The organism is Chryseobacterium sp. CS3K3.1, assembly GCF_059515165.1.
This window is the reverse complement of record NZ_JCAKRV010000028.1, coordinates 1-57671: the sequence shown is the minus strand read 5'-3', so window position 1 is coordinate 57671 and position 57671 is coordinate 1. Positions and strand designations below refer to the sequence as shown.

At 36.3% G+C, this 57671-nt stretch carries 56 protein-coding genes and 1 tRNA gene (1 of these 57 running past the window's edge); 23 read left to right on the top strand and 34 right to left on the bottom strand.

Translation table 11 applies throughout. The features are described from left to right. The 4 genes from gap to AC5YGI_RS20940 all read right to left on the bottom strand — a co-directional run. Positions 1-302, bottom strand: partial view of a type I glyceraldehyde-3-phosphate dehydrogenase gene (gene gap, locus AC5YGI_RS20955; protein ID WP_330743256.1) — the 5' portion only. It extends 703 nt beyond the left edge of the window; only the first 302 of its 1005 coding nucleotides appear in the window; the start codon lies at positions 300-302; its stop codon lies beyond the left edge, outside the window. Between the two features lie 32 nt (positions 303-334). Then, complete coding sequence (gene pfkA, locus AC5YGI_RS20950; RefSeq protein WP_120232866.1) at positions 335-1321, bottom strand: 6-phosphofructokinase; 987 nt, start codon at positions 1319-1321, stop codon at positions 335-337. Positions 1322-1404: 83 nt separating this feature from the next. Next, positions 1405-2283, bottom strand: coding sequence for a DUF4846 domain-containing protein (locus tag AC5YGI_RS20945; protein WP_496169633.1), 879 nt, complete (start codon positions 2281-2283; stop codon positions 1405-1407). A gap of 62 nt (positions 2284-2345) precedes the next feature. Continuing rightward, entirely contained in the window at positions 2346-2696 is a 351-nt protein-coding gene (locus AC5YGI_RS20940; protein ID WP_454510120.1) for a winged helix-turn-helix transcriptional regulator, read from the bottom strand. A 94-nt stretch (positions 2697-2790) separates the two neighbouring features. Here AC5YGI_RS20940 and AC5YGI_RS20935 point away from each other — a divergent pair, with 94 nt between their 5' ends. Then, positions 2791-3591, top strand: a complete 801-nt coding sequence (locus AC5YGI_RS20935) for a DNA alkylation repair protein (protein WP_496169626.1) — start codon at positions 2791-2793, stop codon at positions 3589-3591. A 323-nt stretch (positions 3592-3914) separates the two neighbouring features. On the opposite strand, the gene AC5YGI_RS20930 is transcribed toward AC5YGI_RS20935, so the two are convergent. Next, positions 3915-4673, bottom strand: a complete 759-nt coding sequence (locus AC5YGI_RS20930) for a TIGR03915 family putative DNA repair protein (RefSeq protein WP_496169623.1) — start codon at positions 4671-4673, stop codon at positions 3915-3917. Between the two features lie 194 nt (positions 4674-4867). Then, complete coding sequence (locus tag AC5YGI_RS20925) at positions 4868-6127, bottom strand: putative DNA modification/repair radical SAM protein (RefSeq protein WP_411413458.1); 1260 nt, start codon at positions 6125-6127, stop codon at positions 4868-4870. 156 nt (positions 6128-6283) lie between these two features. Here AC5YGI_RS20925 and AC5YGI_RS20920 point away from each other — a divergent pair, with 156 nt between their 5' ends. The 4 genes from AC5YGI_RS20920 (at position 6284) to sucC (ending at position 10654) form a co-directional block, all read left to right on the top strand. Next, entirely contained in the window at positions 6284-7612 is a 1329-nt protein-coding gene (locus tag AC5YGI_RS20920) for a hydroxymethylglutaryl-CoA reductase, degradative (protein WP_062676276.1), read from the top strand. Between the two features lie 166 nt (positions 7613-7778). Further along, positions 7779-8867, top strand: coding sequence for a hypothetical protein (locus AC5YGI_RS20915; protein ID WP_496169620.1), 1089 nt, complete (start codon positions 7779-7781; stop codon positions 8865-8867). Position 8868: 1 nt separating this feature from the next. Then, on the top strand, positions 8869-9255 hold the full coding sequence (locus tag AC5YGI_RS20910) for a DUF423 domain-containing protein (RefSeq protein ID WP_202841306.1): 387 nt from the start codon (positions 8869-8871) through the stop codon (positions 9253-9255). Positions 9256-9463: 208 nt separating this feature from the next. After that, positions 9464-10654 (top strand): ADP-forming succinate--CoA ligase subunit beta, encoded by a 1191-nt coding sequence (gene sucC, locus AC5YGI_RS20905; RefSeq protein ID WP_062676270.1) that lies wholly within the window; start codon positions 9464-9466, stop codon positions 10652-10654. A gap of 211 nt (positions 10655-10865) precedes the next feature. Here the strand turns inward: sucC and AC5YGI_RS20900 are convergent, their stop codons facing one another. After that, positions 10866-11753 (bottom strand): mechanosensitive ion channel family protein, encoded by an 888-nt coding sequence (locus AC5YGI_RS20900; RefSeq protein ID WP_330743244.1) that lies wholly within the window; start codon positions 11751-11753, stop codon positions 10866-10868. Positions 11754-11847: 94 nt separating this feature from the next. Between AC5YGI_RS20900 and AC5YGI_RS20895 the strand changes: the two genes are divergently transcribed. Next, the gene (locus AC5YGI_RS20895; RefSeq protein WP_446104904.1) at positions 11848-12483 is read left to right on the top strand and encodes a peroxiredoxin; all 636 of its coding nucleotides are present in this window, start codon (positions 11848-11850) and stop codon (positions 12481-12483) included. Between the two features lie 97 nt (positions 12484-12580). Here AC5YGI_RS20895 and AC5YGI_RS20890 read toward each other — a convergent pair whose 3' ends face one another. From AC5YGI_RS20890 to AC5YGI_RS20880, 3 genes are all read right to left on the bottom strand, one after another. Next, entirely contained in the window at positions 12581-13171 is a 591-nt protein-coding gene (locus AC5YGI_RS20890; protein WP_047435061.1) for an outer membrane beta-barrel protein, read from the bottom strand. Positions 13172-13433: 262 nt separating this feature from the next. After that, positions 13434-13949 carry a membrane protein gene (locus AC5YGI_RS20885; protein ID WP_047435058.1) on the bottom strand — a complete coding sequence of 172 codons (516 nt, stop codon included), beginning with the start codon at positions 13947-13949 and terminating at the stop codon, positions 13434-13436. A gap of 94 nt (positions 13950-14043) precedes the next feature. Beyond that, on the bottom strand, positions 14044-16281 hold the full coding sequence (locus AC5YGI_RS20880; RefSeq protein WP_496169615.1) for a TonB-dependent siderophore receptor: 2238 nt from the start codon (positions 16279-16281) through the stop codon (positions 14044-14046). Between the two features lie 182 nt (positions 16282-16463). On the opposite strand from AC5YGI_RS20880, the gene AC5YGI_RS20875 reads away from it, so the two are divergent. Next, positions 16464-17519, top strand: a complete 1056-nt coding sequence (locus AC5YGI_RS20875) for a Gfo/Idh/MocA family oxidoreductase (RefSeq protein WP_496169613.1) — start codon at positions 16464-16466, stop codon at positions 17517-17519. Positions 17520-17685: 166 nt separating this feature from the next. Here the strand turns inward: AC5YGI_RS20875 and AC5YGI_RS20870 are convergent, their stop codons facing one another. Beyond that, positions 17686-19578, bottom strand: coding sequence for an ABC-F family ATP-binding cassette domain-containing protein (locus AC5YGI_RS20870; protein WP_496169611.1), 1893 nt, complete (start codon positions 19576-19578; stop codon positions 17686-17688). A gap of 214 nt (positions 19579-19792) precedes the next feature. Here AC5YGI_RS20870 and AC5YGI_RS20865 point away from each other — a divergent pair, with 214 nt between their 5' ends. Then, positions 19793-20305 (top strand): 5' nucleotidase, NT5C type, encoded by a 513-nt coding sequence (locus AC5YGI_RS20865; protein ID WP_110008314.1) that lies wholly within the window; start codon positions 19793-19795, stop codon positions 20303-20305. A 139-nt stretch (positions 20306-20444) separates the two neighbouring features. Continuing rightward, positions 20445-21302: a carboxypeptidase-like regulatory domain-containing protein gene (locus tag AC5YGI_RS20860; protein WP_446104907.1), complete on the top strand. Its 858-nt coding sequence runs from the start codon at positions 20445-20447 to the stop codon at positions 21300-21302. A 59-nt stretch (positions 21303-21361) separates the two neighbouring features. Here AC5YGI_RS20860 and AC5YGI_RS20855 read toward each other — a convergent pair whose 3' ends face one another. Then, entirely contained in the window at positions 21362-22225 is an 864-nt protein-coding gene (locus AC5YGI_RS20855; protein ID WP_496169608.1) for a glycoside hydrolase family 25 protein, read from the bottom strand. A 66-nt stretch (positions 22226-22291) separates the two neighbouring features. Between AC5YGI_RS20855 and AC5YGI_RS20850 the strand changes: the two genes are divergently transcribed. The 5 genes from AC5YGI_RS20850 (at position 22292) to deoC (ending at position 26783) form a co-directional block, all read left to right on the top strand. Then, complete coding sequence (locus tag AC5YGI_RS20850) at positions 22292-23554, top strand: NAD(P)/FAD-dependent oxidoreductase (protein WP_330743224.1); 1263 nt, start codon at positions 22292-22294, stop codon at positions 23552-23554. Then, positions 23551-24222 (top strand): tRNA (guanosine(37)-N1)-methyltransferase TrmD, encoded by a 672-nt coding sequence (gene trmD / locus AC5YGI_RS20845; RefSeq protein ID WP_110008092.1) that lies wholly within the window; start codon positions 23551-23553, stop codon positions 24220-24222. The genes AC5YGI_RS20850 and trmD overlap by 4 nt, the downstream gene beginning before the upstream one ends. A 379-nt stretch (positions 24223-24601) precedes the next feature. Further along, complete coding sequence (locus tag AC5YGI_RS20840; RefSeq protein WP_446104909.1) at positions 24602-25537, top strand: endonuclease/exonuclease/phosphatase family protein; 936 nt, start codon at positions 24602-24604, stop codon at positions 25535-25537. A gap of 27 nt (positions 25538-25564) precedes the next feature. Beyond that, the gene (locus AC5YGI_RS20835) at positions 25565-26035 is read left to right on the top strand and encodes an Lrp/AsnC ligand binding domain-containing protein (RefSeq protein ID WP_002976659.1); all 471 of its coding nucleotides are present in this window, start codon (positions 25565-25567) and stop codon (positions 26033-26035) included. Positions 26036-26039: 4 nt separating this feature from the next. After that, positions 26040-26783, top strand: coding sequence for a deoxyribose-phosphate aldolase (gene deoC, locus AC5YGI_RS20830; RefSeq protein WP_496169605.1), 744 nt, complete (start codon positions 26040-26042; stop codon positions 26781-26783). Positions 26784-26834: 51 nt separating this feature from the next. Here deoC and dusB read toward each other — a convergent pair whose 3' ends face one another. Continuing rightward, complete coding sequence (gene dusB, locus AC5YGI_RS20825; protein ID WP_110008089.1) at positions 26835-27830, bottom strand: tRNA dihydrouridine synthase DusB; 996 nt, start codon at positions 27828-27830, stop codon at positions 26835-26837. A 144-nt stretch (positions 27831-27974) separates the two neighbouring features. Then, a complete protein-coding gene (locus AC5YGI_RS20820) occupies positions 27975-31202 on the bottom strand; it encodes a DUF8818 domain-containing protein (protein ID WP_496169602.1) in 3228 nt (1075 codons plus the stop codon). A 153-nt stretch (positions 31203-31355) separates the two neighbouring features. On the opposite strand from AC5YGI_RS20820, the gene AC5YGI_RS20815 reads away from it, so the two are divergent. Both AC5YGI_RS20815 and AC5YGI_RS20810 read left to right on the top strand, forming a co-directional pair. Further along, positions 31356-32225, top strand: a complete 870-nt coding sequence (locus tag AC5YGI_RS20815; RefSeq protein WP_330743200.1) for a T9SS type A sorting domain-containing protein — start codon at positions 31356-31358, stop codon at positions 32223-32225. A 154-nt stretch (positions 32226-32379) separates the two neighbouring features. Then, positions 32380-33189 carry a T9SS type A sorting domain-containing protein gene (locus AC5YGI_RS20810; RefSeq protein WP_202841283.1) on the top strand — a complete coding sequence of 270 codons (810 nt, stop codon included), beginning with the start codon at positions 32380-32382 and terminating at the stop codon, positions 33187-33189. Positions 33190-33248: 59 nt separating this feature from the next. On the opposite strand, the gene AC5YGI_RS20805 is transcribed toward AC5YGI_RS20810, so the two are convergent. The 8 genes from AC5YGI_RS20805 to AC5YGI_RS20770 form a co-directional block, all read right to left on the bottom strand. Continuing rightward, positions 33249-36071 carry an aminopeptidase gene (locus AC5YGI_RS20805; RefSeq protein ID WP_330743197.1) on the bottom strand — a complete coding sequence of 941 codons (2823 nt, stop codon included), beginning with the start codon at positions 36069-36071 and terminating at the stop codon, positions 33249-33251. A 53-nt stretch (positions 36072-36124) separates the two neighbouring features. Further along, positions 36125-37504, bottom strand: a complete 1380-nt coding sequence (gene pyrF / locus AC5YGI_RS20800; RefSeq protein ID WP_330743196.1) for an orotidine-5'-phosphate decarboxylase — start codon at positions 37502-37504, stop codon at positions 36125-36127. Between the two features lie 121 nt (positions 37505-37625). Then, positions 37626-37967 (bottom strand): YkvA family protein, encoded by a 342-nt coding sequence (locus AC5YGI_RS20795; protein WP_110008082.1) that lies wholly within the window; start codon positions 37965-37967, stop codon positions 37626-37628. Between the two features lie 82 nt (positions 37968-38049). After that, on the bottom strand, positions 38050-38589 hold the full coding sequence (locus AC5YGI_RS20790; protein WP_330743194.1) for a TlpA family protein disulfide reductase: 540 nt from the start codon (positions 38587-38589) through the stop codon (positions 38050-38052). A 9-nt stretch (positions 38590-38598) separates the two neighbouring features. Then, positions 38599-39162: a thioredoxin family protein gene (locus AC5YGI_RS20785; RefSeq protein WP_062676249.1), complete on the bottom strand. Its 564-nt coding sequence runs from the start codon at positions 39160-39162 to the stop codon at positions 38599-38601. Between the two features lie 17 nt (positions 39163-39179). Beyond that, a complete protein-coding gene (aroC, locus tag AC5YGI_RS20780) occupies positions 39180-40250 on the bottom strand; it encodes a chorismate synthase (RefSeq protein WP_202841276.1) in 1071 nt (356 codons plus the stop codon). A 50-nt stretch (positions 40251-40300) separates the two neighbouring features. Continuing rightward, a complete protein-coding gene (locus AC5YGI_RS20775; RefSeq protein ID WP_496169596.1) occupies positions 40301-41935 on the bottom strand; it encodes an LIC_10190 family membrane protein in 1635 nt (544 codons plus the stop codon). Positions 41936-41990: 55 nt separating this feature from the next. Then, complete coding sequence (locus AC5YGI_RS20770; RefSeq protein ID WP_110008078.1) at positions 41991-42539, bottom strand: glycine zipper domain-containing protein; 549 nt, start codon at positions 42537-42539, stop codon at positions 41991-41993. 241 nt (positions 42540-42780) lie between these two features. On the opposite strand from AC5YGI_RS20770, the gene AC5YGI_RS20765 reads away from it, so the two are divergent. Beyond that, the gene (locus AC5YGI_RS20765; protein WP_496169594.1) at positions 42781-43221 is read left to right on the top strand and encodes a hypothetical protein; all 441 of its coding nucleotides are present in this window, start codon (positions 42781-42783) and stop codon (positions 43219-43221) included. A gap of 650 nt (positions 43222-43871) precedes the next feature. Here the strand turns inward: AC5YGI_RS20765 and AC5YGI_RS20760 are convergent. From AC5YGI_RS20760 to thrA, 9 genes are all read right to left on the bottom strand, one after another. After that, entirely contained in the window at positions 43872-44099 is a 228-nt protein-coding gene (locus AC5YGI_RS20760) for a glutathione synthase (protein WP_137905611.1), read from the bottom strand. A gap of 545 nt (positions 44100-44644) precedes the next feature. Further along, the gene (locus tag AC5YGI_RS20755; RefSeq protein WP_442879202.1) at positions 44645-45076 is read right to left on the bottom strand and encodes a CPBP family intramembrane glutamic endopeptidase; all 432 of its coding nucleotides are present in this window, start codon (positions 45074-45076) and stop codon (positions 44645-44647) included. A 103-nt stretch (positions 45077-45179) separates the two neighbouring features. Further along, positions 45180-45250: transfer RNA gene (locus AC5YGI_RS20750), tRNA-Cys, on the bottom strand. A gap of 58 nt (positions 45251-45308) precedes the next feature. Then, a complete protein-coding gene (locus AC5YGI_RS20745; RefSeq protein WP_330743184.1) occupies positions 45309-45818 on the bottom strand; it encodes an RDD family protein in 510 nt (169 codons plus the stop codon). 42 nt (positions 45819-45860) lie between these two features. Further along, positions 45861-47225, bottom strand: coding sequence for a DUF4403 family protein (locus AC5YGI_RS20740; protein WP_330743183.1), 1365 nt, complete (start codon positions 47223-47225; stop codon positions 45861-45863). A 34-nt stretch (positions 47226-47259) separates the two neighbouring features. Further along, a complete protein-coding gene (gene folB, locus AC5YGI_RS20735; RefSeq protein ID WP_110008073.1) occupies positions 47260-47628 on the bottom strand; it encodes a dihydroneopterin aldolase in 369 nt (122 codons plus the stop codon). Between the two features lie 4 nt (positions 47629-47632). After that, on the bottom strand, positions 47633-48937 hold the full coding sequence (thrC, locus tag AC5YGI_RS20730; RefSeq protein ID WP_330743179.1) for a threonine synthase: 1305 nt from the start codon (positions 48935-48937) through the stop codon (positions 47633-47635). A 15-nt stretch (positions 48938-48952) separates the two neighbouring features. Next, complete coding sequence (locus AC5YGI_RS20725; protein WP_330743177.1) at positions 48953-49879, bottom strand: homoserine kinase; 927 nt, start codon at positions 49877-49879, stop codon at positions 48953-48955. A 10-nt stretch (positions 49880-49889) separates the two neighbouring features. Beyond that, the gene (gene thrA, locus AC5YGI_RS20720; RefSeq protein ID WP_330743176.1) at positions 49890-52337 is read right to left on the bottom strand and encodes a bifunctional aspartate kinase/homoserine dehydrogenase I; all 2448 of its coding nucleotides are present in this window, start codon (positions 52335-52337) and stop codon (positions 49890-49892) included. Between the two features lie 42 nt (positions 52338-52379). On the opposite strand from thrA, the gene AC5YGI_RS20715 reads away from it, so the two are divergent. The 5 genes from AC5YGI_RS20715 (at position 52380) to AC5YGI_RS20695 (ending at position 53779) form a co-directional block, all read left to right on the top strand. After that, complete coding sequence (locus AC5YGI_RS20715; RefSeq protein ID WP_227942880.1) at positions 52380-52562, top strand: hypothetical protein; 183 nt, start codon at positions 52380-52382, stop codon at positions 52560-52562. Between the two features lie 324 nt (positions 52563-52886). Then, positions 52887-53081: a hypothetical protein gene (locus AC5YGI_RS20710; RefSeq protein WP_330743173.1), complete on the top strand. Its 195-nt coding sequence runs from the start codon at positions 52887-52889 to the stop codon at positions 53079-53081. Between the two features lie 56 nt (positions 53082-53137). After that, complete coding sequence (locus AC5YGI_RS20705) at positions 53138-53308, top strand: bacteriocin-like protein (RefSeq protein ID WP_157885797.1); 171 nt, start codon at positions 53138-53140, stop codon at positions 53306-53308. A gap of 39 nt (positions 53309-53347) precedes the next feature. Then, positions 53348-53545 (top strand): bacteriocin-like protein, encoded by a 198-nt coding sequence (locus AC5YGI_RS20700; RefSeq protein ID WP_227942878.1) that lies wholly within the window; start codon positions 53348-53350, stop codon positions 53543-53545. 24 nt (positions 53546-53569) lie between these two features. After that, entirely contained in the window at positions 53570-53779 is a 210-nt protein-coding gene (locus AC5YGI_RS20695) for a hypothetical protein (protein ID WP_137905607.1), read from the top strand. Positions 53780-53833: 54 nt separating this feature from the next. On the opposite strand, the gene nadA is transcribed toward AC5YGI_RS20695, so the two are convergent. From nadA to AC5YGI_RS20680, 3 genes are all read right to left on the bottom strand, one after another. Beyond that, a complete protein-coding gene (gene nadA / locus AC5YGI_RS20690; RefSeq protein WP_002976710.1) occupies positions 53834-54853 on the bottom strand; it encodes a quinolinate synthase NadA in 1020 nt (339 codons plus the stop codon). A gap of 111 nt (positions 54854-54964) precedes the next feature. Continuing rightward, complete coding sequence (gene gmk / locus AC5YGI_RS20685; RefSeq protein ID WP_330743161.1) at positions 54965-55531, bottom strand: guanylate kinase; 567 nt, start codon at positions 55529-55531, stop codon at positions 54965-54967. Between the two features lie 86 nt (positions 55532-55617). Beyond that, positions 55618-56475 carry a YicC family protein gene (locus tag AC5YGI_RS20680; protein ID WP_082798853.1) on the bottom strand — a complete coding sequence of 286 codons (858 nt, stop codon included), beginning with the start codon at positions 56473-56475 and terminating at the stop codon, positions 55618-55620. Positions 56476-56622: 147 nt separating this feature from the next. On the opposite strand from AC5YGI_RS20680, the gene miaA reads away from it, so the two are divergent. Continuing rightward, entirely contained in the window at positions 56623-57543 is a 921-nt protein-coding gene (miaA, locus tag AC5YGI_RS20675) for a tRNA (adenosine(37)-N6)-dimethylallyltransferase MiaA (protein WP_330743156.1), read from the top strand. The last annotated feature ends 128 nt before the right edge of the window (positions 57544-57671 follow it).

The following is a 57671-nucleotide window of genomic DNA, read 5'->3' as shown; positions in this document are numbered from 1 at the left end:
AATAAACCGGTAGATTCTACTACGTAATCTGCACCGATTTCGTTCCATTTTAGGTTACTTGGATCTTTTTCAGCAGTTACTCTGATTTTTTTCCCGTTTACTACAAGATCATTTCCTTCTACAGAAACTTCACCTGGGAAAATACCGTGTACAGAGTCATATTTTAACATGTAAGCCATGTATTCTGCATTGATTAGGTCATTGATTCCTACAACTTCAATGTTGTCTCTTTCAGTCATTGCTCTGAAAACAAGACGTCCAATTCTACCAAAACCGTTGATACCTACTTTAATTGTTGACATAATAGTTTGTTTTTATTAGATTATAAAAATAATTAGATTGCTAAAATTTCTGAAATCAGTAAAAGATCTTTATTGATTTCATTATGTTTTTTAATGGCTTCTTCAATTGGCGTATACGTCAGATCGTTGGAACGCATCCCTGCCATTACATTGGTTTGTCCTTCCATTAATCCGGTTACGGCTCCATAGCCCAGTCGGCTTGCCAAAACTCTGTCTGCACAGCTTGGAGAACCACCTCTCTGCATATGTCCCAAAATCGCTACACGAATGTCATAATCAGGGAAGGTCTGTTTGGTTTTTTCTGCAAGTTCGTACACATTGGCTAGTTTTTCACCCTCTGCAACAACCACAATACTTGATGCCTTTCCGGTTTTTTCCGCATCTCTGAATTTCGTGAAAAGCTCATCAATACTGTCTTTTTTCTCAGGAATTAAAATATCCAGAGCTCCAGTTGCCAATCCGCTGTTTAAAGCAATAAAACCAGCATCACGACCCATAACTTCCACAAAGAAAACCCTGTTGTGGGAAGTTGCCGTGTCACGGATTTTGTCAATGGCATCCATTGCCGTATTCAATGCAGTGTCGTATCCGATCGTATTATCAGTTCCGAAAATATCGTTGTCGATCGTTCCCGGGATACCGATTACTCTGATTCCGAACTCTTCATTAAAGATTTTGGCACCGGTAAATGTTCCGTCACCTCCGATACATACCAATCCGTCAATTCCCAGCTTTATACAGTTGTCGTAAGCTTTCTGACGGCCTTCTTTAGTTCTGAACTCAGCAGATCTGGCAGATTTTAGAATGGTTCCGCCCTGGTTGATTATATTTTTTACGGAACGGGCTCCCATTTTCAGGAAATCATTATTGATAAGGCCGTTGTAACCTTCCCTCACTCCGTAGCATTCGATATTATAGTAATTGGCGGTTCTTACTACCGCTCTTAACGCCGCATTCATACCCGGAGAGTCACCTCCTGAAGTAAGAACTGCAATTTTTTTTACAGCACTCTCTTTCATCAAGTAAAAAATTTCGAAAACAAATTTACAAAAACAAGTTCAGATTATCGTAGTAAGTTTCCAATAGTTTTGAATATAAATTATTAAAAGCTTCTGAAGTTTGTAGGTTTAAAAAAATACCGTGCAGTTTTCGTCTCCTCAGCATGGATGTCAAGGTCGTACCAGGGCGTAAAATAGGGATTAAACGGATTTGAAAGTACATGAACCGATTGCGCCGGGGTGAATCCTTCACTTAATAAGAATAATCTTTTTCCTTCCTTATTCCGGCAGACACCGGAAATAAAAACAATGTGTCCGGGACTTCCCGGTGTGATCAGGATATCTCCGGTTTTCAGATCTGAATTTTTATTGACCGCTTTTGTTTCTTTATTTAATGAAATCGTTCCTGCATAATTAAAAATGACATCCAGATAATTTCTGAAACTCTGATAAGAATCATCAAAAGACGCAGCTCTTCTGAAGTTGACAGAATTTCCGCTGACAAAAGCTCTCGTTCCGTTTTTATAATCATTCCAGCTGAAAAGATCACCGCTTGTAAAATGAAATTTAATTTCGTTAAATTTTTTAGCCTTATAAAGATATTCAGCTCTCATTCTGATGACTGCATCAGCACATTGCTGAAGGTCCTTATTTCCGGTATCAATATCAAAAACCGCTTCATGAAGATGCTGGGTAGAAATGGGTTTTCCGTCATATTTTACAATCTGGCTGCCGTAAGGTTTGAGTTTGAAGTTTTCAATAAAATATCCGAAAGAACCAGGTTTTTCTTCTATCCAATCATATCCTTCCGGAGGAGAAAATCTTTCCCTGATAGTATTTTTACCTTTATTGATTTTTAAAGCATTTTCAGCAATTAAACGCTCATTTTGATCCGGTTCAGGTAATAAACGGTCTGATATTTTTTCTTTTGTACAGCCGGTGTAAATGAGAATAACAATGATTCCTGTGATAACTTTTTTCATGCGTTTTAGTGAACACAAATATCATTTTTTTTCACCTATCTGCCAATATCTTATTTGAAAATTTAGCGGTTCAGCGACTCCTCTTTTTCAGGGATCAATAATTTTCCCCAATCATTCAGCTGCCAGAGGATTTCCACCAGTTTTTCCCCAAGCTCTGTCAAAGTATATTCTACTCTTGGAGGAAGTTCATTGAAAGACTGTTTCGTTAAAATACCGTCTTCCACCATTTCACTCAGCTGCTGATTGAGAACCCTGCGGTCCACTTTAGCTATACCTCGCAAAAATTCACTGGGACGTTTTTTCCCTTCATTGATCTGCCAGACAATAGGAATTTTCCATTTTCCACTGATGGTATTGACAGCAACTTCCAACGGACATATTTTATTTTCTTCAGCTCTTCCCTTTGTTTCCATAAAATTGACTTTTTTATCCCTATGGGTGAAAAATGTGCGGTATTGTTTTTCTCCGCCCACTTTCAGACTTTTGTAAAGGTAATCATTAAATAGTATGACAGAAAAAAGAACAGGAGCCCGTTCCATCAAAGAGATTCCACCGGATATTTTGGATCAGCTGAACAGAGGAGAAATTGAAACCGCCAACCTTACAGAATGGCTGGCCGTAGATCAAAGGTTGCTGCTGGAAAACCTGCTTTTACAGAATGATCGTACAGGATATCTTATACCTGTTTTAGAAAATGTAAATCAGCTGAAAAAGCAGACTGTCAATACCATTAATGAAACAATTGGTGTTGGGCTTCTTAATCTGGCTTTGAAAAATAAGGATGACGAATTTCTTTTTAAATTGTCAGTTCATCCCGCAGATTTGGTACGGTGTTGGGCAGCTTATACGATTGGAAGAAACAACGATTTAAAACTCAGAGAAAAATTAGAAAAAATTCAGCCTTTCGCTGCTGACTCTCATTTTGGGGTAAGGGAAATCTGCTGGATGACAGTGCGTCCGGATATTTCCAGAAACCTGGAAGAAAGTGTATCCATATTATCAACGTGGACCATACATGATAATGAGAACGTAAGACGTTTTGCCAGTGAATCTACAAGACCGAGAGGTGTTTGGTGTGAACATATCGATGCTTTAAAACAAAATCCGGGACTTGGACTGGAAATTCTGGAACCTTTACGATCAGATTCCTCCAGATATGTACAGGACAGCGTAGGCAACTGGCTGAATGATGCCAGCAAATCACAACCCGAATTTGTAGTGGAAATCTGTGATGAATGGCTTCGGGAAAGTCCGACAAAAGAAACGCAGTATATTGTAAAAAAAGCGTTACGGACCATCACAAAGTGAGAGTTATCCACAAACTGGAAATGTTGATTTGGTTTTTGAATCTGTAGGTTACAGATTTACATGGGTTTATAATATATTTTTATATTCCTTTACTTCCTGGAACTGGCTTTATTTACTCCATTTTTATAAGAAAATTGATGTTGAACTATTTTCAATGTTAACGGTATGTTAACTCAAAAAAGTTATCCACAATATGGGTTTTCTATTAATGTGGATTCTATCTTCCGTAAAATGAACAGATTAAAAAATATGGGTCAAAAAATAATTTGAAATCGCAGCTTTTATCACCCAAATAAAAAGTTATCCACAATATGGAATTACGGCTACCATTTTTCAGTCAGATATTTCCAGTATCTTTTGGGAACATGCTGAATATGGAGTTTCATGTTTTTTCTTTCCACGATATTGGTTTTTGTGAAATATCGCTGCCAGAGTATCTGATAATTGTTTTCTTCATCATGAAATTTCTGCTGATAATTATGGAGATTAATTTTTTCATCAGGATAGAAAAACTCACAATCGTTCAGATCATACAGAAGTCCATAGTTTCTCCGGAGATCGTAGATCATCCATTTCTGATCCTGGTATCGGTCGTGAAAATGTTTTCTGATTAAAGGAAGAACATTGAAGTCAGGATCTATTTTGGAGAAAAAAACACCATCCTGCATTTTTTCGAATCGGACAAAAGCCGTCATTCTGTGTCTTTCCCGGTCTACTGATTTACAGATTTTTGAAATTTTTAAAACATCATTATCGGCAAAGTTTTCAAGAATATTATTTTCTGGATTCTTCACCGACTGTCTTACCGCAGATAAGATGAGGTTTTCCAGCTCCGGATCCTCAGATAAAAAAACTTTCAAAAGTTTGTAAACTCCCTGTTTCCCAATATTCTGCTCCAATTTGTTGAGAACCCGCTCAGACTTTTCTGTCTGAGTAATAACTTCATGAATTTCTGCAAAAATATTTTCCTGATGAAACCTTTCCCTGCTTATGATTTCTACATCTTTATAACGATATTCGAAAACTTCAAATACTGCTGTGAAAAGACCGTCAAAACTTCCATCGTAGAGTAGGGTTGTCATGGGTTGAGTTTAATAATTTATAGTTTAGTTGGGGTGTCATTCTGAACACAGACTGAAAGTCTGCGAACGAAGTTCATAAATGAAGTGAAGAATCTGTTTTAAAGGAGAGATTCTTCCTTCGTCAGAATGACAGTCGTGGTGTATTATAAATTAGTGTTCATTTGTGAAAATATTGATGTCATTTGTGTTTAAAATCAAAACAAAGTCAGCTGTTGCGAAAACTGGTTATGGAATTTGGATGAACTTCCGCCTATCAGCAATTTCCTGAAATTTTTATCCGTTAAGTATTTCAGGTAGGCATTCCCAGCATTAAAATCAATAAAATATTTTGCCCGGTTGACAGCTGCTCCGAGTTTTTTCAAATGATCCATCGTTAAAATCTGAAAACGTCTTGCACTTACAATTTTCTGAGCTGTTTTAACACCAATTCCGGGAATTCTTAAAATCGTCCGGTATTCGGCAGTCTGGAGATTCACCGGGAACTGATCCAGATTCCGTAATGCCCAGCTTAATTTCGGATCCATTTCCAGGTCGAGAAAAGGAACATTCGGATCTAAAATTTCTTCCGCTTTAAAACCATAAAATCTCATCAGCCAGTCCGACTGATACAATCGGTTTTCACGAAGCATAGGTACTTCTGTGGTTAAAGAGGGTAATCTCTGGTCTTCCAGAACCGGAACATACCCGGAGTAATAAACTCTTTTCAGATTAAAATTTTTATAAAAATGATCGGCCACTTTAATGATCTGTAAATCGTTTTCATTGGTTGCTCCCACAATCATTTGTGTAGACTGTCCGGCCGGAGCAAACTTCGGAACCTTCTTAAGAATTTTCTTTTCATCTTTATATTGAATAATTCCTTTTTGGATATACCGCATCGGACTGATCATATCCTGCCTGTTTTTTTCAGGAGCCAATAATTTTAATCCGCTTTCTGTAGGAATTTCAATATTTACCGATAACCGGTCTGCATACAACGCAGCTTCCTGCATCAGATCATCACTTGCCCCCGGAATAGATTTCAAATGAATATATCCGTTAAAATTTTCTTCCAGACGCAGCTTTTTGGCCACTCTTACAAGCCTTTCCATTGTGGTATCAGCATTTTTAAAAATTCCTGAGCTTAGAAACAAACCTTCAATATAATTCCTGCGGTAAAAATTGATGGTAAGATCTACCACTTCTTCTACCGTAAAAGCAGCTCTTTTGATATCATTGGAACTTCTGGAAACGCAGTAAGCACAATCATAAATACAGTGGTTGGTCAACAGAACTTTAAGCAGAGAAACACATCTTCCGTCTTCTGTATAGGTATGACAAATTCCGCTTGCAGAACTGTCTCCTAAAGCTCCTTTTTTATTCTTCCTCGTGCCTCCGCTTGATGAACAGGAAACATCATATTTCGCTGCATCAGCAAGGATTTCAAGCTTTTCTTTAAGGCGGTCAAAATTCATATTGTAAAATGATTGATCTGTTTTGTATCAATGATGTATTTTAATTTTGTTCAAATTTAGTTCCAAAATTGATAAAAGTCAATCTTTTTTCATACAAGTTATCAACAAAAAAGAGTCTCAAAATCATTATATTTACGGCTCATTAAAGTTTATATCATGAATCATAAACCAATCGAAGGTTTTTCCAAGCTGCCAAAGCAGGGGAAAATCGAATGGCTCGTAAACGAATATCTTGAAGGAAACCAGGAATATCAAAATATATTAAAACAATACTGGAATGATGATGCAGATCTTCAGAAGCTTCACGAAGAATTTTCTGAAAACACCATCTCTAATTTCTATATGCCTTACGGAATTGCTCCGAACTTTTTAATCGATGGAAAACTGTTGGCGCTTCCAATGGCAGTTGAAGAAAGTTCAGTAGTAGCGGCTGCTTCCAAAGCTGCCAAATTCTGGATCGATAAAGGAGGTTTTAAAACAACGATTATCAATACTGAAAAACTGGGGCATACCCACTTTATTTTTAATGTAGAACCTCACAAATTATTACATTTCTTTAATTTCAGCCTGAAGAAAAAATTATTTGAAGCTACAGAAGATATCACGGCGAATATGAGAAAACGCGGCGGCGGTATTTTAAATATCAGCCTGGTGGATAAAACAGCAGAAATGCCGAATTACTACCAGTTGAAAGCAAGCTTTGATACTGTGGATTCAATGGGAGCGAACTTTATCAACTCATGTCTTGAGCAGTTTGGAAAAACATTGAGACAGGAAGTGGCTACCAGCGAAGATTTTACTCAGGAAGAAAAGAATTCACTACAGATTGTGATGAATATTCTTTCCAACTTTACCCCTGACTGTATCGTGAGAGCTGAGGTTTCGTGCAAAATGGAAGATTTAAAAGATGACAGTGGAATTTCTCCTGAAGAATTTGCTTCTAAATTCAAACAGGCCGTTACCATTGCAGAAATAGAACCTTACCGTGCGACTACTCATAATAAAGGAGTAATGAATGGAGTAGATGCCGTTGTAATCGCTACCGGAAATGATTTCAGAGCTACGGAAGCCTGTGCGCATGCGTATGCTGCAAGAGACGGGCAATACAGATCTTTGACTCACTGTACAACAGATAACGGAATTTTCAGATTCTGGATTGATCTTCCTATTTCCGTTGGAGTTGTGGGAGGACTTACCAATCTTCACCCTCTGGTAAAATTCTCTTTAGCGCTACTGGGTAAACCTTCTGCACAGGAACTGATGAGCATCCTGGCAGTTTCAGGTCTTGCTCAGAATTTTGGAGCATTGCGCTCTTTGGTAACCACAGGAATCCAGAAAGGACATATGAAAATGCACTTATTGAATATTCTGAATCAGTTGGGTGCTACTGAAGAAGAAAAACAACATTTTGTAACGTATTTTAAAGATAAGACGGTGAGCCACCACGAGGTGATCAATGAGTTTAACAGAATGAGAGGAAACTAATGCTACAGATCATCTTGCCTATCGTATTCCTTCTTTTTGGATTTTTTCTGAAGAAAACAAACAATGAAGGTTTCAGAAGTTCCAAGAAATTCGCCAATATGTTTATCATACTGGGGATTTCTACACTGGTTGCCAAGTTCATTTTAATGTACTTAAAATCAAAATAGTGAAAAAGGGTATTGTATTTTTCTTACTGATTTCCGGATTAAGTTTTTCGCAGCAGCAAAAAGTGAAAGTCAGTAATCTGCAGCCTAAAACTGAAGATACCGTTTTTCCGGTTGTTTCCTATCCTGAAAATCCACGGGTAGAAAATAAAATCAATACATTTCTGCAGGTGGATCAGCTGGAATATGTTCCCGGATCTGGCGGAAATCCTTTTAAACTGGCTTCTACAGCAACCAATTCCTATTCCAACTATCTTTATTTTTATAGTTGGGATAAAATTGAAACTCCTGAGAATATTCTGAGTATTGCCATAGACGGCGAAGCTTCCGGTGCTTATCCGGAAGGGTTTTTAATCTGGAAAAATTTTGATCTGAGGACAGGAAACTATATCAATGCTGAAGATTTATTTCAACCTAATTCTGTGAAAATGGTTGAAAGTATCATTCAGAAAAGGGTAAAGAAAAGAATTGCCGACTTTCTGGTCAAGCTGAAAGTAGAAAAAAATCCACCTGAGGAAACTGAAGATCAGATTGCAATGTATGAAGACTGCTTTACAGAACATACATTGGAAGATATCAGATATTTCTTTGGAAAAGATAAACTGACATTTGTTGCCGGAAGATGTTCCAATCATGCCATGAGAGCTCTGGATGATCTTGACAGCCATGAAATAGAATTTTCTTATAAGGAGTTGGAAAAATACTGGAGTCCTTACGCGAGAAATTTAATTTCAGGTTCTGAAAAAACAGAAAAAACCAGTTTCAGAAATAAGCTGTACAAAGGGAAAATAGATGGAAAATATCCTGTCACTGTTTTTATCAGCCGTTTATATAAAGGAGAAAGTGAAAACGATACAAGCTCCTTTACTGCATTGTATTGGTATGATAAAAATAAAAAACTAATCCCATGGGACGGTAAAATGAAAGGAAATCATATTTCCATTACTGAGAATGATCATTATGATGAAGCTGCCGGCAAATGGATTCCAAGAGCTTTTGTAGAAGCAGATATGAAAGGAAATACAATTTCAGGAACATGGCAGGATGATAAAACAAAAAAATATTTAACCCTAGAATTAGAAGAGTTATAAAATGAAAACAATCACATTAATTTTTGGAGCAGTTTACGGAATGGTTTCTGTAATCCTGGGTGCTTTTGGAGCACACGCTTTAAAGAAAATATTAGCTGTGGAAAGACTGGAAAGTTTTGAAACAGGAGTAAGATACCAGATGTATGCAGCTTTTTTCCTGCTGATCATCGGATATATCTTAAAATTTGAAACTTCCGCTGAAAAATGGACTTCCATTTTAATGATTGCAGGAACATTTTTATTCTCTGTAAGCATTTATTTCCTGAGCATGCAGGATTATTGGGGAATGAATCTTAAATTCTTAGGCCCTATCACTCCGCTTGGAGGTCTGATGATGATCTTAAGCTGGGGAATGCTGATCTTATATTTTGCTAAAAATAGAATTTAGGGAATAAAAACTAACAGAAGAAGGCGGCTCATACGAACATTCAACCTCTTCAATCTGAGAAATTAGCGGAAGAATAAGGGAAAACAGGAAGATATGTTAAAAATCAAGTCGGTCAGACTTTAATTTTTAAGTCAATAAACTTGGACTTCCGTGTCTTTTTAGTAAATTTGTCAACCTTTAAATATTAAAATAAAATAATAAAAATAATATGAATCTTCACGAGTATCAATCAAAAGAGATTTTATCAAAGTATGGAGTAGCTATCCAACGTGGTTTCGTTGCAAACAACGTAGATGAAGCTGTAGCTGCTGCTGAAAAACTAACTGCTGAAACTGGCGCTCAAGGGTGGGTAGTAAAAGCTCAGATCCACGCAGGTGGTCGTGGTAAAGGTGGTGGTGTAAAGTTCTCTCCAAACATGGATAAGCTTAAAGAAAACGCTCAGAACATCATCGGAATGCAGTTGATTACTCCACAAACTTCTGCTGAAGGTAAAAAAGTAAATTCTGTTTTGGTTGCAGAGGATGTATATTATCCAGGTGAGTCAGAAACTAAAGAATTTTATGTTTCTATTCTATTAGACAGAGCTGAAGGTAAAAATACAATCGTATATTCTACTGAAGGTGGTATGGATATTGAGCACGTTGCTGAAGTAACTCCTCATTTGATCCACAAAGAAATCATTGATCCTGCTTTAGGTCTTCAGGGATTCCAGGCTAGAAAAATTGCTTTCAACCTAGGTCTTGAAGGAAATGCTTTCAAAGAATTTGTAAAATTCATCGGTTCTCTTTATAATGCTTACACAGGTATTGATGCATCTCTTTTCGAAATCAACCCTGTATTAAAAACTTCCGATAACAAAATTATCGCTGTAGATGCTAAAGTAACTTTAGATGACAACTCATTGTTCCGTCACAAAGACTTAGCTGAACTGAGAGATACAAGAGAAGAAGATCCAATGGATGTAGAAGCTGGTGAAGCAGGTCTTAACTTCGTAAAACTTGATGGTAACGTTGCTTGTATGGTAAACGGAGCTGGTCTTGCAATGGCGACTATGGATATCATCAAATTATCTGGTGGTAACCCTGCAAACTTCCTTGACGTAGGTGGTACTGCAGATGCTCAGAGAGTACAGACTGCTTTCGGAATCATCTTAAGAGATCCAAACGTAAAAGCTATTTTGATCAACATCTTCGGAGGTATCGTAAGATGTGACAGAGTTGCTCAGGGGGTTGTAGATGCTTACAAAGCTATGGGTAGCCTTCCTGTTCCATTGATCGTAAGATTACAAGGAACTAACGCTGTAGAAGCTAAAAAATTAATTGACGAGTCTGGTCTTCCGGTACACTCTGCAATTACTTTAGAAGAAGCTGCAAACAAAGTAAAAGAAGTTTTAGCGTAACCTAAAATTTTTGAATAAATAAAGAAACCGTTTCATTTGAAACGGTTTTTTTGTTGGAACGTGAAGGATGCAGCTTTGTTATAACTTCATCGGAAATACTATAAACCTAACAGGTTTCTAAAACCTGTTAGGTTTAAATATCTCCTCCTATCAATCATCATAAAAAAGACCATTTCAATACTCGAAATGGTCTTTTATTTTATAAATAATTTTACTTATCCTGATGATTTTCCGGCAAGTTAGTCTCTCCACTTGTAATGCTGATGCTCGTTGGCGTTACCAGCTGAATTTTATCCGTATCAAAGCGTTCTTTAATCCCTAAATAAGCCTGGCTTCTTACCTGCGCAAGATTAGCCCCCACTTTTATCCAGAATTTTACCTGAAGATTAAATGCACCTTGCTTCAAATCTGTAAAAATCACTTCTAGAGTGTCCAGCTTATCCACATTATCAAGATTTTTAACCACATCAAGAATTCCTTTCTGTGCTTTGGTAATATCTTCATCAGCCGGAATTTCAAAATTTAAAATAATTCTGCGCTGTGGCGAAGCGGTAATATTGTAAAACGGAGCATTGAAAACAACCTGATTAGGGATATAAGCTTTCTTTCCGTCATCAGTAAGAATTTTTGTAGTGAGAAACCCAATTTCCTGTACTGTTCCTGAGTGGGCTCCTATGGTAATATAATCTCCTACCTTGTAAGCTTTGTCAATTCCAATAAGCATTCCTGAGAAAATACTGGATACCAGATCTTTTAGAGCAACCCCGGCAATAACCCCTGCAACTCCTAAGCTTCCGATAAACTTCCAGAGAAAGCCGCTGAAACCCATTATTTCAAGAGCAATAAAGGTTCCCATCAGCATGATCAAAAATCTGAATATACTGATTAAGGTAACTAAGGAGCTCTCTTTGCGACTTTTAGGAAAAAATTTATGGAATAATTTTACCGCTGCCTGGCTTAAATATTTGCTGGTAACCAGGAAAAAGGTAAATACTAAAATTCCAACAATCAGCTTGGGTGTAAGTTCAGCGAAGGTGATATACCAATTTTCCAATACCTTGTAAACAAGATCTACATACCTGAGTCCGGTTTTCTCCATGAATAAAATTTTAATTAAAGATATAAATTTTCATCAAAAAATTTGCCAGTTCCAAAAAGTCTACTAAATTTGTAGACTATAAAGAAAAAACATTATGTCAATCAAACTAGGAGATACAGCACCCAACTTTCAGGCAGAATCATCGGTAGGTGATATCAATTTTTATAATTATCTGGGAGATTCCTGGGGGATTCTGTTTTCGCATCCTGCAGATTATACGCCGGTATGCACTACAGAATTGGGGTATACTGCAAAACTGCAGTCTGAGTTTGATGCCAGAGATACAAAAGTAATTGCCCTGAGTGTGGATGGGGTAGAAGATCATCAAAATTGGGTGAAAGATATTAATGAAACTCAGAACACCCAGGTGCAGTTTCCTATTATTGCCGATAAAGACAGAAAGGTTTCAGAACTGTATGATTTTATTCATCCCAATGCTTCGGCTACCGCTACAGTACGTTCTCTTCTGATTATTGATCCTTCCAAAAAAGTAAGACTGATTATTACCTATCCGGCCTCTACAGGAAGGAATTTTGACGAGATCCTTAGAGTGCTGGATTCTTTACAGCTGGTAGATAATTACCGTGTGGCTACTCCTGTGAATTGGGAAGTTGGAGAAGATGTTATTGTCCCTCCAACAATTTCTACAGAAGATGCCCGGAAAATATTCCCGAAAGGGGTAACGGAAATAAAACCCTATCTGAGATACACCCCCCAACCTAATACATGATTTATTTGATTTTTTATAGTTTAGTTTTAATTTGTACGAAAAGTGCCCCGGAAATAAATTCCGGGGCACTTTCATTTTTTTATAAGTATTTCAGTGATTACTTAACGTCGTTGATGATTTGTTTCGCTTTAGACGTTGGAAGATAAATCTGGAATCCTAAACCAAAAGTAATTTTGTTAGTGTATCCACCGCTTCCGAATCCTGCATTTGCATCATATTTCACTAAACCTTCCAATCCGATGTTTGGAGTGATGAAGTAAGAATAACCAGGTCCGAATCCGAAGTTAAGACCGTTGGAAGAAGAACCTCCTTTAGAGATAGACATACCTCCAACACCTACATTACCTTCGAAGAACCATCTTCCGTGGTGTAATAAGTTGTTTACTCCCTGCTCTCCCGGGTTAAGATAGTAACGTCCTAATGCTCCTACATTATATGTAAAAGTAGTGGGTGCATCTTTAGCTCCTTTGAAACCTAAATCTACGTATCCCCCAACTGCGATATTATCTTCGATGAAATAGGCTCCTTTAGGCTGAATTGCAAAGTTGTATCCTGCTCCTTCATTTAAACCAAAATTTGCCCCTACAAGGTTACCTCCTACCATCCAATTACCTTTTTGAATCTGAGCGTTGGCAGTTGCTGTTAAGCCTGCTACGGCTAATATTCCTGTTAAAATAAGTTTTTTCATAATTTATTATTTTAATAATTAAATGTTTATTATTCACGAATTATAGAAAAAACAATAAATGTGCCAGACTCTTAATTTTACGTAATTTTTCTAAACAAACGTTAAGATTTTCAATGAGATATAGTTTATTTTTTTAACCTGTCGGCTCTATACGTTATGATAATAAATAAAATAAAATGGTTGTTTTAAGAAAAAAATGATAAAAGTAGATAATATATCATTAATTATATAAAACACTTATTTTTCTTTGCCCATTCGGAATTTAAATAAATAAAAGGATCACCGAAATGATCAGACCTGCAATTGTAAATTTGATTCCACGTTTGAATGCTTTGGTCTTGGGATTAAACATCCAGAAACTTGAGATGACGAAAAAGAAAAGAGAAACTCCGAAGAATACGCTTAGAGGAGATATAGCATCTTTCGATTGTGATTTGTGAAGCGAAACCATTTTGTCCAATACGAAAGGAAGTTCCTTTTTGGTATATTTGGCTTTTCCGGTTGCACTGTCATAAGTTCCCTGTTTAAAATAAAGAACACTTCCTTCTGTTTTTTCCACTTCCAGGCCTTTCATCTTAAGCTCTTTTTTCAGCTCTTTTTCTGAAAGATTGGCTGCGATATTCTTTTCGTATTTCTTTTCACTTTTCAGGAAATCTGTGTCTCTGTACACCAGAAGAATTCCACTTAATGAATATACAGCCATAATTCCGGCAAGGAAATATCCCAGGTAACGGTGCGTAATTCTCATGAAACTTCTTGTGTCTTTAATCTTATCCATATCTTATTTTTTTGTTTTTGTTTAAAATTTCAAAAGTGGAAACTGCAAAAATGCAATTTCCACTTTTAGTGAAAGAATTGTTATATAAAGAATTCTAGAGTCTGTATGTCAATGTGAAATAGTAATTTCTAGGCGTAATCGGATTCACTGAATAATTCTCGTGAACATTGTAGTTTACGACATCAAACAGGTTGCCCACTTTCCCTTGGATAGAGAATTTTTTCCATTCGTAGCCTACTGATACCATTACTGTAGTGTAATCTTTTAAAGCAAATGATCTGCTGATTCCATTTCTTGCACCCAAGCCTGTAGAACCACTTTTTGTATCATTCCATCCTGCTAATCTGTCACCGATGAAGTAAGCACCTGCACCTACTTTAAGTCCTTTCGCATAACGTGTAAATTTATAAAATACAGAAGCGTTAGCTGTTGTAGCTGGTGTTCTTACTAACCTTTGTTTCTCAACATATCCAAAACCGTCTGGTGTATCAAGGTATACAGAGTTGTTATAAGAGAATCCACCAATAATTGATAAATTTTCTGTAGGATTTCCAGTAATATCCAACTCAACTCCGCGACTTCTCATTTTTCCTGCAAATTCTTTATAAAATGAATCTGAATTCGCCTGTCCATTAGCTAATTGAGGTGCGGTCTGATAATAATTATTATAAACAATTTGATATACTGTAAGGTTTATAGCTAAAGCATTATTCCAAAAATTCTTTTTTACTCCTGCTTCATATTGATCAATAGTAGTAGGCTTTAATGCTTGTTCATAAATATCTTTTCCTGTATTTTGAGCAAAAGAGTTGGTATAGGTTGCAAACACAGAAAGGTTATCGTTTGGCATATATACTAAACCAGCTTTTGGTGAAAATGCTCTGTCAGATATTGCTGTATTTTTTTGATCAACATCTCCAAGGTCATTTGAAAATGTATTTTTAGTATTGGTCATTGTTTCTAAATAAGACCATCTTAAACCAGCAATTACTTTAAGTTGCTTGGTAAGGCTTATGAAATCTTGAATATAAATACCAAATCTTTGCGTAGGAATTCTTGTTCTGTCTTTTAAGGAAGCATCAGGCATTTTTCCGCTGGCCCAACTTGAAGGATCATCTAAATAAAGGTTATTATTAATGGTTGCAGTATTGCCGTTAGTTCCATAAACAGTTGGATTGGTATAGGTATAATTATTTTGAACACCATAATCTCCATCAGTACCAATTAAAACCTTGTGATTGATTTTTCCTGTATTGAACTCTCCATTAATATTAACTTGTAATGAAGTGTAATTTTGTTCGTTAAATGTTTTGTTTAAAGGTCTTAGCCAGAAAAGACGGTTCGTGTTCTTTTCATATGCCCACTGTACTCTTTCAGTAGAATAGTAGTCCTTGGTATAGTTTTGATAAGAAGCAACAGCATTTAATGACCATTTGTCAGTAAACTGATGATTGAAAGTTATGTTGGTAGACACTTGCTCCACATTTTGATATTGCCAGTCAGCACCTAAGAAAGCATTTTTAGGAAGAATGTCATTGATTCTATAACTTCCATCAGGATTAGTGATGGATCCAAGACCAAAATCAGGAGTGAAATTATTTTTAAGGTAATCCGCTTCCACAATCAATTGTGATTTTGGGCTTAAATTGAAAAGGAAGGATGGATTGAAGTAATATTTCTCCGATTCTACAACATCTCTGAAACTTTCAGCATGCTCGTAGGCTCCATTTACTCTGAAAGCAATATTTTTAGATAAAGGACCATAAATATCAACTGTTGGTTTATAGGAATTCCAGCTTCCGCCGTTTAACCCGATACTTCCACCAAAATTGAATTTAGGCTTTTTTGTAATCATATTGATAACACCACCAGCTGCTGTATTTCCAAAAAGCATGGCATTGGCCCCCTTTAAAACTTCTACTCTTTCCAGACCACTTACTTCAGGGAAAACACCGCTGTTTACTCTTGAACCATTTTTAAAAATATTATCATTTCCTAAAATGAAACCACGCCCACCAAAACTATCCTGAGAATTTCCTCTGGATGAAGTGATGTACAATCCGTTTACATTCTGAAGAACATCACTCAGTTGCTTTGCCTGCTGCTGCTCAATGATTTCGTGGGTAACAATAGCAATAGGCTGGGGAGTTTCCATTACCGTCAGATTTGACTTGGTTGATAATGGTCTTGCCTGGTTGGGATTTCCTGTTTTATGAAGATTGATATCCTCAATGGTCTGTGTTCTGATGGTATCTGCTTCAGCATTTTTCATCTGAGAACTCGCTGAAACAGCGATGAATAGAAGACCTAAAGAAAGTAATTGTCTTTTCATTTTATTTTTATGTAGAACAGTTTTAAATAAGGCGCAAATGTAAGTATTTGTTTAGAATAGATAAAAATAATTTTATGATTTAAATCATATTTTTACAGCTGATGAGATGGATTATTTCTATAGCTCCTTTACACTAAGGGATAGAGAATTTTTTATGAATATATTTGTTAAAAAATTACAATATGCAATTGGTTAAAGCAGGGCTTTGTGCCTTTGGAATGAGTGGGAAAGTGTTCCATGCTCCCTTTTTAAAGGAGCATCCGGGATTTTTTATCTCTGCTGTGGTGGAAAGAAGCAAGGAAGAATCGAAGGTGAAATATCCTGAGGCAACAATCTATCGTTCCGTGGAAGAAATGCTTCAGCAGGCAGATGTAGAATTGGTGATCATCAATACTCCGGTTCAGACCCATTATGAGTATGCCAAAAAAGCACTGGAAGCGGGAAAAAATATTATTGTGGAAAAACCTTTTACAGTAAATGTTTCTGAAGCAGAAGAGCTGGTGCAACTGGCTGAAGAAAAAGGTTTGTTTCTGAGTGTATACCAAAACCGAAGATTTGACCGTGACTTTCTGCAGGTTCAAAAAATTCTGAATGAGAAGAAAACAGGGAATATTAAAGAAGTTGAAATACGTTTTGACAGATTCCGTACCACTGCCAGTGGAAAGCAGCATAAAGAAAGTCCGGATCAGCAGGGATCAGGATCACTTCATGATCTGGGAGCACATCTTGTAGATCAGGCAGTACAGTACTTTGGGTACCCCGAAAAACTTTTTGCTGATGTATTTTCTATGAAAGGAGCTGAGTTTGCTAACGATTACTTTGAAATTCTTTTATTCTATAAAGATAATCTGAGAGTAAGACTGAAATCGTCTGTATTCAGTAAAGAAGGGCATTATGCCTACACGATTCATGGAGACAGAGGAACTTTCCTCCAGGAAAGAACCGATAATCAGGAAAATGAACTGGTAGCAGGTGCTATGCCTGAATATGGTAAAGAATGGACACAGCCTTTGAAAGAGCCGGACGGCATTTTAAACTTCCTGAATGATCATTCCGAAACAGAACGAATTCTTACCTCCAGCGAAGCCGGAAATTATATGGATTATTACCAGCAGATTTATGAACACATCGTTTTTGGATATGCCTTACCATCTCCGGGAAAAGAAATTATTCAGAATATGAAAATCATTGATGCTTCTCTTGAAAGTGCAAAAGAAGAAAGAATAATCAAATTATAAATGATGAGTTATGAATTATGAATGAATTCAAAATTTCAGGTTCAAGGTTTAAAGTTTCAGGTTGATTGTAGTTGTGATTAGAAATTTTCAACTCATTTACACTCAAACCCTAAAACACTCAAACGCTCCGACTCATTCATAATTCATAATTTTTAACTCACAATTCTTAAAGTAGCTCCTGAAGCTCAAGCCATCTCATTTCGTGGTTCTCCAGTTTTTCTGAAACAGTTTCCAGCTCGGAAGAAAGATTGGCTATCTTTTCATAATCAGCTTCGTTGTTGAGCTTATCCAGAATTTTTGCACGCTGTTCCTCCAGTTCAGGCATTTCTTTTTCAATCGTCTCCAGCTCCCTTTGTTCTTTAAAAGTGAGTTTTCTTTTAGAATTGGAAGACTGGCTGCTTTCTGTTGAAGAAACAATTTCTTTTACAGGCTCAGGTTTTACCACAGCATTTTTTTCTAACGCTTCTTCACGGCTTCTGGCTTCTCTGTATTCTGAGAAATTCCCTACAAAATCTCTGATTTTTCCGTTTCCTTCAAAAGCCAGAACATGATCTACAATTCTGTCCATGAAATACCTGTCGTGGGAAACGATAATCAAAGACCCCTGGAATTGCTGAAGAAAGTTTTCAAGAACCGTTAGCGTGGGAAGATCTAAGTCATTCGTAGGTTCGTCAAAAATCAGGAAGTTAGGATTCTGATACAAAATATACATCAGGTGAAGTCTTCTCTTTTCACCTCCGGAAAGTTTAGAAATAGGAGAATATTGTGTCTGATCGTCAAATAAAAATAATCTTAAGAACTGTGAGGCGGATAAACTTTTACCATTCGCTAAAGGATAAAATTCTGCAATTTCTTTGATGAAATCAATCACACGTTCATCCTCTTTATAGGTAAGACCTTTTTGCGAAAAGTAACCGAAAGAAATAGTTTCTCCTGTTTCAATTTCTCCTTTATCGGCTTTTTCAAAACCTTGAATAATATTAAGCAGGGTAGATTTTCCCGCTCCGTTCTTTCCAATGATTCCAACCTTTTCTCCACGTTGAAACTGGTAGCTGAAATCTTTCAATAAAACTTTAGATCCAAAGCTTTTATCAATATGTTTGAGTTCAAGAATTTTATTTCCCAGACGTTTCATTTCAAAATCAAGCTCCAGCCCGTCTTTTCTGGTGTCGGTTTTGGCCACTTTTTCCGTTTCGTAGAAAGCATCAATTCTGCTTTTTGATTTTGTGGTTCTGGCTTTTGGCTGTCTTCTCATCCATTCCAGTTCCTTTCTGTAAAGGTTATTCGCTTTATCAATCGTAGCATTAAGATTCTCCTCACGAATCATCTTGTTCTCAAGGTAAGTTGCATACGAACCATTGTGAACATACAGATTCTGATCCTCCATTTCCCAGATAATATCACAAACACTGTCAAGGAAATACCGGTCGTGGGTAACAAGCAATAAAGTAATTTTTGCTTTGTTCAGATAGTTTTCAAGCCATTCTACCATATTCACATCCAGGTGGTTGGTAGGTTCGTCCATGATAAGAAGGGTATGTCTGTGCTCGGCTCTTGTTTCTGTTAAAAGTTTAGCCAGCGCGACACGTTTGATCTGCCCTCCGGAAAGGGTTCCCATTTTAGCTTCAAGATCTGTAATTTTAAGCTGGGAAAGAATCTGCTTCATTTCATTTTCCAGATCCCAGGCTTTATGAACTTCCATATCAGCCAGTGCTTTCTCAATAAAATCATTATCTGTAGAATGAAGTGAACGATGATAGTTTTTAAGCGCCAGGATAGGCTCGGAATCCAGGGTCATCATAAATTCTTCAATGCTCAGCTTAGGATCATAATCAATCTCCTGATCAAATAATACCACCTGGATATCTTTATTGATGATCGCAGTTCCGCTGTCTGCAATTTCCTTACCCATTAGTATTTTAAGAAGTGTAGATTTTCCACTTCCGTTTTTGGCAACAATCGCTATTTTATCTCCTTCATTGATGTGGAAAGAAATATTTTTAAACAAAACTTTGATGCCGTAAGATTTGGTAAGATTTTCTGCAGAAACGTAATTCATTGGGAATTAATAGTTTGATTTTAAATTTCAATTGAACCGCAAAAATACGAAAATGTAGCCTAAAACTTCCCGGAACCTCTTTTATAAAAATGAATATTTATAATTTTTTAATAAACTGTGCCCCTTATCTGAAAAAACTAATCAGTAAATTTGATCAACCACAATGAAATGTACATTGTAAATAGTAATACATAATACAAATCTGATTGAAGTAATGAAAAAAGTTATCGTCGACATGGATGGAGTAATGGCGGATGTATATCATCAGCTGGCGCAATTTGAAAAAAGGGATACAGGAAGAGAAATTGAAATCAGTGATTTGGCTGGTAAGCCTGAAATAGAGTCTTTTCCCAACGGAAAAAAGCATGTGAATGAAGTAGGCTTTTTCAGAACCTTACCGGTAATGAAAGGAAGCCGTGAGGCAATAGAATATCTTAATAATAAATATGAACTCTATATTGTATCTGCCGGAATGGAATTTCCGAACAGCCTACGGGAAAAATATGACTGGCTGGCAGAACATTTTCCTTTTATCACATGGGAACAGATTGTTCTTTGCGGAAGTAAAAGAGTAGTGTCCGGAGATGTTATGATTGATGATTATCCTAAAAATCTGGACCATTTTTCAGGACAAAGACTGATATTTACCCAACCTCATAATGAACTGATAGAAAATGATACCTATGAAAGAGTTCATTCCTGGGAAGAGGTTATGAATATCCTCTGATCCTGAGTTTAAATTCCTGATAGAGCTATCAGAGAATTCTGGAAATTTTTAAATAAATTTAACTAAAGGGAGAATAAATTTAATAAAATGTTGGGAGGCCGGCATATTGAAATTAGATATGTTTGCATCAAACTTTAACATGAAAATATATTCTACTTTATTTTTCCTTGTGGCAGCCTCAGCCTTCCATGCGCAGGTTGTTTCCGGAACTATTGTTTCTAAAAACGAACATCAGCCTATTCCTTATGTGAAAATCGGGATTGAGAAAAAATCAACAGGCACAATTTCAGATGAAAAAGGAAAATTTTCAATTGATCTTTCCAATACAGATCCCCAGCAGAAAATAAAAATAGAAGTCCCGGGATACGATCTTTATCAGGAAACAATACAGGATTTTAAAAAGTATGACCAGCAAAAAATATTTTTAACGGAGAAAACTAAAAATATTAAAGAGATTACAATTAAGCCTAAAAAGCTGGTAGATAAAAACTGGGGGGTCAATACCAAAACAAAAAGTGTTATTTATTCTGTTAACCCGGAATTTGACAAAAAGAGTTTTCTTGGAGAAACAGCTTTAGAATTCAACGCAAAGAAAAGATCAAAGCTTAAAAATATCAATCTGAATATAGCCAGCTATGTTTCTACCGAGCCGGTTTTAATGAGATATAGCATTTACAGTGAAAAAAATGGTTTCCCGGATAAGAATATCCTGGAAGAGGAGATTACCGTAAAGCTCACTGAAGATATGATCAAAGACGGAACGTATACACTGGATGTAAGCGACCGTAATATCTGGCTGCAGGGAAAATTTTTTATCGGCATACAGTTTTTAAAAGATTTTGACGGCAGGATTAAAATCAGCGCTGCTTTGTTCAGAACAGGGTTTATAAGGGAGTTTTATGGTGATTGGCAGAAAATGACCATTGCCGCACCAGCCATTAATATTGATGTGAAAATGGATAAAAACGGAAGCAATAATATGAATGAAGATGATTAATATATATGTAGTTTGATCAGCTGGACAATTAATTAACTGTTCCATACATTCCCTTCTTTCTAATCCAGTGTCAGCCTTTTTAACGACCACGAATTACCATTGTAGACATCAAGATCCACTTTTGTATTGATGCCGTGAACAATACCGTTTTCTGTGAACTGCCAGAAATCCCACTCGTCATCGGGAGAAGGTGAGGGAACATCGTTGTAATTGGCAAGCCATAAAGGGTAGCCTTCAAACTCGCCTTTCAGAAAATCTTTATAGTAATGGTAGTACGTGTAGATGATAGGTTTTTCACCATAGGCTTCTTCTACAATTTTACACCATACTTTCAGGTCTTCAACCAGTTTTTTGTTGGTTTTACGCTTTGGAATTTTTTCAATATCAAGAATCGGAGGAAGGTCTCCGCTTTCAAGTTTCACGTTGTCTAAAAAATTGTTGGCCTGGATCACGGGATCTTCATCGGTTCTGTAAAAATGATAGGCGCCACGGATAAGCTCATGTTTTTGGGCACTTTCCCAAAATTCATCAAAATGCTTGTCGGCACTACGGTTTCCCATCGTTGCACGCATCACGACAAATTCCAGCGGAATCGTTTTATTTCCGATGCTGAGGCTATCCCATCTGATATCTTCCCGGTTTTGATAATGGGAAACATCAAAACCATAGGTTTTATCAAGGTTGCTGGCTAATATTCTCTGAATTCTTGCTGCCTCCTTTTCACTGTTATGAAGCTTTTTATGCTTAAATTTATTAAAGTACAAGGCATAGTAATAGCTGACGGACTGCTTTAAGTAAAGTCCTGTTCCTACTAATGCCGTTATTAAAATTGCCAGTATGACCCATCTTCGGAAAAAATACTTCTTCCGTCTCGACTTATGGACTTTTTTGGCAGTTTTTTTGGTGTACTTTTTTGGTGTCATAAAGTTTTGCAAAACTAACTTTTTTCACTGCGAAATGCTAAAATAAAATCAGTAAATTTGTGTATTATGGAAACACGCGAAAAAATCATCATTATTGGAGGAGGATTTGCGGGGCTGCAGCTTGCAAAAACATTGAATAACAAGAACAAAAAGGTTATTGTTCTCGACCGGATGAACCACCATATGTTTCAGCCGCTTTTTTATCAGGTAGCCTCGGGAAGGATAGAACCTTCCAACATTTCTTTTCCCTTCAGAAAGATTTTTCAGCAATCCAGAAACACACAGTTCCGTATGACTGAGGTGAAAGAAATAGATCCTGCCAACCATAAAGTCATTACCGACGAGGCAGAATTTACTTATGATAAACTCATCATAGCAACGGGCTGTAAAACTAATTTTTTCGGGAACAAAGAACTGGAAGGAAAAGCTTTCGGGATGAAAAATACCCAGGAAGCCATTAGTATCAGGAATCATGTTCTGATGACCTTTGAAAAGCTGATTATTGAAAAAAGCAGGAGCGATGACGGAAACTGGAATATTGTGATCGTTGGAAGCGGACCTACCGGAGTAGAATTGGCCGGAGCTTTTGCTGAAATGAAAAAAGACATCCTTCCAAGAGATTATCCTTACATGAATTTCGACCATCTGAAAATTATTCTGGTAAGTTCCACAGAAAAACCCCTTGCTGTCATGAGCAGTGAAGCTCAGGAAAAATCTGAGAAATACCTGAAAGATCTTGGTGTTACTTTTTTGAGCGGGGAAGTGGTAACAGATTATGATGGGGACAAAGTACATCTCAGAAGCGGAAAAGAAATACCATCCAATAATGTGATCTGGGCTGCCGGAGTTACAGGAAATGTAGTAGGAGGGTTTCCGGAAGAAAAATTAGTAAGAAACAGATATATTGTAGATCGATATAATAAAATAAAGGGTTACGATAATATTTATGCCATCGGGGATATCGCCTATATGGAAACACCGAAGTATCCGCAGGGACATCCTCAGGTAGCCAACGTAGCCATTAATCAGGCCAAAAATTTAGGTAAAAATCTTTTAAAGAAAAGTCAGGAAGAATGGAAAGAATACGAATATGATGACAAAGGCTCATTAGCGACCATTGGGAAGCACAGAGCAGTTGTTGATCTGCCGTTTATAAAATTCCAGGGATTTCTGGCATGGTATTTCTGGATGTTTCTCCATTTAATGCTAATTTTGAGCGTTCGTAATAAGCTGGCCATATTCTTCAACTGGATGTGGAGCTATATCAACAAAGATTCTTCTTTAAGATTAATTATTATACCTACTAAGAAAAACGGAACATTACAATGAGAATTGACATAATAAGCGTCCTTCCGGAATTGATGGAAAGTCCTTTCAAAACTTCTATTTTGAAAAGAGCAATGGATAAAGGACTGGTAGAAGTACATTTTCACCATTTAAGAGACTGGGCAGTCAATAAGCACAGACAAATTGATGATGAGCCTTATGGAGGCGGAGCAGGAATGGTAATGATGGTTGAGCCGCTGGATAAATGCATTTCAGAGCTTAAATCTCAAAGAAATTATGATGAGGTGATCTACCTGACACCGGATGGAGTTACTTTGAATCAAAAAATTGCCAATTCATTGTCTATCAAAGAAAATCTGATCTTTCTTTGCGGGCACTACAAAGGAATAGACCAAAGAGTAAGAGATCTTCATATCACAAAAGAAATTTCAATTGGAGACTACGTCCTTACAGGAGGAGAACTCGCTGCCTGTGTTTTGGCAGACTCAATTATCAGATTGCTTCCCGGAGTTTTGAATGATGAGCAAAGCGCTTTAACAGACAGCTTCCAGGATGATCTTCTTTCACCGCCCATCTATACAAGGCCAGAAAGTTATAAAGGTCTGGATGTTCCCAAAATCCTGTTAAGCGGGAACTTCGGAAAAATTGAAGAGTGGCGTCATGATGAAGCTGTAAGAATTACAAAAGAAAAACGTCCCGATTTATTGTAAACAAAAATTGCAGGAACGAATATAATTCTTGCTTCCACTTAAATTCCATTTATTTAGGTAAATGGAATAATATTTGTTGTTATTTAAAAAAGTGTGAAAAATATTAATGATAGTGATTTTAAATTGAAGATTTATTTCTATTATTCCATGTTTTTTATATTGTCTCAATTTTGGTTAATATATTGAAACTGTCAAATAATTGAAAAATTAATTTATAATGATTTATTTCGTTAGTATTTTTTACTATATTTGAATTGTTTTTTATTGGAAATTGATTTACTGTTTTGGAGGTAAATCACGAAAAATTGAAAAAAAATAATAAATTTACATCTTAAAGTAAAAAGAACATAATAAATTAAAAGTATAGAAATTAGTGTAGATGGAGCTGTTCTCTTTTTATAATGTTGAAAATTTATTTTTGCCCGATCCGAAACCTGTCCACAAATTAGATCCTACCCGGTCAGGATTAAGGAATTGGGATGAAAAGAGATATAGAAACAAGCTTTTCAAAATCTCACACGTATTTCAGCTGATGAAGGAGGAAAATGATGTATTACCATTTTTAATAGGATTATCTGAAGTTTCCGGAAGGAAAGTTTTAGAAGACCTTGTAGGGATGGAACCCTTTAATTCTGAATATGGAATTGTACATTATAATTCCATGGATGAAAGAAAAGTGGATGTAGCCATGTTATATGATAAAAATAAAGTAGAGGTAATCGATTCAGAAACCATTACTTTCTTTTTTGAAATAGTAAATAAAAACACAGAAAATTACGACACAACCAGAGACGTACTTTTTTCAAAAGTCAGATATAAAGGGGAAATTATTAATGTCTTTATCGCGCATCTTCCCTCTAAACGCGAAAAAGATATCAATAAACCCAAAAGAACCTTTATATTGAATGAAATCCGGGAACGGATTATGAAAATTGTAAATGCTGACAAAGAGCATGTTATCTTGTGTGGTGATTTTAACGAAAACCCGGATGATGAAAATTTAGTACAGATTCTCTATGACAATGACCGTGAGAAGGTCTTAATGAACCCTTTTCAACAATTGTTTTCTACAAGAAATTATTCTACTTTTCATTATAAATCTGGATTGCTGTATGATCAGATCATTATGTCAAGATCTTTACTTGATAATAAGACGCTGGCTTTTCAGGATGCCCATATTTTTAATTCTGAAAAAATCCGCAGCAGAACCAGAAATTTTGAAGGACGGCCTTTCCGAACTTATGCCGGTACCCGGTATTTAGGAGGATATAGCGATCACTTTCCGGTTTTTGTAAAATTTAAAAATTTACATTAAAAAACATAAATAATAAAAAAGTAGAAAATGAAAAATTCGAGCAACACAAGCTACCATTTAGATTCTATTGACAAAGAAATCATCTACATGTTGATGGATAATGCTAAAACTTCTTTAGCCCACATTTCAAAAAATGTAGGAATTTCCACTACTGCAGTGCATCAAAGAATCAAAAAACTCGAACATGCAGGAGTTATTGAAAATTCAATATCATTTCTTAATCCTAAGAAAATTGGATACAAAGTAATTTCCTACATTGGTGTATTTTTAGATCAGCCAAGCCATTATCCGGAAGTGGTAAAGTCTTTGCATGATATCAACGAAGTAGTGGAAGCCCACTATACGACAGGAAATTATACTATTTTTCTGAAAGTTCTTTGTAAAGACAACGATCACTTAATGCAGATCCTTAGCAAGCTTCAAAAGCTGAAAGGTGTAACCAGAACAGAAACTTTTATATCTTTGGAACAAGGTATTTACAGACAATTGAAAGTATAACAACATGAACATAGCCCAATCTTTGGATTCAACTTACCTGAAGACCCCAGAACAATCAGGTATTTCCCACGAAGAAACACTTCAAAAAGATAAAGAACTTGCTCAGGAAGCAATAGATAATGGTATTTTTGCCGTGATGATTCGTCCGGATTATGTATCGGAGGTGAAGAAATATATTCAGGAAAGAAATTCAAATGTTGTAGTAGGAACTGTAATAGGTTTCCACGAAGGAACGTATTCCATTGATGAAAAGCTTGCAGAAGCTTCAAAAGCAATAGAAGACGGAGCAGATGAACTGGATTTTGTTATTAATTATACCGCTTATCTACAGGGAAATATAGAACTGGTAAGAGAAGAATTTGTAAAATGTACAACATTGTCTCTCGAGCATCATAAAATTGCAAAATGGATTATTGAAATTGCTGCATTAACTGATGAACAAATTGCCGATCTTACTAAAAAGATTTCTACCTGGGCAGAAGAGAACTTTTCTGAAAATGAGTTGGCGAAAATTTTTGTCAAATCATCAACAGGATTTTATCAGACTGCCGAAGGAAAGCCTAACGGAGCAACCTTTGAAGGAATAACAATTATGCTGAGCAACGCCGGCAAACTTCCCGTAAAAGCAGCAGGAGGAGTAAGAACTCCCGAAGATGCTGAGAAAATGATCAGAATGGGAGTTAAAAGAATTGGAACTTCTTCAGCTCTGGGATTAATTAAAAACGAATCTTCATCAGAAGGATATTAATATCAGATTCTTAATATAAAAAAACCATCAGTTTTGCTGATGGTTTTTATTTTATAGCTGTGCCTGATATTCTTCGTAGAACTGTTGGGTTTCTTTGATCAGGCTGTCCATTTCTTCCATAGTGAAAACTTCCAGGAATTTTTTTCTGAACTCCTTGAAATGAGGAATTCCTCTGAAATAGTTGCTGTAATGCTGTCTCATTTCAACCAGGCCTAGTCTTTCTCCTTTCCATTCAGCACTCCATTCTGCATGCTGACGTACCGCCAGTAAACGGTCTGAAATGGTTGGCTCAGGTAAATGCTCTCCTGTTTTAAAGAAATGCTTGATTTCATTAAAAATCCATGGATATCCAATAGCAGCACGCCCGATCATAATACCGTCACAGGCATACTTTTGCTTATATTCTAATGCTTTTTCCGCAGAATCTATATCACCATTTCCAAAAATCGGGATCTCAATATTTGGATTTTGTTTAATCCTTGAAATATGTTCCCAGTCTGCTTCACCCTTGTACATTTGAGCACGGGTTCTTGCATGTATCGTAAGGGCTTTAATTCCTGTTTCCTGAAGGCGTTCTGCTACTTCATCAATATTAATGCTGGTACTGTCCCATCCTAAACGGGTTTTTACAGTAACTGGAAGATGAGTAGAGCTTACAACAGCTTTTGTAAGACGTACCATAAGGTCGATATCTTTCAAAACACCAGCACCTGCTCCCTTGCAGACAACTTTTTTTACCGGACATCCGAAATTAATGTCTACCAGATCCGGATTTACCGTTTCAACAATCCTTGCAGACATGGCCATAGCTTCTTCGTCTCCACCAAAAATCTGTATCCCAACGGGTCTTTCATAATCGAAAATATCCAGCTTTTTACGACTCTTGATAGCGTCACGAATCAACCCTTCGGAAGAAATAAATTCCGAATACATTAAATCTGCACCATGCATTTTACACAAACGTCTGAACGGAGGATCACTTACGTCTTCCATCGGAGCCAGCAAAAGAGGAAATTCCGGCAGTTCTATGTTGCCTATTTTTATCATGGTGCAAATTTACGAAATTCTGAACATTCATAAATATGATATTATCTATCAGCATAAATGATTGCTTTGTTTAGAATCTGAAGCGTAGAAAAAAGTATTAAAATAGTGAAGGAGTTTTGGCTACTCACTTCCAGTCTTCCATTGTTAGAAGCTTGCTTTTACCTGCATACTTCCGATATGAATGGTACGGTCGCCGGAATTTCTTCCTTCGTAATTAAGATTCAGCTGGATGAATGAGTTGATAGCCTGCTGGATAAATACACTCCACACCTGGTTTTTTCCGGGTTTAAGCCCATCCAGCATCTGGTTTCCTACGATACTGAAATTGTTTCCTGTAAAATCGTTATTGATAAATGAGAAGTTTCCACGGATAGACGTTTTTCTTCGCTCCCACTGGATGGTTCCTGTAACATCAAAAGCCTTAAGAAGTTCTTCGCCATCCAATCTTTGTTTCTGACGGAAAGCAGAAGATAATTCAGCCTGAATAGCATCGGTGAATTTATAAGTTGCTTTAGGCTTGGTTTCAAAATTATTCAGACGATAATCTCTTGTTTTAAATAATTGTGAAGAGTTTTGAATATCATGAACCGAGTTTTCCCAATCCACTCTGAATTCTTTATTGAACCAATATCCTATGTTCAGGAAATGGGAAGTCTGCTCACGTTCTTCATTACTGAAATTGGCATTGATGAGATTGTCATTGGTGATGAAACGGTAATTTCCGTTCCAGCCTGATTTATCGGTTGGATTAAACTGTACGGAAGCCAGAATATTCTGATTTTTAAGGATCTGATCACTGTTCTTTTCAAAAGGGTTCAGCACAAGTACTTTTTCCTTTTTGTAGAATGAGTTTTGAGAATTTAATGAAATATTGAAATTCCAACGTTTTAAAAATCCATTCTCAGAATTGAAAACAATGGCCGGATTGACAAACAAGGCCAACTGTAATTTATTTTTATTGGAAGGAATATAGCGTACAGAATTTGTATAGACGCGGATGTATTGGGCAAGATCGGAATATTCGGCAATTTCAAATTCATCCAGCTGCTGAACGCCGTCCCCGTTATAATCCGTCCATTTATAAACACCTTGTCCGTCTGTAACTTTGATGTACTGGAATTCCCTCTGTGCTTCCTGCCCGTTGCCCAGCTCATAGAAAGCCTGAAGACGCATCCCGTTTCTGAAAAGCTGTTGGTTGTATAAGATGTTTCCGACAACAAAATCATTATTACGGGTTACTTCACCTTCTGCCCCTGCGTAGAAGAATTTTCGGTAGTGAATTAGAGCATTTAAACTGGTTCTTTCGGTTTTGATAATCTGACTTTCAGCCATGATCCCCAGAATATTGTTCATATTCTGAAGCCTGTTATCACGTACTGAGTCGTTATCCCTCATATATACTTTTGCCAGTAATTTGGTTCTTGTGCTGTCGCCGATTTTCTTTTGTAAAAAGATTTCTTTCCAGCTGAAACTCGTAACATCCATAAGCTGGGTATCGTTGTACTTCTTCTCGTTGTGTTCCATGCTTCCACCAATGGCCCAGCTTCCTTTTTTACCCGTAAACTCTGTTGAAACTCCGCCACGGATGAATTTTGTATCCTGAAGAGTAGCATTGGTACTCAGATAAGATAAATTACCTTTAGTAAAGAATTTTCCCGTTAGCCAGCCAAAGTCAAGGTCGTTTTTAATCCCTTTGTAAGAATCCTGTTCGTCCAGATAATTGATGCGGTAATTCAACGTAGACTTATTATTCCATTTATTCAGGAAGCTGAAGATGAATCTGTTTTGGGTCTTTTTATTGAATTCCTGGGTAAGGTTGAAATCTCTGGAGAATTCTACATCATTGATACGGTCAAGGATATGAAACTGTCTGTCTATATATTGATATTCAAAGCTTGGTGTTCCTTTCCATGCATTTTTTGTAAAGCTTTTATTTCCAAAAACACGCCATGCATAGCCGATATTCTGATCAGAATCTTTTGATGAAAATAAATTGACATCATAATTACTCAAAGAGATATCTGTACCTATTTTTCCCTCGTTTAAAAGGTACTCAGAGTTCAGAGAGTACACCTGTGATTTTTGAGGAGAAGGAAGTTTTCTTACCGCTCTGTAATCTCCGCCATTAGGACCTACATATTCAAAAACACGCCCGTTGTTGGTAGTCTGTGCAATTTTATAATCTCCCTGATTAGCTCCGAAATATGTAAAAGAAACCTGATAAAGTGTTAAACTCGAATCCGTAGAATATTCATAGAAATTTCCGGCAGGACTTAGTTTGTATAAAATTTTATTGACATCATATTCGGTTACAACTCCTGAAGGGGCATACATCAGGTCAGGATTATTTCCGGCATCAGCCAGAATTTGCTCATCTTCTTTAGAAAGGTTTAAAGAAAGAGGTGCGTTCTTATTGTCATTTTCCATGAACCAGTTGAATCCCACTTTGAATTTTTCTCTCTGATGCTCAAGCTTTCCTGTAAACAGATACCTTGAATAATTCCTGTTGGCATAGTTATAAGATATCGTGATGAAATTCTGTTGGAAAATAGGACGGAAACTGGTAAAGGTAACTTCACCGGTGTTGTAATTGATGATATAATCCTGGTTTTCACCGCGCTTCATCAGGATCCCATCAATAAAGACCTGTTCAGAACCGGAGATCAGTGTAATAAACTGTTCACCGTTCTTACCTGTCAGACGGTAAGGTCCCTGGTTGCCTTCAACCCCCTGAAAACGGATTCTGTGGAATTCACTTCGTGCAACTCCTGCAGAGATATCTAAGAATGTCTTGTTTTCCTTCCCGAATTCTGTCTGGAACTGAAGTCCCATACTTCTCCTCTGGTATTTGGCAAAATAATTTTTAGCTTCCACAAGGTCAAGATGCCCTGCTCTGAGGATAGATTTATCCTTGATATTAAGCTGCATATAGATTTTGTCAAACTCCTCCAAAGTCTGGGTATAACCATCAGCCTGAATCGGCAGGTTATGATCTGAAATACTTGCTAAAATAGTAACATCTTTGGATAACCGCCCTGATATCTGAAGATCCATGGAACTTTGTACAGACTGTCCCTGGTTGTTACCAAAAGTAATCCCACGGATAATAGATCCTTTTGAATTAAGCTCTCCTAAAAATCTCTTTTTATCATTTTTTGCCAGTACGGCTTCATCAATAATGATCTTATTGTGCGTTCTTATAAAATCCAGAGTGTCCTTTGCAAAGATGTCCTGCTCCAGCTTTGCCGCAAGAATACTGTCTCGTTTGATGCTGTCTTCAGGCACGTTGGGATTTTTCCATGAAAATACCTGAGCATTTCCTGAAAATATGCCTACGAAGAACAAAACGAATAGAATGACAAAATTCCGCAACTTTTAAAAATAATTCGTAAAAATAATTAAAAAATGTTAACATTAAGAGGTCAACTATTATTAACAAAAACTTAACCTCTTTATTGTCCCTGAAAAAAAATTAGAATGTAGTTTTGTTAGAGAAAGAAAATTATTAACAACAAAAAATAAATCATGAAAAAACTTTATTCTCTTTTTGCAACAGTTGCACTGGGCGCAGTGGTTTTTGCGCAAACAACTTACCTTTGGGACGGTAGTTCTGTAAATCCTATTTCCGGTACCAACGCTACTATTTCAAGTGTGGCATTTGCAGCAACTCAGGGAAATAATAATGGTACTACCAATTTAATAACTGCTTCATCTGTATCTACAGGATATGCAGGAGCAAGCGGATCCAGTAATTTTGGTGCTGCAGCTTTTAAAGAACCACTTTCAACTGCAACAAGCACCTATTTTAGTGTTACTGTTACTCCTGTTGCTGGTAACAAAGTAACTTTGAATTCTCTAAATTTCGGGTCAAGAGGGACATCTACCGGTCCCGGAAAGATTACAGTATACTCAAGCATCGATAATTATGCAACAGCGATAGGAACTGTAAACGTTAACAATAACAGTACATGGACCTTGAATAATATTACTTTTTCAGGGAGTAATTTAGTAGGTGCAGAATCAGCTCCGGTTACACTAAGAATCTATGGAAGTGACAGCCCAGGTACAGGAACTCCATCTTTGGGTACTGCTAATTGGAGAATAGATGATATTTCTTTAACGGTTACTGCATCTAACGCCACTTTAGCTGTTATCGATTCTAAAAACATAAAGTCAGGAAACTTTGTAAAGAACTCTTTCGTTAAAAATAATGAAATTGTTTTCGGATCTGATGTAAAAGATGTGAAGATTTTCAATAGCTTCGGACAGCTTGTAAAAGAAGCTTCTGTAAGACAAAATGAAACGGTAAGCGTTGCTGAATTAGCAAAAGGAAACTATATCGTTACAGGTACAGTAAACAACCAGCCGGTTTCTCAGAAAGTTCTTAAAGACTAATCCCTTTTCAATAAAAATATAAACAGCCACTTCAATGAAGCGGCTGTTTTTGTGATTATTTCCTGATGTTTAGCTTTTTGTATCTTATATATTTCATAATTTGGTGGTATTATTTTTGATGTTTTATGATCAATCCATTTCTAAAATTAATACGATGAAAAAAATCTTTACTCTTGCTGGACTTACATTATTAACTTCTTTTTCAAATGCTCAGATTGTGATCAATGAGATCTATGGCGGGAATGCCAATTCAGGAGCTGTATTAAAGAATAATTATATCGTCCTTAAAAATATCGGAACTACTTTGGTTTCTTTGACGGGAGCAAGTATTCAATATGCTCCGGCGATAGGTGCTTTTACAGAATATCATACGCTTCCGGATTTGACGTTAGGACCTGAAGAGACCTATTTGATTCAGGAATCAGCGATTGAAGGAGGTGTCGAAAATCTGCCAACACCGGATTTTATTGCAACAACAATCGTAAATTTTGACGGAACTCCCAATAAATCTTCCGGATTAAAAATTTCCAACGTATCAGGAAAAGTTGCATTAGCGGGAAATATAGTGCAGGTCACAGGGCCTTCTGCATCCAATGTCCTGGATTTTGTAGGGTACGGATCCAATGCAGATCAGTTTAAAGGAGACGGGCCGGCTCCATCTCCCACTACAACCACGGCTATCAGAAGAAATTTAGTAGGAAGTAATGATAATATGGCAGACTTTTCCCTAGAAGGCAGCGTGAAGTCAGGCTTTGTACAGAATCCATTTATAAAAGACAGTAAAGTAGTGTTCGGAACTGAGGTGAAAGATGTGAAAGTTTATGATACATTCAGACAGGTCGTTAAAAAATCACCTACTAAGCTGGCCTCAACTCTTGATATTGCAGAGCTTCCAAAAGGAACTTATATTGTGACGGGAACCATTAACAATATTCCGATCTCACAGAAAATAATAAAAGATTAGTTTTAAATAAGAGAGGACAACCGATAATAGGTTGTCCTTATTTTTTATTTTTCAGAATCTTAATACCAACCTCTTCTCGCTGCATTAATAATTGAGCCGAGATTAAGAATTAAAGTATATCTGATACGCTTCCCATAATCTTTGAATGAAGGTTCAAATCCTAAAGACGACTGTATCGGGAAATACACTTCCAGAAAATCGGGGATGATTCTTACTTTAACCCCGGTGTCCCAGATGAATTTGGCGGGAAGATCTTTGTTTTTATACACTCCCGCATCCGCATATACATGGAATATTTTCCATACACTTGAATCCACGTTGGCGGAAGTAATCCATTGGTTGACTGTTCCCGGAAGAAAAGATTTAAAACCACCATCAGCTAATATAAATTGCTGGGAAAGAAGCCCGCTGCTGGCACTTTCTCCCAAAAGCGTATAAGAGAATGAATAGTTGGAAACCCTAGAAATCCCGTAGTCGAAGAGGTTATTTCTGGTGTTGTTTCTTAAGAAATACCCGGCAAATAAACGTAAGCTCAGCTTTTGTTTGGGAGCGAATTCCCATCTGTAAAAGCCTTCAGCCGTTATTTTATTGAAATCTTCCATACCCTGGGTGCTCAGGCTGAAGCTTTTTTCATGAATCATCTGGCTGTCGCTATAGCCGTATCCGATACTCCAGAGGTTATATTTGCTGTAATCATTATTGGCAATCATCTTAGGACTCAGATCCCTTTCAAAATAATTATAGGATACGCCAAGACTTCTGCTAACGGTACTTCTCGGGTTTTTTCTGAAGTTAATAGAAGAAGATATAGAAGTCTTTCTGTAGGCAAGATCATAATCATAATGAAAATAAGAGCCTGAAACCCCGAATGTAAGACTTCTGATAATGCTTTCTGCAGGCAGAATAGAGTAGGAGACAGCTCCCGAACCGGTAAGTTTCCCTGTTCCGGTACTATAGGTTGGAGTCACCGAATACAGGAATTTCTGGTCAAAGAAAGATTGATTTTTAAAATTGGCTCCCAGAAGAAATTTATCATACGTATTGTTGAAACGTACCCTTGGGCTGATGTAAATTTCATTGTATTCCGGGTTTGGAATGTCTTTTATTAGTTTAAGTTTAATTTTTTTTGCATTGGAAAATAAACCTTTCGCATACAGGAAGTTGTCTCTGTAATTGGATTCAGGGAAAATATAGCCACTGTTTAAGGTGGTTTTGTAAATATTCTCTGATGCAGGAAGCGACAGGCTGGTGGTACGTTCATTTTCCTCCGTGTCTATCCAATACGCTTTCTTTTCTCCTTCTCTGGTTTCTGTTTCCAGCTTTACAGGAATAGAAATATCTGTATTTCTTACAATTTTTATTTGCAGGGAGTCATTATCTTTTCTAATGTTTTTCAATTTAAAATCAACCCTGTTCTTTTGTTTGAAAAAGTTGGAAAGGTAGGCTGTCGATTTATTGTTTTCAGAAAGAGACGACAAAAATTCTTCAGGATTAATTTTTTTTCCGGAATTCTGAGCAATATAATTTTTTAGAATACCATCGAATTGTTCATATCCCATTTTGTCTGCCGAGTAGTTGAAAAGGCTTCCTGTTTCAAAGCTGCTGATGGCCATATCATTGAAATTACTCAGAACAGGGAAATGTTCATCAATTTTCTGATCAAGGTTCTGCAGCATAATATACTGATAGGAAAGTCCGTAGCGGTCCAGAAGTTTTACTTTGGAGGCGTGGAATAGCTTTAATGGTTTAAGTCCAAAGATTCTGGTCTCCGGAAGTGTCCCTAAAAGTTTCGTATCAGCGTAGAATTTTTTGAGGTACTGAATTTCAAGATAAGACTTTAAACCATTTTTAAACCAGTGGTCTTTTTCTTTATCGGCAATAACGCCTTCGTCAAGAATTTTCTTGGCAATGATCCCGAAATAATCCATATCGGTTTTTTCGGTCTCAGTAAACAGGCGGAATCTGAATTTCCAGAAAGTAATATCATTGTTCCCGAAAAAGTCTTCTTTGGCTCTGAATTTATCTGAGATAAAAATACTTTTCGGAAGATACCCGATGTGTTCTTTAATAAATTTTAATTGTAAAGGAAGATAAAACTCCAGGTTTTGTTTTTCATCCGGTTTCAGATTATATCCAAATTTGATTTCGATTTCCTCTCCGTCAACATTGGTTTTTATGGATTGAAATGCTGTCGGAGAAATTAAAAACTCAGGATCTGAATCGAGATAACCCTTAAATGAGTTCATCTGAACCTGAGGAAGGTTACCTTCAACAAAACTGTTCACAGGGATATCAAAATTGACGGTCCAGAAAGTATTAAAGCTTACCTGTTCCTCAATATCGTGATAATTTCTTCTGGAAATATTGTCCGGATCAAAATGATCCGGAACAATAAAGAAATATTTTAATACCGTATTCTGAGCGGATGTTCCGTATCCCGTAAAAGTTTTATCGGGAAGCTGCATCCTGTATTGCAACTGTAGAGTGACGCTTTCGCCGGGTTTTAATACATTTTTCAGAGGAATAAAAAGATTTTCATCTGAGAGGGTATTGACAGGAAGGACTTCATTTTCAGAATTTTTAATGTTCAGTTCCAGAAGTTTTCCCAATTGGTCATTTTTTGCAAAATGCAAATCATTATTCCGGTCTTCCAGTTTTCTGTAGACTAAAGAAGTTCCCCGTTTATTGTACGCGGCAACCCAATTCAGGAGTTTTACGGTCTGCAGGTCTTTCCCGGATTGATTATAATAAACCATTTCCTGGCGGACCTCAAGGTTTTTTTTGTCAGGAGACAGTTTTGTTTCAATGTATATACTGTCTGTCTGTGCAGAAACCTGTACAACTCCCCATAACAAAATAAGGCAAATGCTGATCTTTTTCAAATATTCGTGATAAAGCTCAAATATAACTTATTTTGTATATACTTTATAGCATTTTAACCTTGAATTGTTTTTTTTTCCAAAGAATTAATATAAGCATTCCATCCTTCTGTTTTATAAGTGATGGCAGATGCTTCAGGATCATTGGATTTGTAGATTCCTCTTCCTACGATGATAAAATCTGTGTGCAGTGTTTTGAAAACATGTTCCGGTGTGTTGTACTGCTGCCCTTTACCATCTCCTGAATCCGCAAGGTTAACCCCAGGAGTAAACAATAGCAGATCCTCAGGAATTTTATTCTGAGATACACCACCAATGACATTAGGATGAGATAAAGCCACTTTTAAAGCTTCCTCACGATAGCTTGCAGTTGTTAAAGCTCCTTTGGAAGACATTCCAACAATGGCTACCACTCCTACATTTTTGAAACAGTCTAATGATTCAAAACCTCCGATTACCTGAGAAGTTACGAAATCTGCCCAATCTGTAATTTTGAAAACTCCGCTTGTGAACTGAAGTTCCTGTGTATTTCCGATATCAGCAAATTTTCTGTCTTCCATCAGTAAGAACTGGTGTTTTGCAGCAATAGCTTTTAAAGGAGTAATTGTTTTTTCATATTCGAAATCAGAGATAATATCGATATGCGTTTTTAAAGCAATAATATGCGGACCTACTTTTTCAGCAAGTTCCAACAGCTCCTGAGTTGTAGTAACATCTGCAGAGGCAATAAGGTTTGATTTTTTTGCCAAAGCTGTTTCCAGTAATTTTTTTGAAACGGAATGCTGCGTTACCTGAAGTTTCTGCTCATAAGAAGATCTTGTTTCCTCTTCAAACTGAATATGATTTCCCTGAAGGAAGTCCTGAATTCTTTTTACTTCTTCATCTGACAATTCACCTGTTTCCTGAAGAATATTGCATACTTCCGAAATATTGAAAAGGGTGTGTACTCTGTATCCTTTGCTTTCCAATAATTGTTTTCCTCCCTGCTCTCTGTCAAGTACCACCACAATGTCTGAAACTTTAAGATCTTCCTGTTCTATTTCAGGAATGGTTTCCAACAAAGATTTTCCTGAAGTGATCACATCTTCTACTAAAAGACAGTTTTGTCCTTTCTGGTAAATTCCTTCAATCAACTTCTTGGTACCGTAGCTTTTTGCTTCTTTTCTTTTAATAATTAATGGAATATAGCTTTCCAGAGACATTGCTGTAGCCATAGGAAGAGCAGCATAAGGAACTCCACAGATTAAATCAAAATTATCTAACGGAAGCATTTCCAATAAATAATTAGCAAGATTTTTTAAAATTTTAGGATCTGAAGCCAAAGGTCTCAGGTCTACATAAAAAGGACTTTCAATACCGCTTTTCAGGGTAAACCTGCCGAATTTGATGATGCCTAGTTTGTAACACTCTAAGAAGAATTCTTTTTTACTTTCCATTATTTTTTATTAGATATTGCAAATTTAAGGAATTGAAATAAGGCTTAAAAATTTATCGCTCATTTGTAAACAAAAAACCATCCCGGATTGGCCGGGATGGTGTTAAAAATATAATAAACTATTATTTTACGATTTCAGCATCAATGACTTGGGTACCGCTATATTTCTGCTGGGCTTCCCATAACAAAAATTTGTCAACCTCTTTGATGAGTTTAGGAATGGTAAGCGACAATACTGCTAGGTCATCCATAACTCCAAGAACCGGTATTACAAATTCAGGAAGCAGATCAATAGGAGAGAGTACATATAAAATTCCAAGTAAAGGAAGAATAATGTCTATGGATTTCATTGGATAAATTCCTTTTCTCCACATTTTGACCATTCTGAAAATATCAGGGATCTTTTTGATAAAGCCCTTATGATTGATGGCTTCTTTTGCAAGATTTAATTTTGAATATTTCATTTTGTGTTTGGATTAATAAATTTTTCAACGCTATAAAATTCGCAAATCCTGTACCAACAAATTATAAAATTTAGTTAAAATATTATTTGATAATATTGTCAATGAACTGATGCACAGTCTCTGTGTTCCAGTCTTTTGTAGCATCCTCTTTAATAAGGATTCTTCCGTTTTTATCCAGCAGAAAAGTGGTAGGAAATACCTTTGGAAGAATTTTCTCAGAAATAGGACTTTGAGCAATATATACCGGAACAGTATAGTTGTTTTCTTTCAAGAACTTCCTTACATCCTCTTCTTTATCATTCATGGCAATTAAAACAAAATCAACATGATCCTTTCTCGTATCGTAAAGTTTCTGAATAGAAGGCCATTCTTTTCTGCAAGGCGGGCACCATGTTCCCCAGAAGTTCAGAAAAACCCCTTTATCTTTAAAATTTTTAAGATTGGTGCTTGGCGCATTAATGCCTTTAAGCTCTATATCATAATCTTCTTCACTGATATGAACCGCATTTTCTATAGTGGCTACGGGAAAGAATGCATCTTTCAGGGTGTTTCTTATTCCGGGTACGAAGGCAACCACACCTATGATGGCAATAATTACAAGATAAATGACATTTTTTTTCATATCTCTTTTTTATAGCAGATCTAAAATTTCCTGAACAGCATCTTTACCTCTGTTTTTGGCATAATATATCTGCAGATCGTTGTAGAAAGTATCTTTTGGATACGCTTCAGGATCAGCTTTATATTTCATCAGAAGCTCATATCCATATTTGGGACGCGGTCCCCATGAATTTTTTACATTCAGGTCTTTATCAAGGATAAGGACTTTCGGAATAGATTCTGTACCGTTCGTTAAAAATTGGTTGATTAAGCTTTTATCACTGTCTCTCAGAAAAACTCTTACTTCATTATGTCCTTCAAAAAATCTGAAAAGAGCAGGTACTGTTGCACTTGCGTCTCCACACCATGCTTCGGAAATAATCAGAATTTTTCCGTCAAAGTTTTTGGCAGCAAGTTCTTTCAGCTGATCTTCATCCGGAACGTATTTTTTTACCGTTCGGTCCATTCTCTGAAGTCCCAGCTCATAATATTGTTTATAGTCAGCCTCCTGTTGGTTGGCAGGATTTTCTAATCTTTCTTTTGCAATCTGAAGATATTCTTCAAACGAAATTCCTTTATCCCAGTAATTTTTCATTACCAAAAATATTTATATTAAAAATTATTGATGTTTCTTGTTTTGTTGATCAAAAACAGGTCTGCCAGTACAAACGCAGCCAGACTTTCCACTACAGGCACTGCTCTTGGAACGACACAAGGATCGTGGCGTCCTTTTCCTTCTACAATGACAGGATTTCCGTCTTTATCAATACTGTCCTGAGGTCTTAAAATAGTAGCTACAGGTTTGAAAGCTACGCGGAAATAGATGTCCATTCCATTGGAAATTCCACCCTGGATACCTCCTGAAAGGTTAGATTTTGTTGTAAAATCTGTATTGAAGGCATCATTATGTTCTTTTCCTGTCATTTTAGCACCACAGAAACCACTTCCATATTCAAATCCTTTGCAGGCATTGATGTTCAGCATTGCTTTTGCCAGTTCAGCCTGAAGCTTTGAAAATATGGGTTCACCAATTCCTACAGGAACATTTTTAATGACACAGGTGATGGTTCCTCCGATGGTATTTCCTTCTTTTTTGATCTCCTTGATTTTTGCAATCATCTTTTCTGCCGTTTCAGTATCCGGACAACGAACATCATTGCTCTCTGTTTGGGAGAAGTCTAAAGCCTGATAAGGTTTTTCACAGAAAATATCACCTACGGAAGAAACGTAAGCATTGATCTCAATATTGGGTAAAAGTTGTTTGGCAAGGGCTCCGGCCACTACCCAGTTCATGGTTTCTCTTGCGGAAGATTTTCCGCCGCCGCGATGATCCCTGAAACCAAATTTCTGGTCATAAGTAAAATCAGCATGGCTTGGACGATATGCGCCTGCAATGTGATCATAATCTTTCGATTTCTGATTTTCATTTTCAATGATAAAACCGATGGGCGTACCTGTTGTTTTGCCATCAAAAATTCCGGAAAGAAACTTTACCGTGTCACTTTCCTTTCTTTGTGTAACGATTGCCGACTGGCCAGGCTTTCTTCGGTTCAGTTCGTACTGAACTTTATCGAGATCTACCGTTAAACCTGCCGGAAAATTATTGATGATACCGCCATAAGCCACTCCGTGACTTTCTCCAAATGTTGTAAGACTAAGAAGATTACCTAATGTGTTGAACATGATACAAAATTACCTTTTTTTCTTCAGATAATAAAGTTTCTGGATTTGTTCTATTTATCAGTGTTTTCGATAGTATTGATAATCTTTTGAGCTTCCTCTTTTTCTTCTGAGATCATTTTTTTCCAGATAAATCCTTTTTTGATATCATTTTTATCCGAGAGTTGTGGAAAAATACCCGCCTTTACGTTATCGAAAAAATAAGCCGGAGTGATGGCCGGAAGCGGGGTGTCAAAACTATAAGGATAACGATGAGAAACATTAAATTTAAAATTTCCAACCTTAAATGTATCAAACTGCTGATATTCATAGCCTGCAGGCTTGTACATCTGTTCTTTTTCAAATCCTTTCATAAAGTTTCCGACTCTGAAACTTGGAAGATATCTCTGGATAAATTCCGGGAAGGATAAAATGGAAATAAAAAATACGCTTAGAATGGAGAAAGTAATAACAGCTTTCTTCTGATCAAAATATTCATGGAAAATAACAAAGAATACCACGAAAAAGACATCTGTAAAAAATCTGTATTGGGCTGAAAAAGCAAGAACTAATATACTCTTTATCAATAATGAAAGACAGATCAGGGTGATGAGCTTTTTCTTTTTTATTAAGGTAAAGACAGTGAAAATGACTAAGTTCAAAACAAAAAGAATGTTGATTTTGGATTTGATTCCTTCCAGAGAAAACCAGTTTCTGATATAATCTGCAGTTGAAAATTTCTGGATTTCCTCATACGTGTACTGCATATCATACGTTTTCATAATGGCAAATTGTGAGGAGATTTTTAAAACCTCAGAATTGGGTTTCCAGCATATTCCTACATCACCAAATGCTAACGGAAAGACCGGATATCCGAATGTCCAGATATTTTTAATGAAGAAAAGCAGTAAGATGATGATTCCTGAAAAGAAGGATCTGAAATGGGTTTTAAAAATAAAAACTGAACTTAGGAATGTCAATACAGGCAGCCATATCATGGTTGGTTTTATGGCAAAAACAAATACTGAAAATGTAAAAAGGAAAGCGGAATTTCTGTTCCCTGCCATGATCTCATTTAAAATAATCAATGAAAAAATAAGGACAGGAAGATCAGGGCTTGGAGACTGTGAAAAGAGCAGTAATACCGGCAGGAAACATAGATGTATCCAGTTTTTCTTTTCAATACTATAAATACTGTAGATGATAAGCAGCAGGGTATTGATTCTTAAGAAAGGGTCAGAGAAATTAGAAAACCCAGCCTGAAAGATATGCCAGACAGACATTTGCCCTAAGGTGAGGTCTACATTGGAAATCCCCTTTACCAGACCATATTCTGTGAGCCACTTCAACGTAGGAATATAATATCCGAAATGATCCAATATATAAGGATAAAAAGAACCTGCGAATATAATAACCAGAGAACATACACTTAATACTTTAAATTCCTTTTTTGTAAGCTGGTAGAAATCCTGATAAAGTTTATTTTTAAAGAAAAAGAAAAATCCTGAGAGTATGGAAGGTATTTCTACATTTATATTCAAGGGAGTGAAAAATGAGATAACTGTCCATATCAGGCTTAATCCCAGGATTCCGGATAAAATTTTCCCGGAAATTCCCTGGAACAAATTGCCCCATATATTTTCCACGATCTTTCCCCAGCCCATCAGGACAGGAATAATGAAAATGGATGAAAACAGAATCAGTATCATAAAAAAAGATTGCTTAAAAGTAAGCAATCTTTGTATTTTATCATTAAAATATTTATTAACGGGGTTGTACTCGACCGTCTTTTCTATCCTGGGATCTACCAATAGTATATCCTGTAGCACCTCCTACAACACCACCAATAACAGCTCCAAGTCCTCTGTTTTTCTTAGCCACTATGGCTCCGACTGCTGCTCCACCTACGGTACCAATAACAGTTCCTTTGGCAGCCTTACTCCATCCTTTTTTCTGTGTGGTTCCCTGTGAAGTACCACTTCCGTTATCGGCATAGCTTCCGTTGCTGCCTGAACCAGAGTTTGAGCTTCTGTCTCTATATACTGTTCGTGTTTCTCTGATCACCTGTGGTTTTGAATTATTTTCAGCAGCAGCTCTTGACTTTTTACTTTCTGATATACTGTCTGCTTTTTTCTGGGCTTCGTATACCATTTTTTCTTTTTCAATAGCCAGTTTTTGTTTTTCTATTTCAAGTTGTCTGGCCTGAAACTCAAGTTTCTGTGCTTCCAGCGACTTTTCTGCAACACGGTCATCTTTCTTGCAGGCCGTCATTAAAAAGACGGATAAAAAACCTGCCAATACTATCTTTCTCATAATTCAAATTTTAATACAATAAAGCCAAATGACTTTAATTTTAGTTTGTATTTTCAATTATAGAGCCAAATTTTAGTTAACGAGTGTTAAAATTAGTAGTTAAAAGGAAAATAATTTCGAATATTGATGAATTTTATATTGTTAAAGCAGGGTGTCAGGAGTATTTGTAAATTTTATTTCATTAATAGTTTTTATTAAATTCATATAAGTTGAGTATTTTTGAATACCAAATACGTTTAATATGAAAAAATCAATTTTTACAGTATCAGCAGTGATTGGATTGCTTACTGTTGCGACATCGTTTTCTTCCAGGGAAATAACCCAGACCTATAAAGACTATTCAGGAATAGCCGGGGAAACGCCAAAAACTCAGACTTATAAGATCCGTTATGGTCTTCTTTCAAAAAACGGAACCAAAATTCTTTCTGGAAATTATGATGTAGGAAGTTTTCTTGCTGAGAATATAGCTACAGGGGAAATATATGATACTTATTACGGCGGCGGATTTCAATCTCTTCCACAATATTATGATGGCCTTCCTGCAGGAACCTACAATTTTTCTGCTACGCAGGGCCAGGGAGGCTGGGTAGGTTATGGAACTGTCGTTGCAACAGTTTCTGATGCCAATGTAGATGCTGATGGATATGTTACAGTGTATATTCCAATCATTTGGGAGGAATAGTCTTGTGTGCAAATAAATATTTAACTAAATTTACCCGTTCCACAGATGAAGATTTTTTAGTTTACTAAATAATTTCACCCTGTTTTTGGTGTTTAATTGATCTTCAGATGCAGTTTGATTCTTATAGAAAGTATTCATTCTTCTGTTCCGGTATTGTATAATGTTTTCTGCTTGGAAAATGTAACAATATAATGACCATTTTGAATGATTCCGCAATATTCTGTTTGGATTTTTCTAAATAGATTTTTTTCATCATTTGTGTTTTTTAGGCCTCCTTGCGGAGGCCGTTTCTTTTTTATGCTTTTATGACTTAGCGCATATGATAATTGTGCAAAAACTGATATTTTATGATGTATTTCAGATAAAGAAATGCTCTTCTCTCAGTTATTAGAAAACAGAATATATAGATTTTAATTATTGTCTCTTTTTGAGAAATATTTTAAAGGCTTGAAAAATCCAGTATTTAAAAGAATTAAAAATTTTATGAGTATAATCATAAAATAAAAAAAAAGAGTGGTATATCTTTGACTAAGAATTAATAGATAAAATAATTTTTATCTCTGATATAAAATTTTTTTTCATCATTTGTGTTTTTTGAGGCCTCCATTTCTGGGGGCTTTTTCTATATGATGAACAGGTCTGAATTGCCCTTATACATCAAATAGAATTCTACCGTCGAACGGACTGTCCCAAATGATTGATATTTTGTCATTTGATTTTCGTAACTGAGGCTGAATCATTTCATAATTTCCATTTTCTGTCATTCTTTCCACGATAAGATCTGCCCCTTCGCCTATTTCACTTATTGTATATTCCAACTGATATTCCCCATCTTTGATTTTTGTGAAATCTTCCTTATTAAAATTTTTTTGTGACATGACATTTAAATTTTATTGGGTTGGTTTAAATAAAGAATAAAGTATGCCAATTTGTGACAAAAAATATTTTTATGGCGAATTAAGTTATTTTAATTTTTTTTATGTCATGAATGTAAATTTTATTTTATTAAAATGTAAATTATTTTTTTTTTAATACTTTTGCCGGACCGTTATATTTATCTGAAATTATTAGAAGTAATTATGAAGTGGTTTTTAAAGTATCAGTAAAATCGGTTTAAAATGCTGAATTGGTTAAAATGGTGCTGTAGTAAGAAATTAACTTTTTTTCTCAAAATTGTTATTCTTGGCACGATTTTTCAATATAGAAATGTAACTCATGTTTAATTTGAGTTTTCATGGTTATTAGTTTTTATCCTCGGAATTTCCGGGGATTTTTTTTGATATGATATGACGCTGCTCATAAACCCAGGTTGATTTATCCCTTTATCTTTGAAAAAGATAATTTTTTATCCATCATTACTTTTTGCATTATTTACCAAGCTCTTCTTTGATCAGGAAGAGCTTGTTTTTTTAATAAAGGAAAGTTACATGATAAACAAAAACCCATAAAGATTGAACAACATGTGGAAGAGTACTGTTAGAATAAAACTGTAGTGAGGAATCTGCTTGTGATAATAAATATAAAGGTTATTTAAAATAATGCCGCCAAAAAATGTCATAGTAATATAGAGCCAGTTATAATAATGCATTGATGCGAAAATAATACTCATAATGATAATGCAAAATGCTTTATTGTTGAGTCTTATCCATTTGCTTAAAATCAGGTAGGGGAGATACTGAAATATAAAAGTTTCAATAAAAGGAGCAACGAATACGGCAATAAAGTTTAATTCATTTTTTGAGATATTTTGAGACTTAGTGTAATTGACATCAAAATGTAAGTAGGTATCATTAATATAATTAAAGAAATATCCGTTTAAAACTGCTAGGACAAAAGAAATCAGAAAGAAGATCATCAACTTTTTCATAATAATATTGTTGAGAAGAAAGAATGGAATTTTGAAAAACGTAAAAATATAAAAACAAAAAAACCTCTAAGTTATTTAGAGGTTTTTTCTGAGGTACCTAGCGGATTCGAACCGCTGTAGATGGTGTTGCAGACCACTGCCTAGCCGCTCGGCCAAAGTACCATTTTTACCATTTTTGAGGTGTGCAAATATAGTAAAATTTCTTTATGAACAAAAGTTTTTAAGCAATTTCTTTCTTTCCAAGATCCTCAATTTCGCTTTTTGCTTGAATTTCAGCCTGATAATTTTTGATGTTAATTACTCTTGTTTCACTCCATTTATCATGCCAGCCATTTTCACCTAAGAAGGAAAATGTATCAAAAGGAACAATTCTCGAAATATTGCGGACTAAATAGTCATTAAAAGTAGGTTCTGTTCCATCAATACAAATGACTTTTGTTCCGGTAATATACTTGCCGATCGATCTTCCTTTGGTAAAATATTCTATCAGAAAAGTGTACATAAAGTAGATAAGAGAGGTTATCAGTATATCAAGAAACCTATTCATTTCTGACATTTTATAAACAATCTTGATCAGAAAGTCAATATTGGCAAGGTTGTACAGTAAGGAAGCAGTAAAGCCCAAAGCAAGAAAAAAAACTGAGATTACAAGTCTGTCAATAAAAAAATTAGCAAATCTGGTCAGCTTTTCAGCTTTGTTTCGATCTACAACTACTAAGTATTTTCTCATGGTCGGTTATTAGTTTTTGGTTTAGTTTTTGAGTTTAAAATTTTAGAATCCGTTCACAATCAATTTTAACGAAGCATTTGTATCAATAACGGCGGTAATTCCTGTACTGCTAAGCAGAATTTTACTGGGCTTAAGATTGAAAACTCTTCCGTTCATTTTTAATCCTTTATAATACTCTTTATTAAAAGCTTCTTCAATACTTTTTCTTGAAGTTTCTTCCAGTTCCTGAGTAGGGATACCATATTCTTCTTCAATCATTTTTACGATTTTCCCCTGAAACAGGAGAGAAGCTGTTTTCTGCAGAATATTGGTCGTTTTCAGCTTGAATTTTGTTTGTGACAAAACAATTTTCCTTTTCGTTTCGTCATACACCGGGATCCCTGAAATAATGGAGGTTCCTTTTATATAGCCATCAGTCTGGGCTTCAATAACTACTCTGTCATCAACACCGTATACCCTGATGTCGGTTACTTTTACTTTAGAATCACGCATATCAAATTCCTTATTCAGGAAAGTTTTTCTTGCCATACTGCTTGCCTCAGTAAAAGGAATATTAGCAGTGGTCTGCAGAATAAATCGATCTGCAACTGCCGGTGTTGTATTAAAGTTGGCAACGCTGGTCACCGGTGAAGAAGCAGCAGGTTTATTTCCTGTGAAAGTTTCCGAAAAGATATCCACACCAAGAGTAGCGTTGATCTGATTTCCATAGAACTTCAAAGGAGTGATATTAACTCCCACCGGACTTACTTTCAGCCAGGTATTATATTCCTCAGAAATATTGAAGGGCTGCAGAAAAGTATTCCAGGCCATTAAGGCATATTGCTGGAAATTCAACTGTGCAGCCATTTGCTGATCAATGGTTTTACAGAATTTTTCCTGTTGTTCTTTTAAGCTTTTTTCAACAAAGGAAGTAATAGGAATCTGGATTCTTCCATAATCCAGAACAGGTTTTGTAACCCATCTGAAACCGTTCGGACGGGTGTTCGTCGTAATGGTCCAGTTATTTTTAAAAGTAACGGTGGTATTGAAAGACATTACCGTTTCGAAGGTTGTATTCTGATAGGTATAAACTCCCAATGTACCAATTCCTTTTTCTGCCCATATTTTTAAAGGAACTTCAATCAGCAGGTTCTGACTGGTTCCACCGACAAGACGGATAGGTCTCGTCTTCCATACTTTTACCTTAAACTGGTCATTGTTATTGTCTGTATACGAATCATCCTGATAAACGAGATCTTTCACGGAAGCATTGATCATATTGCTAAGCTCCGAAAGAGGAATGGTCACAGGCATTGTAATACTGGATTTTATCTTCGGAAAGTTATAGGCTGCCAGCTGATTATCAACAGTGGCCTGGCCAAAAACGCTGATTCCTGCTACTAAAAATAATATTGTAACGAATTTCAATTTGAATGTTTTTTTATCAACGAAAATAAGAATTTTAATTTTCCGGCTTAAAGCTTTTTTCAAGCTCAATGCTGGCACCTTTCATTTCTCCCTGCATTGGAGGAGCTGTTTTGGTGATTTTTAATTTAATATAGTCAATCTGTGGAAAGCTGTTGTGAATTTTTGTAATCATTCTTCCGGCCACATGTTCCAGTAATCTGGATTTTATTTTCATCTCGCCATGAAGGATATCATTGATGTCTGCATAGCTTATCGTGTCATGCAAATCATCAGATTCTGCGGCTTTCCACAGATCGGTATGAAGTTCTACATTCAGAATATAATAGGTACCGATGATATTTTCTTCGGGAAGTACACCATGGTAGGCATATATTCTAACGTCTTCAAGATATATTTTGCTCATTGCTTCAGATTTTATGAAGCAAAAATCGTCTTAATTCTTCAAAATCTGAATTTATTTCTACAGTTTTTTTATCCTTTTCCATAAGTTCTTTCAAAGGTTCAGGAATTTCAATCTGAGTATGAATGGCTTTTTCCACTGCATCAGGGAATTTTACAGGATGTGCAGTCCCCAGAATAAATCCTTTCTGTTCAGGATTTTCTTGCAGATATTGTTCCATTGCGGTCAATGCAACAGCGCTATGAGGCTCCAGAACATATCCGTATTTCTCATAAACCACCGAGATAGTATTCATAGTTTGCTCATCATCAATGGAATAAGCTGAAATTTTATTTTTTACCAGTTCAAACTGATTCCCAAAAAGCTCCAGAATTCGTACAAAATTACTTGGGTTTCCCACATCCATAGCATTGGATAGAGTGGTAATGGCTTTTTGTGGCTGGTAATTCTGAGTTTTAAAATAATCAGGAACTACCTGGTTGGCGTTGCAGGCGGCGATAAAATGGCTGGCAGGCAAACCTCTGACATGAGCCAGAAGCCCGGCACAGATATTTCCGAAATTTCCGCTGGGTACACAGATTACAGGTTGTTCCTTATGCTCCTGTATCCATTGTTTTAAAGCTATTAAATAATAAATCTGCTGAGGAAGCCATCTTGCAACATTGATAGAATTGGCAGAGGTCAAAAATAACTGACTGTTGATTTCTTCATCTGAAAAAGCCTGTTTGACAAGATTCTGACAGTCATCAAAACTTCCGTTGACTTCCAGCGCTGAAATATTTTCGCCTAATGCGGTCAATTGTTTTTCCTGCACAGGACTGACTCTGTTTTTAGGATACAGAATGACTACATTAATTTGCGGGATTTTATAAAATCCATGGGCAACAGCTCCTCCCGTATCTCCAGAAGTTGCCACCAGAACAGTGACTTTTTTATTCCGGTCTTTCAAAAAATAGGAAAGGCAGCGGCTCATCAATCTGGCTCCGATATCTTTAAAAGCCAGGGTGGGACCATGAAATAATTCCAATATAGAGATTTGTTCATTGATCTTAACCAAAGGGATATCAAAACTGACTGTTTCAGCAACAATTTCCTTTAAGATTTCAGAAGGAATTTCATCACCCACAAAATCTTTCATACACTGGTATGCAATTTCTTCATTGGAATATTGATGAAGATTTTGAATAAATTCCTGGTCAAATTGCGGAATGTTTTCCGGAAAAAATAATCCTTTTTCTTTTCCCTGCCCTTTTATTGTTGCTTCTCTGAAATCAATTTTTTCCAGATGGTCTTTTAGATTATAATATTTCATTTCTGTTTTTTAAGATTAATTTTCTTCAACGATCTGAATTCCTGTCGGATTTATTTTTGAAACATAGACAAAACTTTCTATTTCAATTTCATTATACACTGACTCCATCATCTGAGCAATTTTTTCCGCAGTCTCTTTTTGTTCAGATAACATAAAAATAGATGGTCCTGAACCGGAAATTCCTCCTCCCAAAGCTCCTATCTGTAAGCTTTTTTCTTTGATTTCGTCAAACTTCGGAATAAGAATACTGCGGACAGGTTCTATGATGACGTCGTTAAGACTTCTGCCAATTAACGGGAAATCATTTTTCTCAATTCCAGCTACCAGCCCTGCGATATTTCCCCATTGTTCCACAGCGCTTTTCAAACTGATATTTTTCTTTAAAATCTGTCTGGCATCCGAAGTTTTAACTTCTACCTGCGGATGTACTGCTGTTACAAATAAATCAGGGCTGTTCAGCGGAATAATATCAATCGGGTCAGTAGATTTTACCAGTGTAATCCCACCATAGATGCATGGCGCGATATTGTCTGCATGGCGTACTCCCGAAGCCAGTTCTTCTCCAAACATGGCAAAATGAACCATTTCTTCTTTTGACAATTTGTTTCCTAATAATACATTGGCTCCGAAGGCGGCTCCGGCGGCACTTGCCGCACTGGAGCCGAGCCCGCTTCCAGGCTTTATATGTTTATGAATAATGACTTCAAAACCATTTTTCAGATTAAAATGTTCCTGAATTTTCAACAAGACGATGCCTGCAACATTTTTGGATGGTTCTTCAGGAAGTCCAAAAGAATCTGTATGTTTTATAATAATTTCTGGGGTTTCCAATAATCTGAATTCCATTTCATCATAAGGATCATGAACTGCCATTCCTAAAATATCGAATCCGCAAACCAGGTTGGCCACAGTGGCGGGTACTTTTAATTTTACTTTTTTCATATTTGTATTTTTAAATAGAACGGATAATATCTGCAAAAACTCCACTCGCTGTTACATCAGCTCCTGCTCCGGCACCTTTTACCACCAAAGGCTGTTCGGAATATCTCAGCGTTTTAAAAATGACAATATTGTCTTTGCCATACAGATGAAACAGATCGCTGTCCGGAGCAATATGTTGTAAACCTACTCTGGCTTTTCCGTCTTCAAATTCTGCTACGTATTTTAATATTTTACCTTCGTTTTTTGCCTTGTTCAATAAGTTTTTAAAATGTTCTTCATATACTGTGAGTTTCTCATAAAAACTTTCAACGCTTCCTTCCATACATTCTTCAGGCAGAAAACCTCTATTTTCAATGTCTTCAAACTGAAGCGGATATCCTGCCTCTCTGGCCAGAATTAAAATTTTCCTTGCTACATCTGTTCCGGACAGATCAAGCCTTGGATCCGGCTCTGTGTATCCTTCCTTCTGAGCCTGGGCTACCACTTCAGAAAAAGTTCTGTTTCCGTCATACTCATTAAACACAAAATTCAATGTTCCACTCAGTACAGCTTTAATGGATTGAATCTGGTCTCCGCTTTTGATGAGGTCGTTGATAGTTCCTATTACCGGAAGCCCTGCACCTACATTGGTTTCAAAATAAAAACTGCAGTTGTGGTTTCTGGCGGTATTTTTTAAGGTTTTATACTTTCTAAAATCAGAAGAAGCTGCAATTTTATTACAGGCAACAATATCCACACTTCTTTTTAATAAACTTTCATATACTTCAGGAACCTCAGGACTTGCAGTTACATCAACGAAAACAGAATTCCTAAGGTTTCTGTGGATAATTTCGTCAGCAAATTCCCTGGCAGAGGCTTTTTCACCATGCTGATTCCAGTTATAATAATTTTCCTGTGAAATTCCCTGATCTGAAAACATCATATGACGGCTGTTGGAAATTCCTGCAATTCTCAGGTTGATCAGAAAGTTTTCTTTTAAATAATCATTTTGGTCATAAATCTGCTGGATCAGTTTTGAACCTACATTTCCTGTTCCACAGATGTAAAGATGAATTTGTTTTATTTCAGATTCAAAAAAATCTTCGTGAAGCACATTTACTGCTTTTTTACTGTCCTTTTCTGAAATCACAATACTGATATTTCTTTCCGAAGAGCCTTGTGCTATGGCTCTAATATTAACTCCGTTATTTCCCAGACATCCGAACATTTTTGCACTTACACCGCTTCTGCTTTTCATACTTTCTCCAACCAGAGCTATAATAGAAAGGCCGGTCTCAATTTTTACCGCGTACACTCTTTTCAGATTAATATCATCCGCAAAAGAAGAGTTGATTGCATGCTCGGCACGTAAAGCTTCTTTTTCTTCAATTGCAATGGTGATGGAATGCTCTGAAGAACCTTGTGTTATAAGGATTACATTGATCTTTTCATGGCTTAAACATTGAAATAATTTAGCTGAAATTCCGGGTATTCCTACCATTCCGCTGCCTTCCAGTGTAAGAAGGGCAATACTGTTCATATTGGAGATTCCTACTGCAATCTGTTTTTCATCTTCTGAAGATTTCAGTTGATGGGAAATAAGAGTACCCTCTGCATCGGGATCAAAAGTATTCTTGATAAGCAGGTTTATATTTTTTACCATGACAGGCTGAATGGAAGGCGGGTAGAGTACTTTAGCCCCAAAATGTGACAGTTCCATCGCTTCATGATAAGATATTTCTGAAATAGGTTTAGCATTGGAAACCAGACGGGGGTCAGCAGTCATCATCCCGCTTACATCGGTCCAGATCTGGAGTTCTTCTGCATCAATAGCCGCTGCAATAATAGATGCGGTGTAATCTGATCCGCCTCTCCCTAATGTGGTGGCGTTATTTTTCTCGTCCCTCGCTATAAAACCTGGTCCTACGATAATGGGGTTCTGATTTTCATTCAGAAAACGGGCAATATTATGATCGGTAGATTTAAAATCTACTTTTGCATGGGTAAAATTACTATCTGTTCTGATCAGTTCTGCAGAGTTCATCCAAACGCAGTCCAATCCTTCAAGCTGTAATCTTGCAGCTATAATTTTTGAGGACAGGAATTCTCCGTAAGAAGCAATTTTATCTTTAATTCTATCTGTCAATTCACCAAGAACAGCAATTCCGTTGCAGAGATCCTCGATATCGTTGAAATGTTTTTTTACAAAACTCAGCCATGAGCTTTGTTCTGCAATAGGGAAAAGTTCTTTGACCAGACTGATATGTTTTTCTTCAAGGTTCTGAACGGCCTGACTGTAATTTTCATCTTTTACAGAAGCCTGTTCTGCTGCTTTAATCAATTGATCTGTAACTCCATAAAGAGCGGATACAATAACTACAACTTTACTTTTTAAAGATTCTCTTTTTACGATCTTTTCCATCAGTAAGATATTCTGAGAATGGGCGACTGATGTTCCGCCGAATTTTAAAACTTTCATCAATTATTTTTTTGAAGTTGGATAAAAAGAAATGGTTACTCTTTGAAAAAAAGAGTACGGGTACCGGGAATAATATGTGAAAATCTACCCCGTTATGGGGTAATTGTTGTAGTGCCGAATGTAGAAACAGAAGATATGCCTGAAATAAGTGATTTCAGAGCAGAAATATCAGATATGTTTCTTAAAAAATTCATTGTAACGGAACAAATGTACAAATTATTTTGAAACAGACAAGTTTTTAACATAATAAAATATATTTCCTTTTTATGAGATATATTTTGGTGTAATTGATTAAAAATGTTACATTTATGATATTAACTAATAATGAAATAACTGTGAAAAATTTGAATAAAACTTCAAAACAAGCTTTAAAAACAAATAAGTGGAGCAGCTTTTAGGTGTGACGGATGTCCTGCAGATGGAGGTACGGCCCGGACCATGAAATTTGCCCATTCCTGTGAAGAATATAATGTACTGCCGGAATGATTCAAATCTTGTGTATTCGTAAGTTCACGGTGTATTTATCCTGAAAACTAATCAAAAAATAATATGAAAAATTTAGAAAAATTAAACCGACTGAATCTGAAATCAATCAGTGGAGGAAATGTGAATAACTGTTTTGAGAATTGTCCTGTCGGCCCGTACGGACCAGGTGAACCAAGGTCATGTGCCGATTATCATGCTCTGCCGGAATGCTGTAAAGGAAGGGTGCTGGTAAGCATTGAATGCTTTGACAGGCCTTGATTTTAAAATAATAAAGACAAATAATATTTTTATTTCTAATATTAAAATTAAACGCTATGAAAACAATTAAAAAATTATCAAGAGAAGACAAGAAGAACATCAAAGGTGGTTTCACTGATATTCAGATTGAAGCATGTGGAGGCGAGCAGTTTGTCTGTTTCCGCGGAGGCGGGAATTGGGGATGCTGGCTGAAGCCGGGAGGAACCTGCTATGCACCAATGCTGTAGTATTGAATAGACTAAACCCAATTTAAAAATTAAAGTACTATGAAAAATTCAAAAAAATTAAACAGAGAAAGCTTAAGATCTATTATCGGAGGCACAGGAGACAGCTGTGCAGTTGACCTCGATTGCGGACCAAAAGGGTGTGCTGTATGTACAGATCTTAAAGGACGTAAAGTTTGCCTTTATCTTTTCCCTTATGATCCATCAGTTCCGGGAAGCTGTCTTATTTCAGAATCTTAAAACGTATTAAAAATTAAAACAACTATGAAAAATTTAAAGAAATTAAACAGAAAAGAACTTGAAAGATTAAATGGGGCCGCTGGTCCGTCCAGATGTGCAGGGTGTCCTCAGAATGCTACGTTTGGAGATGGACCTGAATATCAATATCCATGCTCTGCTTATCAGGGACTGCCTGATTATTGTAAGATGTGTGTTCTGGTAAGTATGGAATGCGTAGACGGAGGTGTCTCTTAGCACAAGACCTGTTTCAGAACAATAAAAAAAGCACTGTTTTTACAGTGCTTTAATTTATTTTATGCTTTTGGAAAGATCAAGCATCGCTTCAATAGGTTTCAATGCTTTTAATCTTAATTCTTCGTCGATAAGAATTTCCGGAAGCTCATATTTCATACATAGATACAATTTTTCCATTGTATTACGTTTCATATAAAAGCATTCTGAACAATTACAGCTTTCGTCGAAAACCAATGCAGGAATCAGTTCTTTGTGAGGTGCACGCTTTTTCATTTCATGAAGAATACCTTCCTCAGTAGCAATGATGAATTTCTGGCAGTCATCTTTTTCTACATAATTCAAAAGAGCAGAAGTAGAGCCGATGAAATGAGCTAATTTCAATACTGCTTCTTCGCTTTCAGGGTGTGCAATCAGTTTTGCATCCGGATTATCTGCCAATTGCTGGGCAATTCTTTCCATTGAAAATGCTTCGTGTACCACACAGCTTCCATCCCAAAGGATCATATCGCGGCCTGTTTTCTTAGAAAGGTATCTTCCCAGGTTTTTGTCAGGTGCAAAAATGATCGGTCTGTCTTTCGGAAGTGCTTCAATCACTGTTTCAGCATTTGAACTTGTAACGATAATATCACTTTCAGCTTTAGTTTCTGCATTACAGTTGATGTAAGTGGCAATTAAAGCATTCGGGTGCTGCTCTCGCATTTTTCTCAGTCCTTCCCCTGAACAACCGTCTGCCAGAGAGCATCCGGCCATGGTATCAGGAAGAACTACTTTTTTAGTTGGGTTCAGAATTTTTGCGGCTTCTGCCATAAAATGTACTCCACAGAATACAATCATGTCAGCATTGGTATCTTTAGCTTGTCTTGCCAGCTGTAAAGAATCTCCAAGGAAATCAGCAATATCCTGGATTTCTCCCGGTTGGTAATAATGGGCAAGAATAACAGCATTTTTTTCCTCTTTAAGTTTCAGAATAGCTTTTACAAGCTCTTCACCCTGAGGAATAGCAATATCTTTTATATCCAGAAATCCTCTGACAGGAATTGCAGATTTAGCTTTTTCTAATGTTTCGGTACTCATATCCACCTCAATTTTTTCTTTTATAGAAGTTAGAGATTAGAAACTGGAGGTTAGTATAAAATGAGTATCATTTTCCTGACACTAAAAAAACTAACTTCTAATTTCTAACTTCTAGTTTCTTTCTATAAAACTTTTTATTAAACTTTCTATTTCTTTTTTAGCTGTATCAAGATCCTCATTAATCACGATCTTGTCAAACTCGCTGGCATAGGTCATTTCTTCTTCTGCCTTTGCTACACGGGTTTTTATGGTTTCTGCATCATCTGTGTTTCTGGAGATCAATCTTCGTTCCAATTCTTCAATGGAAGGCGGTTCTATAAAAATAGACAACGCTTTTTCACCGAAGTATTTTTTTAATGAAATGCCTCCTTTTACATCTACATCAAAAATAACAACTTTTCCCTGATTCCAGATTTTTTCCACTTCAGATTTTAAAGTACCGTAATATTTGTCAGTATAAACTTCTTCATATTCTACAAAAGCATCTTCGGAAATTTTCTGTCTGAACTCCTCCGGTGTCAGAAAATGATAATCTACTGCATGTACTTCACTTCCTCTTGGCTGTCTTGTAGTACATGAGATTGAAAATTCCAGCTCAGGAAATGTTTCCAGTGAATGCTTTACCAATGTAGTTTTTCCGCTCCCTGATGGTGCTGAAAATATAATTACTTTATCCATTTTTTTTGGTTTCGGGTTACGGGTTTCGAGTTTGGTGTTCCATTATTAGAAATAACAGCCACGCATCTCGTTCCTCGTATCTATCATTACAATACGTTTAACGTTTGTTCTTTAATTTTTTCAAGGTCGTCTTTCATCATTACCACCAGTTTCTGGATTTCTGCGTGATTGGCTTTAGAACCCAGTGTATTGATTTCTCTTCCGATTTCCTGAGAAATAAATCCCAGTTTTTTTCCGTTGAAAGACTCATTGTCCATTACTTCTTTGTAATATTTCAGGTGCTGGGCAAGTCTTACCTTTTCTTCAGAAATATCAAGTTTTTCCGTGAAATAGGCCATTTCCTGGTAGAAACGTGTTTCATCAACGTTTTCGAATTCTTTCAAAGATTTCTGATAACGTTCTTTCACGCTCACAATTCTTTCTTCTTCAAAAGGAATTACTTCGCTCAGATATTTGTCGATATTCTGAATATTTCTGTTGAGTTCCTCATGTAAGATACCCCCCTCAGTTCTTCTGAATTCTTCGAATCTGTCTACGGCATTATTGACAATCTTAGCCAGAGCTTCCCATTCACCTTCCGTTAATTCGTCAGGTCTTGATGTAATGGCATCAGGAAGTCTTACTGCCATTTTAAGGTATTCGAAATTGGGACCGTCAGAAGCTATGTTTTTAAGTTCGTTAATATAAGAGTCAATTAAGTTTTTATTGATTTTTACATCGTTGGACTCTTCAAGATTCTCGATATTAACGTAGCAGTCTACTTTTCCTCGGATAATTCTATCGTTAAGAATTTTTCTGATTTCAAATTCTTTTTCTTTATAACGTAAAGGAATTTTAATATTTAAATCAAAGCTCTTGCTGTTCAGAGATTTAATATCAATAGTAATTTTTTTTCCTTCAAAAACATCTTCGGCTCTACCGAATCCGGTCATTGATAAAATCATAGTTTTTTATTGTTCTACAAAGATAAACATTTAAGTCTATAGTTTAACTAATGTTAAATGGCTGGAAGATGGAGGCAGGAAGCGGGAAGATTGTTGTGAATATAAATGAGGTGTAATTTTAACTTCCCATTTTCGTAAATTAGCGCTGTGAAAAAGAAAAATTTAATTTCTGTAGTAGGACCCACCGGAATTGGAAAAACGAGATTGGCGATTGATTTGGCGCAGCATTTCAATACCGAGATTATTTCCTGTGATTCCCGCCAGTTTTTTAAAGAAATGAAAATAGGGACTGCCACCCCTTCGGAAGAAGAACTGGCGCAGGCACCTCATCATTTTATCGGAAATCTTTCAGTGGAAGAGTATTATTCTATCGGGCAGTATGAAGAAGATGCGCTTCAAAAGCTTAATGAACTTTTTGCTGCTCATGACACGGTAATTCTTGTTGGAGGAAGCATGATGTATGAAAAAGCGGTGATAGAAGGTCTCCACGATCTTCCGGAAGCCAATGTTGAAAACCAGGAGAAGCTTCAAAATATGATGGAGCAGGAGGGAATTGAAAAACTTCAGGAGATTTTAAAAGAACTGGATCCTGAATATTTCAGTGTAGTGGATATTCACAATCACCGCAGGCTGTTGAGAGCTATTGATATTATCTGGCAGACGGATAAAAAATATTCTGAACATATTTCAGTGTCTCAGAATGAAAGAGATTTTAATGTAATCAGAATCGGGATAGAAGCTCCAAGGGAAGAATTATATGACAGAATTAACCGCAGAGTGGATATCATGATGGAAAACGGACTGCTGGATGAGGTGAAAAGCCTTGAGGAATTCAAAGGATTGACGGCTTTGAATACTGTAGGTTACGCTGAACTTTTCAAGTATTTTGATGGAGAATGGGATCTTGATTTTGCGGTTTCGGAAATTAAAAAGAACAGCCGCAGGTATGCGAAACGCCAGCTGACATGGTACAGAAAGGCGGATGATATTCATTATTTACAGTTGGGATATTCTCAGGAAGACTTTGAGGCTCTGTTAAAATGGATTACTGAGCAATTTCAGGAATAAATTAAGCACTTAGTTTGTCATTCTGACGAAGGAAGAATCTCATCGATTGTTTTTAAAGATTCTTCATTCCACTTTGTTCCATTCAGAATGACAAACCGGACGCTTTATTTATCCATACACTATGTCAT

What these genes read in the sequence shown, in the direction of transcription:
- sucC (WP_062676270.1), top strand. Translation starts at nt 9,464, where the DNA reads ATGAATCTTCACGAGTATCAATCAAAAGAGATTTTATCAAAGTATGGA.
- AC5YGI_RS20680 (WP_082798853.1), bottom strand. Translation starts at nt 56,475, where the DNA reads ATGATTTTATCAATGACCGGATTCGGTAGAGCCGAAGATGTTTTTGAA.
- AC5YGI_RS20925 (WP_411413458.1), bottom strand. Translation starts at nt 6,127, where the DNA reads ATGAATTTTGACCGCCTTAAAGAAAAGCTTGAAATCCTTGCTGATGCA.
- AC5YGI_RS20880 (WP_496169615.1), bottom strand. Translation starts at nt 16,281, where the DNA reads ATGAAAAGACAATTACTTTCTTTAGGTCTTCTATTCATCGCTGTTTCA.
- AC5YGI_RS20895 (WP_446104904.1), top strand. Translation starts at nt 11,848, where the DNA reads ATGTCAATCAAACTAGGAGATACAGCACCCAACTTTCAGGCAGAATCA.
- AC5YGI_RS20745 (WP_330743184.1), bottom strand. Translation starts at nt 45,818, where the DNA reads ATGAGAAAATACTTAGTAGTTGTAGATCGAAACAAAGCTGAAAAGCTG.
- AC5YGI_RS20695 (WP_137905607.1), top strand. Translation starts at nt 53,570, where the DNA reads ATGAAAAATTTAAAGAAATTAAACAGAAAAGAACTTGAAAGATTAAAT.
- AC5YGI_RS20775 (WP_496169596.1), bottom strand. Translation starts at nt 41,935, where the DNA reads ATGATACTGATTCTGTTTTCATCCATTTTCATTATTCCTGTCCTGATG.
- AC5YGI_RS20765 (WP_496169594.1), top strand. Translation starts at nt 42,781, where the DNA reads ATGAAAAAATCAATTTTTACAGTATCAGCAGTGATTGGATTGCTTACT.
- AC5YGI_RS20860 (WP_446104907.1), top strand. Translation starts at nt 20,445, where the DNA reads ATGAAAATATATTCTACTTTATTTTTCCTTGTGGCAGCCTCAGCCTTC.
- AC5YGI_RS20890 (WP_047435061.1), bottom strand. Translation starts at nt 13,171, where the DNA reads ATGAAAAAACTTATTTTAACAGGAATATTAGCCGTAGCAGGCTTAACA.
- folB (WP_110008073.1), bottom strand. Translation starts at nt 47,628, where the DNA reads ATGAGCAAAATATATCTTGAAGACGTTAGAATATATGCCTACCATGGT.
- thrA (WP_330743176.1), bottom strand. Translation starts at nt 52,337, where the DNA reads ATGAAAGTTTTAAAATTCGGCGGAACATCAGTCGCCCATTCTCAGAAT.
- AC5YGI_RS20835 (WP_002976659.1), top strand. Translation starts at nt 25,565, where the DNA reads ATGAAAAATTCGAGCAACACAAGCTACCATTTAGATTCTATTGACAAA.
- AC5YGI_RS20930 (WP_496169623.1), bottom strand. Translation starts at nt 4,673, where the DNA reads ATGACAACCCTACTCTACGATGGAAGTTTTGACGGTCTTTTCACAGCA.
- AC5YGI_RS20855 (WP_496169608.1), bottom strand. Translation starts at nt 22,225, where the DNA reads ATGACACCAAAAAAGTACACCAAAAAAACTGCCAAAAAAGTCCATAAG.
- AC5YGI_RS20910 (WP_202841306.1), top strand. Translation starts at nt 8,869, where the DNA reads ATGAAAACAATCACATTAATTTTTGGAGCAGTTTACGGAATGGTTTCT.
- pyrF (WP_330743196.1), bottom strand. Translation starts at nt 37,504, where the DNA reads ATGGAAAGTAAAAAAGAATTCTTCTTAGAGTGTTACAAACTAGGCATC.
- AC5YGI_RS20940 (WP_454510120.1), bottom strand. Translation starts at nt 2,696, where the DNA reads ATGGAAACAAAGGGAAGAGCTGAAGAAAATAAAATATGTCCGTTGGAA.
- thrC (WP_330743179.1), bottom strand. Translation starts at nt 48,937, where the DNA reads ATGAAATATTATAATCTAAAAGACCATCTGGAAAAAATTGATTTCAGA.
- AC5YGI_RS20815 (WP_330743200.1), top strand. Translation starts at nt 31,356, where the DNA reads ATGAAAAAACTTTATTCTCTTTTTGCAACAGTTGCACTGGGCGCAGTG.
- AC5YGI_RS20865 (WP_110008314.1), top strand. Translation starts at nt 19,793, where the DNA reads ATGAAAAAAGTTATCGTCGACATGGATGGAGTAATGGCGGATGTATAT.
- dusB (WP_110008089.1), bottom strand. Translation starts at nt 27,830, where the DNA reads ATGATAAAAATAGGCAACATAGAACTGCCGGAATTTCCTCTTTTGCTG.
- AC5YGI_RS20885 (WP_047435058.1), bottom strand. Translation starts at nt 13,949, where the DNA reads ATGGATAAGATTAAAGACACAAGAAGTTTCATGAGAATTACGCACCGT.
- AC5YGI_RS20935 (WP_496169626.1), top strand. Translation starts at nt 2,791, where the DNA reads ATGACAGAAAAAAGAACAGGAGCCCGTTCCATCAAAGAGATTCCACCG.
- aroC (WP_202841276.1), bottom strand. Translation starts at nt 40,250, where the DNA reads ATGTTCAACACATTAGGTAATCTTCTTAGTCTTACAACATTTGGAGAA.
- AC5YGI_RS20900 (WP_330743244.1), bottom strand. Translation starts at nt 11,753, where the DNA reads ATGGAGAAAACCGGACTCAGGTATGTAGATCTTGTTTACAAGGTATTG.
- pfkA (WP_120232866.1), bottom strand. Translation starts at nt 1,321, where the DNA reads ATGAAAGAGAGTGCTGTAAAAAAAATTGCAGTTCTTACTTCAGGAGGT.
- AC5YGI_RS20755 (WP_442879202.1), bottom strand. Translation starts at nt 45,076, where the DNA reads ATGATCTTCTTTCTGATTTCTTTTGTCCTAGCAGTTTTAAACGGATAT.
- AC5YGI_RS20710 (WP_330743173.1), top strand. Translation starts at nt 52,887, where the DNA reads ATGAAAAATTTAGAAAAATTAAACCGACTGAATCTGAAATCAATCAGT.
- AC5YGI_RS20875 (WP_496169613.1), top strand. Translation starts at nt 16,464, where the DNA reads ATGCAATTGGTTAAAGCAGGGCTTTGTGCCTTTGGAATGAGTGGGAAA.
- AC5YGI_RS20795 (WP_110008082.1), bottom strand. Translation starts at nt 37,967, where the DNA reads ATGAAATATTCAAAATTAAATCTTGCAAAAGAAGCCATCAATCATAAG.
- AC5YGI_RS20705 (WP_157885797.1), top strand. Translation starts at nt 53,138, where the DNA reads ATGAAAACAATTAAAAAATTATCAAGAGAAGACAAGAAGAACATCAAA.
- AC5YGI_RS20810 (WP_202841283.1), top strand. Translation starts at nt 32,380, where the DNA reads ATGAAAAAAATCTTTACTCTTGCTGGACTTACATTATTAACTTCTTTT.
- deoC (WP_496169605.1), top strand. Translation starts at nt 26,040, where the DNA reads ATGAACATAGCCCAATCTTTGGATTCAACTTACCTGAAGACCCCAGAA.
- AC5YGI_RS20790 (WP_330743194.1), bottom strand. Translation starts at nt 38,589, where the DNA reads ATGAAAAAAAATGTCATTTATCTTGTAATTATTGCCATCATAGGTGTG.
- AC5YGI_RS20945 (WP_496169633.1), bottom strand. Translation starts at nt 2,283, where the DNA reads ATGAAAAAAGTTATCACAGGAATCATTGTTATTCTCATTTACACCGGC.
- AC5YGI_RS20870 (WP_496169611.1), bottom strand. Translation starts at nt 19,578, where the DNA reads ATGAATTACGTTTCTGCAGAAAATCTTACCAAATCTTACGGCATCAAA.
- AC5YGI_RS20920 (WP_062676276.1), top strand. Translation starts at nt 6,284, where the DNA reads ATGAATCATAAACCAATCGAAGGTTTTTCCAAGCTGCCAAAGCAGGGG.
- AC5YGI_RS20760 (WP_137905611.1), bottom strand. Translation starts at nt 44,099, where the DNA reads ATGTCACAAAAAAATTTTAATAAGGAAGATTTCACAAAAATCAAAGAT.
- AC5YGI_RS20840 (WP_446104909.1), top strand. Translation starts at nt 24,602, where the DNA reads ATGGAGCTGTTCTCTTTTTATAATGTTGAAAATTTATTTTTGCCCGAT.
- AC5YGI_RS20700 (WP_227942878.1), top strand. Translation starts at nt 53,348, where the DNA reads ATGAAAAATTCAAAAAAATTAAACAGAGAAAGCTTAAGATCTATTATC.
- gmk (WP_330743161.1), bottom strand. Translation starts at nt 55,531, where the DNA reads ATGGATAAAGTAATTATATTTTCAGCACCATCAGGGAGCGGAAAAACT.
- AC5YGI_RS20850 (WP_330743224.1), top strand. Translation starts at nt 22,292, where the DNA reads ATGGAAACACGCGAAAAAATCATCATTATTGGAGGAGGATTTGCGGGG.
- trmD (WP_110008092.1), top strand. Translation starts at nt 23,551, where the DNA reads ATGAGAATTGACATAATAAGCGTCCTTCCGGAATTGATGGAAAGTCCT.
- nadA (WP_002976710.1), bottom strand. Translation starts at nt 54,853, where the DNA reads ATGAGTACCGAAACATTAGAAAAAGCTAAATCTGCAATTCCTGTCAGA.
- AC5YGI_RS20725 (WP_330743177.1), bottom strand. Translation starts at nt 49,879, where the DNA reads ATGAAAAAAGTAAAATTAAAAGTACCCGCCACTGTGGCCAACCTGGTT.
- AC5YGI_RS20770 (WP_110008078.1), bottom strand. Translation starts at nt 42,539, where the DNA reads ATGAGAAAGATAGTATTGGCAGGTTTTTTATCCGTCTTTTTAATGACG.
- AC5YGI_RS20785 (WP_062676249.1), bottom strand. Translation starts at nt 39,162, where the DNA reads ATGAAAAATTACTGGGATAAAGGAATTTCGTTTGAAGAATATCTTCAG.